The organism is Mesorhizobium sp. WSM4887 (assembly GCF_029625865.1).
Classification (GTDB): domain Bacteria; phylum Pseudomonadota; class Alphaproteobacteria; order Rhizobiales; family Rhizobiaceae; genus Mesorhizobium.
Genome location: NZ_JARTVP010000003.1, coordinates 57,672 through 112,483 on the forward strand (window position 1 = coordinate 57,672; position 54,812 = coordinate 112,483).

59 protein-coding genes, 1 other RNA gene and 2 pseudogenes (2 of these 62 cut by a window edge) are annotated in these 54,812 nt (G+C 63.7%); 39 read left to right on the top strand and 23 right to left on the bottom strand.

Annotation, left to right across the window (positions count from 1 at the left end):
* The 4 genes from pyc to P9230_RS13840 form a co-directional block, all read left to right on the top strand.
* Nucleotides 1-1,893: the 3' portion of a pyruvate carboxylase gene (gene pyc, locus P9230_RS13825; protein WP_278119514.1), read on the top strand. 1,566 nt of this gene lie to the left of the window's left edge; the window shows 1,893 of its 3,459 coding nt (coding positions 1,567-3,459); the start codon falls outside the window, past its left edge; it ends in the stop codon at nt 1,891-1,893.
* A gap of 355 nt (nt 1,894-2,248) precedes the next feature.
* Nucleotides 2,249-2,509, top strand: a complete 261-nt coding sequence (locus tag P9230_RS13830) for a DUF2312 domain-containing protein (protein WP_067001689.1) — start codon at nt 2,249-2,251, stop codon at nt 2,507-2,509.
* 119 nt (nt 2,510-2,628) lie between these two features.
* The gene (locus tag P9230_RS13835; protein ID WP_278119516.1) at nt 2,629-3,069 is read left to right on the top strand and encodes a hypothetical protein; all 441 of its coding nucleotides are present in this window, start codon (nt 2,629-2,631) and stop codon (nt 3,067-3,069) included.
* Nucleotides 3,070-3,076: 7 nt separating this feature from the next.
* Nucleotides 3,077-3,376, top strand: coding sequence for a hypothetical protein (locus P9230_RS13840; protein ID WP_095824100.1), 300 nt, complete (start codon nt 3,077-3,079; stop codon nt 3,374-3,376).
* A gap of 52 nt (nt 3,377-3,428) precedes the next feature.
* Here the strand turns inward: P9230_RS13840 and msrB are convergent, their stop codons facing one another.
* From msrB to P9230_RS13865, 5 genes are all read right to left on the bottom strand, one after another.
* The gene (gene msrB / locus P9230_RS13845; protein WP_067001694.1) at nt 3,429-3,833 is read right to left on the bottom strand and encodes a peptide-methionine (R)-S-oxide reductase MsrB; all 405 of its coding nucleotides are present in this window, start codon (nt 3,831-3,833) and stop codon (nt 3,429-3,431) included.
* Between the two features lie 136 nt (nt 3,834-3,969).
* Entirely contained in the window at nt 3,970-5,160 is a 1,191-nt protein-coding gene (locus P9230_RS13850) for a VWA domain-containing protein (RefSeq protein ID WP_278120017.1), read from the bottom strand.
* Nucleotides 5,161-5,170: 10 nt separating this feature from the next.
* Nucleotides 5,171-5,575: a type II toxin-antitoxin system HicB family antitoxin gene (locus P9230_RS13855; RefSeq protein ID WP_067002185.1), complete on the bottom strand. Its 405-nt coding sequence runs from the start codon at nt 5,573-5,575 to the stop codon at nt 5,171-5,173.
* A gap of 257 nt (nt 5,576-5,832) precedes the next feature.
* The gene (locus P9230_RS13860) at nt 5,833-6,279 is read right to left on the bottom strand and encodes a GNAT family N-acetyltransferase (protein WP_067319706.1); all 447 of its coding nucleotides are present in this window, start codon (nt 6,277-6,279) and stop codon (nt 5,833-5,835) included.
* 90 nt (nt 6,280-6,369) lie between these two features.
* Nucleotides 6,370-7,209 carry a MoxR family ATPase gene (locus P9230_RS13865; RefSeq protein ID WP_095824098.1) on the bottom strand — a complete coding sequence of 280 codons (840 nt, stop codon included), beginning with the start codon at nt 7,207-7,209 and terminating at the stop codon, nt 6,370-6,372.
* A gap of 150 nt (nt 7,210-7,359) precedes the next feature.
* On the opposite strand from P9230_RS13865, the gene ssrS reads away from it, so the two are divergent.
* The 5 genes from ssrS (at nt 7,360) to P9230_RS13890 (ending at nt 10,564) form a co-directional block, all read left to right on the top strand.
* Nucleotides 7,360-7,515: non-coding RNA, 6S RNA (gene ssrS / locus P9230_RS13870), on the top strand.
* Between the two features lie 82 nt (nt 7,516-7,597).
* On the top strand, nt 7,598-8,182 hold the full coding sequence (locus P9230_RS13875; RefSeq protein ID WP_067319497.1) for a 5-formyltetrahydrofolate cyclo-ligase: 585 nt from the start codon (nt 7,598-7,600) through the stop codon (nt 8,180-8,182).
* 93 nt (nt 8,183-8,275) lie between these two features.
* On the top strand, nt 8,276-8,701 hold the full coding sequence (locus P9230_RS13880) for a DUF3592 domain-containing protein (protein ID WP_127241615.1): 426 nt from the start codon (nt 8,276-8,278) through the stop codon (nt 8,699-8,701).
* Between the two features lie 190 nt (nt 8,702-8,891).
* Entirely contained in the window at nt 8,892-9,713 is an 822-nt protein-coding gene (locus P9230_RS13885; RefSeq protein ID WP_095824096.1) for a YmdB family metallophosphoesterase, read from the top strand.
* Nucleotides 9,714-9,796: 83 nt separating this feature from the next.
* The gene (locus P9230_RS13890; RefSeq protein ID WP_067001713.1) at nt 9,797-10,564 is read left to right on the top strand and encodes a TerC family protein; all 768 of its coding nucleotides are present in this window, start codon (nt 9,797-9,799) and stop codon (nt 10,562-10,564) included.
* Nucleotide 10,565: 1 nt separating this feature from the next.
* Here the strand turns inward: P9230_RS13890 and P9230_RS13895 are convergent, their stop codons facing one another.
* Both P9230_RS13895 and P9230_RS13900 read right to left on the bottom strand, forming a co-directional pair.
* Nucleotides 10,566-10,955 (bottom strand): VOC family protein, encoded by a 390-nt coding sequence (locus P9230_RS13895; RefSeq protein ID WP_278053523.1) that lies wholly within the window; start codon nt 10,953-10,955, stop codon nt 10,566-10,568.
* A 26-nt stretch (nt 10,956-10,981) separates the two neighbouring features.
* Nucleotides 10,982-11,464 (bottom strand): SRPBCC domain-containing protein, encoded by a 483-nt coding sequence (locus P9230_RS13900; RefSeq protein ID WP_067001716.1) that lies wholly within the window; start codon nt 11,462-11,464, stop codon nt 10,982-10,984.
* A 51-nt stretch (nt 11,465-11,515) separates the two neighbouring features.
* On the opposite strand from P9230_RS13900, the gene P9230_RS13905 reads away from it, so the two are divergent.
* From P9230_RS13905 to P9230_RS13915, 3 genes are all read left to right on the top strand, one after another.
* A complete protein-coding gene (locus P9230_RS13905; RefSeq protein ID WP_095824095.1) occupies nt 11,516-11,839 on the top strand; it encodes a helix-turn-helix domain-containing protein in 324 nt (107 codons plus the stop codon).
* A gap of 217 nt (nt 11,840-12,056) precedes the next feature.
* Entirely contained in the window at nt 12,057-12,806 is a 750-nt protein-coding gene (locus P9230_RS13910; protein WP_095799759.1) for a YebC/PmpR family DNA-binding transcriptional regulator, read from the top strand.
* A gap of 32 nt (nt 12,807-12,838) precedes the next feature.
* Nucleotides 12,839-13,150, top strand: coding sequence for a SelT/SelW/SelH family protein (locus P9230_RS13915; RefSeq protein ID WP_095799760.1), 312 nt, complete (start codon nt 12,839-12,841; stop codon nt 13,148-13,150).
* Nucleotides 13,151-13,179: 29 nt separating this feature from the next.
* Here the strand turns inward: P9230_RS13915 and P9230_RS13920 are convergent, their stop codons facing one another.
* Nucleotides 13,180-13,656, bottom strand: a complete 477-nt coding sequence (locus P9230_RS13920; protein WP_067001727.1) for a DUF1772 domain-containing protein — start codon at nt 13,654-13,656, stop codon at nt 13,180-13,182.
* 1 nt (nt 13,657) lies between these two features.
* Nucleotides 13,658-14,491 carry an NAD(P)H-binding protein gene (locus tag P9230_RS13925; RefSeq protein ID WP_278119524.1) on the bottom strand — a complete coding sequence of 278 codons (834 nt, stop codon included), beginning with the start codon at nt 14,489-14,491 and terminating at the stop codon, nt 13,658-13,660.
* A gap of 111 nt (nt 14,492-14,602) precedes the next feature.
* On the opposite strand from P9230_RS13925, the gene P9230_RS13930 reads away from it, so the two are divergent.
* On the top strand, nt 14,603-15,241 hold the full coding sequence (locus P9230_RS13930) for a TetR/AcrR family transcriptional regulator (protein ID WP_067319486.1): 639 nt from the start codon (nt 14,603-14,605) through the stop codon (nt 15,239-15,241).
* A 92-nt stretch (nt 15,242-15,333) separates the two neighbouring features.
* Here the strand turns inward: P9230_RS13930 and rpmE are convergent, their stop codons facing one another.
* Nucleotides 15,334-15,555 carry a 50S ribosomal protein L31 gene (gene rpmE, locus P9230_RS13935; RefSeq protein WP_040974396.1) on the bottom strand — a complete coding sequence of 74 codons (222 nt, stop codon included), beginning with the start codon at nt 15,553-15,555 and terminating at the stop codon, nt 15,334-15,336.
* Nucleotides 15,556-15,760: 205 nt separating this feature from the next.
* On the opposite strand from rpmE, the gene P9230_RS13940 reads away from it, so the two are divergent.
* Nucleotides 15,761-17,563, top strand: coding sequence for an ABC transporter transmembrane domain-containing protein (locus P9230_RS13940; RefSeq protein WP_278119527.1), 1,803 nt, complete (start codon nt 15,761-15,763; stop codon nt 17,561-17,563).
* Nucleotides 17,564-17,582: 19 nt separating this feature from the next.
* Here P9230_RS13940 and P9230_RS13945 read toward each other — a convergent pair whose 3' ends face one another.
* The gene (locus P9230_RS13945; RefSeq protein WP_278119529.1) at nt 17,583-19,067 is read right to left on the bottom strand and encodes a carboxypeptidase M32; all 1,485 of its coding nucleotides are present in this window, start codon (nt 19,065-19,067) and stop codon (nt 17,583-17,585) included.
* A gap of 148 nt (nt 19,068-19,215) precedes the next feature.
* Here P9230_RS13945 and P9230_RS13950 point away from each other — a divergent pair.
* A pseudogene (locus P9230_RS13950) lies at nt 19,216-19,570 on the top strand (DUF1304 domain-containing protein).
* Nucleotides 19,571-19,657: 87 nt separating this feature from the next.
* Here P9230_RS13950 and P9230_RS13955 read toward each other — a convergent pair.
* From P9230_RS13955 to P9230_RS13990, 8 genes are all read right to left on the bottom strand, one after another.
* Nucleotides 19,658-20,083, bottom strand: a complete 426-nt coding sequence (locus P9230_RS13955; protein WP_278119531.1) for a hypothetical protein — start codon at nt 20,081-20,083, stop codon at nt 19,658-19,660.
* 248 nt (nt 20,084-20,331) lie between these two features.
* The gene (locus P9230_RS13960; RefSeq protein ID WP_067319478.1) at nt 20,332-21,360 is read right to left on the bottom strand and encodes a peptidoglycan -binding protein; all 1,029 of its coding nucleotides are present in this window, start codon (nt 21,358-21,360) and stop codon (nt 20,332-20,334) included.
* Between the two features lies 1 nt (nt 21,361).
* A complete protein-coding gene (locus P9230_RS13965; protein WP_067319476.1) occupies nt 21,362-22,381 on the bottom strand; it encodes a MotA/TolQ/ExbB proton channel family protein in 1,020 nt (339 codons plus the stop codon).
* A gap of 105 nt (nt 22,382-22,486) precedes the next feature.
* The gene (locus P9230_RS13970) at nt 22,487-23,179 is read right to left on the bottom strand and encodes a hemolysin III family protein (RefSeq protein WP_278119534.1); all 693 of its coding nucleotides are present in this window, start codon (nt 23,177-23,179) and stop codon (nt 22,487-22,489) included.
* Between the two features lie 192 nt (nt 23,180-23,371).
* Nucleotides 23,372-24,172, bottom strand: coding sequence for an inositol monophosphatase family protein (locus P9230_RS13975; protein ID WP_278119536.1), 801 nt, complete (start codon nt 24,170-24,172; stop codon nt 23,372-23,374).
* Between the two features lie 24 nt (nt 24,173-24,196).
* Entirely contained in the window at nt 24,197-24,763 is a 567-nt protein-coding gene (gene efp / locus P9230_RS13980; RefSeq protein ID WP_278119538.1) for an elongation factor P, read from the bottom strand.
* A 132-nt stretch (nt 24,764-24,895) separates the two neighbouring features.
* Entirely contained in the window at nt 24,896-25,873 is a 978-nt protein-coding gene (locus P9230_RS13985) for a tetratricopeptide repeat protein (protein WP_278120019.1), read from the bottom strand.
* 184 nt (nt 25,874-26,057) lie between these two features.
* Nucleotides 26,058-26,705: a thiamine phosphate synthase gene (locus tag P9230_RS13990; protein WP_278119540.1), complete on the bottom strand. Its 648-nt coding sequence runs from the start codon at nt 26,703-26,705 to the stop codon at nt 26,058-26,060.
* Nucleotides 26,706-26,931: 226 nt separating this feature from the next.
* Here P9230_RS13990 and P9230_RS13995 point away from each other — a divergent pair.
* A pseudogene (locus tag P9230_RS13995) lies at nt 26,932-27,658 on the top strand (class I SAM-dependent methyltransferase).
* 30 nt (nt 27,659-27,688) lie between these two features.
* Here the strand turns inward: P9230_RS13995 and P9230_RS14000 are convergent.
* A complete protein-coding gene (locus P9230_RS14000; protein ID WP_127247220.1) occupies nt 27,689-28,147 on the bottom strand; it encodes a GNAT family N-acetyltransferase in 459 nt (152 codons plus the stop codon).
* 194 nt (nt 28,148-28,341) lie between these two features.
* Here P9230_RS14000 and P9230_RS14005 point away from each other — a divergent pair, with 194 nt between their 5' ends.
* The gene (locus tag P9230_RS14005; protein ID WP_095799968.1) at nt 28,342-29,112 is read left to right on the top strand and encodes a sulfite exporter TauE/SafE family protein; all 771 of its coding nucleotides are present in this window, start codon (nt 28,342-28,344) and stop codon (nt 29,110-29,112) included.
* A 40-nt stretch (nt 29,113-29,152) separates the two neighbouring features.
* Here P9230_RS14005 and P9230_RS14010 read toward each other — a convergent pair whose 3' ends face one another.
* Nucleotides 29,153-29,704 (bottom strand): DUF2269 family protein, encoded by a 552-nt coding sequence (locus P9230_RS14010; protein WP_278119543.1) that lies wholly within the window; start codon nt 29,702-29,704, stop codon nt 29,153-29,155.
* 524 nt (nt 29,705-30,228) lie between these two features.
* On the opposite strand from P9230_RS14010, the gene P9230_RS14015 reads away from it, so the two are divergent.
* The 16 genes from P9230_RS14015 to ftsH all read left to right on the top strand — a co-directional run bounded on the left by P9230_RS14015 (nt 30,229) and on the right by ftsH (nt 45,380).
* Entirely contained in the window at nt 30,229-30,759 is a 531-nt protein-coding gene (locus P9230_RS14015; protein ID WP_067001767.1) for a DUF1465 family protein, read from the top strand.
* 212 nt (nt 30,760-30,971) lie between these two features.
* Complete coding sequence (gene ruvC, locus P9230_RS14020; RefSeq protein ID WP_095778093.1) at nt 30,972-31,484, top strand: crossover junction endodeoxyribonuclease RuvC; 513 nt, start codon at nt 30,972-30,974, stop codon at nt 31,482-31,484.
* 53 nt (nt 31,485-31,537) lie between these two features.
* Complete coding sequence (locus P9230_RS14025) at nt 31,538-31,807, top strand: AbrB/MazE/SpoVT family DNA-binding domain-containing protein (protein ID WP_278119546.1); 270 nt, start codon at nt 31,538-31,540, stop codon at nt 31,805-31,807.
* Entirely contained in the window at nt 31,785-32,204 is a 420-nt protein-coding gene (locus tag P9230_RS14030) for a type II toxin-antitoxin system VapC family toxin (protein ID WP_278119548.1), read from the top strand. Before P9230_RS14025 ends, P9230_RS14030 begins: the two co-directional genes overlap by 23 nt.
* Nucleotides 32,205-32,214: 10 nt before the next feature.
* A complete protein-coding gene (gene ruvA / locus P9230_RS14035) occupies nt 32,215-32,835 on the top strand; it encodes a Holliday junction branch migration protein RuvA (RefSeq protein WP_095778095.1) in 621 nt (206 codons plus the stop codon).
* 43 nt (nt 32,836-32,878) lie between these two features.
* Nucleotides 32,879-33,916, top strand: coding sequence for a Holliday junction branch migration DNA helicase RuvB (gene ruvB / locus P9230_RS14040; RefSeq protein ID WP_067002199.1), 1,038 nt, complete (start codon nt 32,879-32,881; stop codon nt 33,914-33,916).
* A gap of 128 nt (nt 33,917-34,044) precedes the next feature.
* Nucleotides 34,045-34,947: a metallophosphoesterase gene (locus tag P9230_RS14045; RefSeq protein WP_278119550.1), complete on the top strand. Its 903-nt coding sequence runs from the start codon at nt 34,045-34,047 to the stop codon at nt 34,945-34,947.
* A 134-nt stretch (nt 34,948-35,081) separates the two neighbouring features.
* Nucleotides 35,082-35,555, top strand: coding sequence for a tol-pal system-associated acyl-CoA thioesterase (gene ybgC, locus P9230_RS14050; protein WP_278119552.1), 474 nt, complete (start codon nt 35,082-35,084; stop codon nt 35,553-35,555).
* Between the two features lie 395 nt (nt 35,556-35,950).
* Nucleotides 35,951-36,661, top strand: coding sequence for a protein TolQ (tolQ, locus tag P9230_RS14055; protein ID WP_067001789.1), 711 nt, complete (start codon nt 35,951-35,953; stop codon nt 36,659-36,661).
* A 9-nt stretch (nt 36,662-36,670) separates the two neighbouring features.
* Nucleotides 36,671-37,132, top strand: coding sequence for a protein TolR (gene tolR / locus P9230_RS14060; RefSeq protein WP_067319458.1), 462 nt, complete (start codon nt 36,671-36,673; stop codon nt 37,130-37,132).
* 7 nt (nt 37,133-37,139) lie between these two features.
* On the top strand, nt 37,140-38,294 hold the full coding sequence (locus tag P9230_RS14065) for a cell envelope integrity protein TolA (RefSeq protein WP_278119554.1): 1,155 nt from the start codon (nt 37,140-37,142) through the stop codon (nt 38,292-38,294).
* Nucleotides 38,295-38,373: 79 nt separating this feature from the next.
* A complete protein-coding gene (tolB, locus tag P9230_RS14070) occupies nt 38,374-39,654 on the top strand; it encodes a Tol-Pal system beta propeller repeat protein TolB (RefSeq protein ID WP_245299761.1) in 1,281 nt (426 codons plus the stop codon).
* Between the two features lie 317 nt (nt 39,655-39,971).
* A complete protein-coding gene (pal, locus tag P9230_RS14075; protein ID WP_067001802.1) occupies nt 39,972-40,478 on the top strand; it encodes a peptidoglycan-associated lipoprotein Pal in 507 nt (168 codons plus the stop codon).
* 269 nt (nt 40,479-40,747) lie between these two features.
* Entirely contained in the window at nt 40,748-41,893 is a 1,146-nt protein-coding gene (gene ybgF, locus P9230_RS14080) for a tol-pal system protein YbgF (protein ID WP_127216382.1), read from the top strand.
* Between the two features lie 51 nt (nt 41,894-41,944).
* A complete protein-coding gene (gene tilS / locus P9230_RS14085; RefSeq protein ID WP_278119557.1) occupies nt 41,945-43,339 on the top strand; it encodes a tRNA lysidine(34) synthetase TilS in 1,395 nt (464 codons plus the stop codon).
* Nucleotides 43,340-43,445: 106 nt separating this feature from the next.
* Nucleotides 43,446-45,380 carry an ATP-dependent zinc metalloprotease FtsH gene (gene ftsH / locus P9230_RS14090; protein WP_067001810.1) on the top strand — a complete coding sequence of 645 codons (1,935 nt, stop codon included), beginning with the start codon at nt 43,446-43,448 and terminating at the stop codon, nt 45,378-45,380.
* A 385-nt stretch (nt 45,381-45,765) separates the two neighbouring features.
* On the opposite strand, the gene P9230_RS14095 is transcribed toward ftsH, so the two are convergent.
* Nucleotides 45,766-46,629: a hypothetical protein gene (locus P9230_RS14095; RefSeq protein ID WP_278119559.1), complete on the bottom strand. Its 864-nt coding sequence runs from the start codon at nt 46,627-46,629 to the stop codon at nt 45,766-45,768.
* A gap of 365 nt (nt 46,630-46,994) precedes the next feature.
* Here P9230_RS14095 and glmM point away from each other — a divergent pair, with 365 nt between their 5' ends.
* The 5 genes from glmM (at nt 46,995) to serA (ending at nt 53,403) form a co-directional block, all read left to right on the top strand.
* Nucleotides 46,995-48,347 carry a phosphoglucosamine mutase gene (gene glmM, locus P9230_RS14100; RefSeq protein ID WP_067001816.1) on the top strand — a complete coding sequence of 451 codons (1,353 nt, stop codon included), beginning with the start codon at nt 46,995-46,997 and terminating at the stop codon, nt 48,345-48,347.
* A gap of 217 nt (nt 48,348-48,564) precedes the next feature.
* The gene (locus P9230_RS14105; protein WP_067001819.1) at nt 48,565-49,380 is read left to right on the top strand and encodes an outer membrane protein; all 816 of its coding nucleotides are present in this window, start codon (nt 48,565-48,567) and stop codon (nt 49,378-49,380) included.
* Nucleotides 49,381-49,586: 206 nt separating this feature from the next.
* Entirely contained in the window at nt 49,587-50,360 is a 774-nt protein-coding gene (locus P9230_RS14110) for an outer membrane protein (protein ID WP_095824079.1), read from the top strand.
* A gap of 198 nt (nt 50,361-50,558) precedes the next feature.
* On the top strand, nt 50,559-51,734 hold the full coding sequence (locus tag P9230_RS14115) for a phosphoserine transaminase (protein WP_127240757.1): 1,176 nt from the start codon (nt 50,559-50,561) through the stop codon (nt 51,732-51,734).
* A 67-nt stretch (nt 51,735-51,801) separates the two neighbouring features.
* Entirely contained in the window at nt 51,802-53,403 is a 1,602-nt protein-coding gene (gene serA / locus P9230_RS14120; RefSeq protein ID WP_067001828.1) for a phosphoglycerate dehydrogenase, read from the top strand.
* Nucleotides 53,404-53,444: 41 nt separating this feature from the next.
* Here serA and P9230_RS14125 read toward each other — a convergent pair whose 3' ends face one another.
* Nucleotides 53,445-54,335: a DMT family transporter gene (locus tag P9230_RS14125; protein WP_127247210.1), complete on the bottom strand. Its 891-nt coding sequence runs from the start codon at nt 54,333-54,335 to the stop codon at nt 53,445-53,447.
* 217 nt (nt 54,336-54,552) lie between these two features.
* Between P9230_RS14125 and P9230_RS14130 the strand changes: the two genes are divergently transcribed.
* Nucleotides 54,553-54,812, top strand: partial view of an adenylosuccinate synthase gene (locus P9230_RS14130; RefSeq protein WP_095782560.1) — the 5' end (the start) only. The gene runs 1,039 nt beyond the window's last position; the window shows 260 of its 1,299 coding nt (coding positions 1-260); it begins with the start codon at nt 54,553-54,555; the stop codon falls past the right edge of the window.

Genomic DNA, 54,812 nt, shown 5'->3' on the forward strand with positions numbered 1-54,812 from the left:
GCGCTCGGGCCTCAGAAGTTCGCGGCATGGATGCGCGAGCAAGCCCAGGTGCTCGTTACCGACACGACGATGCGCGACGGACACCAGTCGCTGCTCGCCACCCGCATGCGCACCTACGACATCGCCGGCATCGCCGGCACCTATGCGCGAGCGCTGCCGCAACTGCTCTCACTGGAATGCTGGGGCGGCGCCACCTTCGACGTCGCCATGCGCTTCCTCACCGAGGATCCATGGGAGCGTCTGAGCAGAGTGCGCGAGGCAGCCCCCAATCTTCTGCTGCAGATGCTTCTGCGCGGTGCTAACGGCGTCGGCTACACCAACTATCCCGACAATGTCGTGCAGCATTTCGTTAGACAGGCAGCCGCCGGCGGCGTCGACCTGTTCCGCGTCTTCGACTGCTTGAACTGGGTCGAGAACATGCGCGTCGCCATGGACGCGGTGGGCGCCGAGGGCAAGCTGATCGAAGCGGCGATGTGCTACACCGGCGACATACTCGATCCGGAGCGCGCCAAATACGACCTGAAATATTATGTCGGGCTGGCGAAGGAACTGGAAGCGGCCGGCGCGCATATCATCGCCGTCAAGGACATGGCGGGCCTGTTGAAGCCCTCGGCGGCGCGCGTGCTGTTCAAGGCGCTGCGCGAAGAGACCGACCTGCCGATCCATTTCCACACGCACGACACCTCCGGCCTGTCGGCGGCGACGGTTCTGGCGGCGGTCGAGACCGGCGTCGACGCCATCGACGCGGCGATGGATTCGTTCTCCGGCAACACCTCGCAGCCTTGTCTCGGCTCGATCGTCGAGGCGCTCAAGGGTACCGAGCGCGACCCCGGCCTCGACCCCCAGTGGATCCGCCACATTTCGTTCTACTGGGAAGCGGTTCGCAACCAATACGCCGCCTTTGAAAGCGACCTCAAGGGACCGGCCTCGGAAGTCTATCTGCACGAGATGCCGGGCGGCCAGTTCACCAATCTCAAGGAACAGGCGCGCTCGCTTGGGCTCGAAACGCGCTGGCACGAGGTGGCGCAGGCCTATCACGACGTCAACCTGATGTTCGGCGACATCGTCAAGGTGACGCCGTCGTCGAAAGTGGTCGGCGACATGGCGCTGATGATGGTGAGCCAGGACCTCACAGTCGCCGATGTCGAGAACCCGGCGAAGGACATCGCCTTCCCGGATTCGGTCGTCTCGATGCTGCGCGGCGATCTCGGCCAGTCGCCCGGCGGTTGGCCGCAAGCTCTGCAGAAGAAGGCGCTGAAGGGCGAAAAGCCGATCACCGTCCGGCCCGGCTCGCTGCTGAAGCCCGCGAACCTCAAGGCCAGCCGCAAGGAGATCGAGGAGAAGCTCGAGCGCAAGCTCACCGAGTTCGAATTCGCCTCCTGGCTGATGTATCCGAAAGTCTTCACCGACTTCGCCGCCGCTCAGGAGACCTATGGCCCGGTCAGCGTGCTGCCGACGCCGACCTATTTCTACGGCATGAAGTCGGAAGACGAGATCTTCGTCGATATCGAGAAGGGCAAGACCCTGGTGATACGCTGCCAGGCGTTCGGCGACGTCGACGAAAAAGGCATGGTCACCGTCTTCTTCGAGCTCAACGGCCAGCCGCGTCGCGTGAAGGTGCCGGACCGCGCGCATGGCGCTTCGGCCGCCAAGGCGCGGCGCAAGGCCGAGCCGGGCAACGAGGCGCATGTCGGGGCGCCGATGCCGGGCGTGGTGTCGGCTCTTGCCGTGGCGCCAGGCCAGGCGGTCAAGGCGGGCGACGTGCTGCTCTCGATCGAGGCGATGAAGATGGAGACCGCGTTGCACGCCGAGCGCGACGGCGTGGTGGCAGAGGTGCTGGTCAAGGCCGGCGACCAGATCGATGCGAAGGATTTGCTCATCGCCTTTGGCTGAATGTGCTGATCTTCAGGTGAGGCCGGCCTGCAAAACGCCGGCTTCCTGGGGTTCCGGCCTTCGCCGCCGAAGCACTCACCAGGCACGTCGCAGTTAAGGCTACGGCCAGCTTAGGCCCGTGCCCACGTACTCCAAGCATGCTCGGCTCCGGTTCTCGGAACAACCGTTCTCGCCGCTTCGCGTCCGTCTTCGACTCCGGCTCGGCCTGACCAGAATCTCAGCACAGCCTGGGGTGCTCCAACCCTTCATGCCGCATCGATAATGTCTTGACCCGCCGCGCCTGCTCGGGCATCGAACCCGCTCCAATTTTGCCGTGCGGGAATCGCCGTGGCGCAAAAAAACGCGGAGAGAAAAAATGGCCGACGAGATCACCGAGACCAGCCAGACTGTAGCCGCCGGCCAGCTGCGCGCCATCATCGAGCGCATCGAGCGGCTCGAGGAAGAAAAGAAGACGATTTCCGACGACATCAAGGACGTCTATGGCGAGGCCAAGGGCACCGGCTTCGATACCAAGGCGATCCGCACCATCGTCCGGCTGCGCAAGAAGGATCAGGCCGAGCGCCAGGAGGAGGAGTCGATCCTCGATCTGTATAAGGCCGCGCTCGGCATGGTCTAAGGCTCGCGGCTAGAGCAGTTCAGCGTTTGATGGAATCGCTGAACTGCTCCAACCATTTGCTTTTGCGCAATTCCGGACGGAAACCGTTACACTTCCTGAAATTGCCTCTAGGGACGGCCATGAGTGAGTTCGACTTCGGTGGCCATCGCGCTTCGGATTTCCGGCATCGCGGGTTCTGGGCGCTGTTCGCCGAACGGCACCCGGAAGAAAGGGCGCGGCTGGCGCGACGCGGGCCATGGTTCTGGCAGCGCGGAATGCCGGAGTTCGCCCTGGTGCTGTCCATGTATGTCGCGCCAAGCGAGAACGTGGTCGGCGTCTTCTTCGGCCGCAACGAGAAGCTCGGCGCGACGGAGGTCTGGACGCGGCTGATGCCATTCCAACCGGCGATCGAGGCGCGGCTGAAGCTCAGGCCGGAGCAAAGCGCGCAGAATCTCGGCATAAATTCGCAGTGGCGGGTCAACTGCTTTGCCGAGGACAATTGGCCGGCCATGGCCGACTGGCTGGCGACGGAATGCTCGCGCTTCGAGCAAGCCGTCACCCAAGTGCTGAGGCAGGAGTAGAGCACAGATGGTTGCCGGCTTCTTCCGCTCGCGCTGGCAAGGCATTGTGCCGCTCGACCGGCTGTTCTGGCGCGACATGCTGCTCGCCGGCACGGCGATCAACATCGCTTCGTCCGCGCTGGCGCTTGTCCTGCTTGGGCTGAAGCTGCCGCTCTGGCTGGTGCTCACGGTGCATTTCCTTCCCGCCCCCTACAACATCTTTCTCGCCCTTGCCGTCTGGCGGACGGCGGAAACGGCCGGCGGGTTCAAGGCGCAGTTGATGATGCTGGGCTCGGCGCTCTGGCTGATCGCGACGGTCGTCGTCTGAATCGAAAAAGGGCGGCCGAAGCCGCCCTTACAAAGCTACCACGAACTGGCTGTCAGGCCGCCGGCTCGAAGCGCAGCGACACGCCGTTGATGCAATAGCGCAGGCCGGTCGGCGGCGGACCGTCCTCGAAGACATGGCCGAGATGGCTGCCGCAACGCGAGCAGTGGCACTCGGTGCGGACCATGCCGTAGCTGCGGTCGACGGTGGTCTCGATCGAGCCCGGGACCGGATCGTTGAAGCTCGGCCAGCCGGTTCCGCTCTCGAACTTCAGCTTGGATTCGAACAGCGGCTGGTCGCAGCCGACGCAGAAGAAAGTGCCGGCGCGCTTCTCGTAGAGCAGGGCGCAGCTGCCGGGACGCTCGGTGCCGTGGTTGCGCATGACGGCATACTGCTCCGGCGTCAGCCGGGCGCGCCACTCGGCATCGGTGCGGGTGACGGGATAGGCGTGGGTGTCCATGAAATCTCCTCGGCCTTGGCGGCTCGTTGTTGGTTGGCATGTCATGTTCGCACGAAGATAGGTGTTTGTTACACCACTGACCAGCGCTGGGACTGACAACGCAATCGCCGCTGGTTTCCGCGAATTACTGTCACGCTCAATGCTTCCTCGATAGCTGCTTCGTTGCCGCTTCGAGCCCGGCAAGCGTCAGCGGGAACATGCGGCCGCCGAAGATGTCGCTGATCATCGCGATGGAATGGGTGTAGCGCCAGTTCTTCTCAGCCTCAGGGTTCAACCAGACCGCGTTCGGCCACTGCTGCAGCAGCCGACCCAGCCAGACGCCGCCGGCCTCCGGGTTCCAGTGCTCGACCGAGCCGCCGGGATGCGCAATTTCGTAAGGGCTCATCGAGGCGTCGCCGACCACGATCACCTTATAGTCCGGCCCATATTTGTGGATGAGGTCGAAGGTGGGGATCGTCTCGGCCAGGCGGCGGCGATTGTCCTTCCAGACGCGCTCGTAAAGACAGTTGTGGAAGTAGTAATACTCGAGCTGGCGGAATTCGGCGCGCGCGGCGGAGAACAGCTCCTCGACGGTTTTGACGTGACCATCCATCGAGCCGCCGACGTCGAAGAACATCAGGAGCTTCACCGCGTTGCGCCGCTCCGGCCGGGTTCTCACGTCCAGATAGCCGTGCTCGGCGGTGGCGTGGATGGTGCCGGGCAGGTCGAACTCTTCCTCGGCGCCCTCGCGCACCCAGCGCCGCAGCCGCTTCAGCGCCACCTTGATGTTGCGGGTGCCGAGCTCGATCGCGTCGTCGAAGTTCTTGAACTCGCGCTTGTCCCAGACTTTCACTGCGCGACGGTGGCGGCTTTCGTGCTGGCCGATGCGCACGCCTTCCGGATTGTAGCCACAGGCGCCGAAGGGCGAGGTGCCGCCGGTGCCGATCCATTTCGAACCGCCCTGGTGCCGGCCCTTCTGCTCCTCCAGGCGCTGCTTCAGCGTCTCCATCAGCTTGTCGAAGCCACCCAGCGCCTCGACCAGCTTCTTCTCCTCGTCGCTCAGGTGCTTTTCGGCGAGCCGGCGCAGCCATTCCTCGGGAATGTTGGCGACGTCGACAGCGTCCGGGCCGGCGAGCGCTTCGACGCCCTTGAAGACATGCGCGAACACCTGATCGAAACGGTCGATATGGCGCTCGTCCTTCACCAGGGCCGAGCGCGCGAGGTAGTAAAAACCCTCGACGTCGTAGTCGACCAGCCCAGCTTCCAGGCCTTCCAGCAGCGTCAGATACTCCCGGAGCGAAACGGGAACCCGCGCGGCTTTCAGTTCAAGGAAGAAGGGGATGAACATCGCCAGACGGCTATCTCTGCCCCTCGATCTTTTCACGCGCGGCACTCGCAATGAAGGCAGAGCGCGTCAGGCCCCGGCGGCTGGCTTCAGTATCGATCGCCGCAAGTAGACCCGCGTCCAACGACAGGTTTGCCCGGACTGACCGACCGGAGTCGATCAGCAGCGGGATCATGACGGCAGACTCGCCTGCGGCGCTATCGATCTCACCTGATCGTAACAAGTCCGCCACCGTTCGTGCTTCGGGTAACGAGACGTGCTTTGCCAACCGAGTTTCAGCCCATTCGCGTATCGCCGATGTTGCATCGGCAATCGCCTCCTCGGGGCTGGCGCCGCCGCCATGGCAGCCCGGGAGGTCGGGGACCCGGATTCCCCAGACATTATCTGCGCCGTCCAGAACTCCAATATAATGCGTCATGCGATCAGGCCTCAAATCCATCCGGCGAGCTTGGCGATCGAGCGTGCAACGCCCGGAGATTGCTCGCGGTGCCGCGGCACGATGATGGTCACATCCGGTTTCCCGGGTGCTCGTATTTGTCGTGCTTGCCGCCTCCGACGCTCGACCAGCCATCGCGCAAAAGCCGCGCTATGATCTTGCGCGTGTTAGTCTCAATCAGCGGCACGGCGGCTTTCCAATGCGCAATATATTGCGCAGCTGGACCGGTTTCAACCGTTTCACAACAGATCGTACTCGATGAAGCCCGTGCGCCGCGCCACATGGTCGTACAGCCGGCGCGCGGTGGCGTTGGTCTCGTGCGTCATCCAGTAGACGTTCTTCACGCCGATCTTGCCCGCCTCGTCCTGCACCGCTTTGATCAACGCCGCGCCGATGCCCTTGCCGCGCACTTCGGGGTCGGCGAACAGATCCTGCAGATAGCAGGTGTTGACCTCAGACCAACAGGAGCGGTGGTAGAGATAGTGGGTCAGGCCGACGGCCTTGCCCTCAAGCGTGGCGATAAAGCCTTTCGGCTCGAACTCGCCCGCCGTGAACAGGCGTTTCCAGGTGACGTCGTAGACCTCGTCCGGCAGCTTGGTCTCGTAGAAGGTGAGATAGGCGGTCCACAGCCGGCGCCAGTCGGAGCGGTCGGACTGGGCAAGCGGGCGAACGGTGATCTCGGACATGTTTTCCTCCAATGTTTTGGTCGGAAGCTGCGGCAACCGCCGCCTGTCGGCAACGGTCCACAGACAGACAAAGCGCTATTGCTGCCAAGCCTATTGCTGGCGCCTGGCCATGAAGGCCAAGCGTTCGAAGAGGTGCACGTCCTGCTCGTTCTTGAGCAGCGCGCCATGCAGCTTCGGCAATATATTCTTCGGATCGGCGCGCAGATCCTCCGGCGCGATGTCGTCGGCGACCAGCAGTCGGATCCAGTCGAGCGCTTCGGAGGTAGATGGTTTCTTCTTCAGCCCGGGCACGTCACGGATCTCGTAGAACTGGGTAAGCGCGGCCCGCACGAGATTCTGCTTGATGCCGGGATAATGCACGTCGACGATCCGGTGCAGCGTCTCGATATCGGGGAAGCGGATGTAGTGGAAAAAGCAGCGGCGCAGAAAGGCGTCCGGCAACTCCTTCTCGTTGTTGGAGGTGATGATTACGATCGGCCGAAATTCGGCGCGGATGGTCTCGCCGGTCTCGTAGACGAAAAACTCCATCCGGTCGAGTTCCTGCAGAAGATCGTTGGGGAATTCGATGTCGGCCTTGTCGATCTCGTCGATCAGGAGAACGACCTTTTTCGGTGCCGCGAAGGCGTCCCACAGCTTGCCGCGTTTGATGTAGTTCTTGATGTCGCTGAACCGGTCGTCACCGAGCTGGCTGTCGCGCAGCCGCGAGACGGCGTCATACTCGTAGAGGCCCTGCTGCGCCTTGGTGGTCGATTTGACATTCCATTCGATGAAATCGAGGCCGAGCGCCGCCGCCACTTGACGGGCGAGTTCGGTCTTGCCGGTGCCCGGCTCGCCCTTGACCAGCAACGGTCGCTCCAGAGCGATCGCGGCGTTGACCGCCACCATCAAATCCTTGTCGGCGACGTAAGCCGCGGTGCCTTCGAAACGCATTTCTTCTCCTGATCGTTGGGCCGCGACCCTAAGGACGCTGGCCAGGCTGTGCAAGGCATGACAACGCCGCAAGGCCCATGACGCAGATTTGCGGCCGCTTGGAGCGGTGTCCTTCTGGCGCTCGGTCAACCATGGGCCTATATTGGTTTTGGCGGTCTGCGCTTCCCGGCAGGAGAAACTTATCCCCGGGGCCTTATCGATCCTTAGGGAGCTGTCCCTGGGAAGACCCGTGGGTTTTCTCACACGGCGCCCACCTACTTTGTAGGCACCCGGGATCGACCTCTCCACCGGTTGTGTGGATCGCCACTCTCCCGTTTTTGAATTTGATGCGGTAGAAAGCGTCGCTCCTGCAACTTCGTCCGGATACGACCTTTTCTAACGTCTGCGCATGACCTCATCAAAAGACCTGAAAAAACAGCTTCGCAAGGAAGCTCTGGCGCGGCGGGATGCGCTGGACGAATTCTGGCGGGTCGAGATCGCGCTCGAAATGGCTGAGACGGCGCGTGACCAGATCGCCGTCGAACCGGGCCAGATCGTCTCCGGCTTCTGGCCGATGCGCTCCGAGGTCGATGTGCGGCCGCTGATGTTCGCGCTGCGCGAGAAAGGCGCCAGGCTTTGCCTGCCGGCGATCCTCGACAAGACAACCATCGTCTTCCGCGAGCTGGTGCGCGGCGCGCCAATGGTCGAGATGGGTTTCGGCACGGTCGGACCGCACGAGCAGGCCGAAGAGCTCGACCCCTCGCTCATGTTTGTTCCGCTCGCAGCATTCGACGCGCGCGGCCACCGCATCGGCTACGGCGCCGGCTATTACGACCGGGCGATCGCCAGGCTGGCCGACAAAGGGCTGGCGCCGCGGCTGATCGGCATTGCGTTCGACTGCCAGGAGGTGTCGCAAGTGCCGGATGAGAACCATGACGTGATCATCCCGGAAATACTCACCGAGAGCGGGTTACGCCGGTTTACCGCCTCTTAGAATATTCCGACCCGCTTCGCGCGATTCCAATCCCTATCCAACAGTATTCCTGCTATCCAATCCAAGTTGAGGTTAGCAAGGGATTTTGTCTTCATGCGATTCATCCTGATGCCGTTTGCTCTGATCGCGGCAGCACTGTTTGCGATGGGATTGCATATCACCGGAACCACCCTGTACCACCAAGCCGCCTGGGGGCAGACGGTCGCTACCGTGACGGATGTCAGTCCTTTCACTGAAATGCACAAAAATGGCCTCGCCATAGAGCGCATCAATGTCGCCCTCGCCTATGTGGTTGACGACGTGCCGATGACCTGGTCCGGAAAGGGAAACCTTGTCGGTCTCCACGAGGCGTCGATCGGCGACAAGGTGAAATTCTACTACGACCCTGGCGATCCAGCGACCCTCGATACCGCCGGAATGAAGGGCTGGCGCGGCATGCTGTTGATCCTTGCAGGTACCGGCGGCTTCACCGTCTTCTACGTTTGGTTTTTCTGGCTGCGCGGACGGAGCGCGCGTTAGACGTCGCCTTCGGCTGCTAGGACGGGGCGGTGGTGCCGTATAAGACCATCATGTGATCATCCCGGAAATACTCACCGGGAGCGGGTTGCGCCGGTTCACGCCGCAATTGTAGAACAGCGGTTGAGAAACGCATGATCTTTTGCGGAAAGTCATGCAGCTTTTGCTTGGCGGACTTTCGACGCGGGATCGTATGAGACTTCTCTTCCTCGGCGACATGGTCGGAAAAACTGGGCGCACGGCGGTGTGGGAACAGCTGCCGGGCTTGATATCCGACTTCAAGCTCGACTTCGTCATCGTCAATGGCGAGAACGCCGCGGGCGGCTTCGGCATCACCGAGGAGATATTTCGCGAGACGCTCGCGGCGGGCGCGGATGTCGTCACCACCGGCAACCATGTCTGGGACCAGCGCGACGCGCTGGTCTTCGCGCCGCGCGAGGAGCGCTTCCTGCGCCCCTCCAATTTTCCCAAGGGCACGCCGGGGCGTGGTTCCGGCGTCTATATCGCCAGGAACGGCGCGCGGGTGCTGGTCGCCAACATCATGGGGCGCGTCTTCATGCATCCCGAGCTCGACGATCCGTTCCAGGCCGGCGAGCGCGAGCTTGCCGCCTGTCCGCTTGGCGAGCAGGCCGACGCGGCAGTGATTGATTTCCATGCCGAGGCGACTTCTGAAAAGATGTGCTTCGCGCATTTCGTCGACGGCCGAGCCAGCCTTGTGGTCGGCACCCACACGCACCAGCCGACCGCCGATCATCAGATACTCAACGGCGGCACCGCCTATATTTCGGACGCCGGCATGTGCGGCGACTATGATTCCTCGCTCGGCATGGACAAGGAAGAGCCGCTCAACCGCTTCCTGTCGAAAGTGCCGAAAGGTCGTTTCGAGGCCGCGAATGGACCGGCGACGCTCTGCGGCGTCGGCGTGGAAATCTCCGACCGCACCGGGCTTGCAGAGAAGATCGCGCCGTTTCGCCGCGGGCCGAGACTCGAGGAAACCGCGCCGTCCTTCTGGTGATGATATTGATATGAGCACCGGTCGTACCTAACTGGCGACGAAACCCGCGAAAACTGCTCTAGATCGTAGAGGGGACGACCTCCATGCAGCTTGTCGAGTTCCTGGCGCCGCACTTTGCTTTTGTCTCCGATCCCACAGCCTGGATCGCGCTGCTGACGCTGGTGGTGCTGGAGGTGGTGCTCGGCATCGACAACCTGATCTTCATTTCGATCCTGACCAACAAGCTGCCGGAAGCGCAGCGCGCCCGCGCCCGCAAACTCGGCATCTCGGCGGCACTGGGCATGCGGCTGGTGCTGCTCGCCACGATTTCGATCATCGTGCAATTGACGACACCGGTGTTCACGGCGTTCGGGCATGGCTTTTCCTGGCGCGACCTGATCCTGATCGCCGGCGGCCTGTTCCTTGTCTGGAAGGCGACCAAGGAAATCCACCACACGGTCGATCCGCAGGATCATCAGGACTCGATGATGGGCGGCACACTGCAGATGAGCCTGGCTGGCGCGATCTTCCAGATCCTGCTGCTTGACCTCGTCTTCTCGATCGATTCCATCATCACCGCCGTCGGCATGACCGACGAAATCGCCATCATGTACATCGCTGTCATCGTGGCGGTGAGCGTGATGATGCTGGCGGCGACGCCGCTCGCCAACTTTATCGCCAAGAACCCCACAATCGTGATGCTGGCGCTCGGCTTCCTGCTGATGATCGGCATGACGCTGATTGCCGACGGCATGGGCTATCACGTGCCCAAGGGCTACATCTACGCCGCCATGGGTTTTTCCGCGCTGGTCGAGGGCCTCAACATGCTGGCGCGGCGTCGAAAGAAGCAGCGGTCCGGCGGCGGGCATTAAACTAGGGTAGGTTGATCTGCCAGGAAACGCCGAAGCGGTCGTTGAGCCAAGCGAAACGGCGGCTGAAGCCGTAATCGTCGGTCGGCATCAGAAACGCGCCGTCCTTGGCCAGCACCCCGACAATGCGATCGAGCTCCTCCTCGGAGGAACAGTCGACGAAGAGCGAGAACGACGGCGTGAAGGAGAAGGCGTGATGCACGGGGCTGTTGAAGACCATGACCTCAGTGCCGCCGATCACGACACGGGCCAGCTTGAGCGCACGTTCGGGTCCGTCCTCACCCGCGCCATAGCGTGTGACGTCGACAACGCGGCTTTCTGGAACGGTGTCGCAATAGAGGGTCATGGCCTCCTCGGCCTGACCTTCGAACATCAGGAACGGCGTTACCTTCACGGCCGGGCCTCCTCGCTCAAAGGGAGTCAAATATTGGTCTCGTTGGCCGGCTCGCCTTTCATCTCGGCGCGATAATAGCCGTCGCGCAAATTGATGCCGTATTCGAGATACGCCTTCATGCAGGCGAGCATCTGCGACCAGCCCTCGCAATTGAGGTAGGATTTCTTCAGTCCGACCTCGCCTTCGTGCCAGCCGGCCTCGGCGATGGTAACGAAGGTGCCGCCGTCGTCCAACGGCTCGAAGTTCATCTCGATGCGTGTCTTGTAGGCCGGCTTGCCGTCAGTGTCGGCCGCGTCCCAGCGCAGCACGATACGCCTATCCTTGATCACCTCGTCGACCTCGACCGGCACCGTCTTCCACCAGGTGACGGTGGTGCCGGCGACCAGCGGAGCAGAGGCGCCGCCAATGGTGGTGAAATAGCCGCTGAGCTTCGTCGGGTTGACCACGGCGTCGAAGACTTCGGCGACCGGCTTGCCGATGCGTCCGGAAATCCTGAATCCAAGAGACATATCCACAGCTCCTTCCTTGCCTCGTGAAACAATATGTTATAAAAACATAACATGTCAAGCCCAGCCTCGGACGATCGTGTTTTCAAGGCCTTGGCGCACTCGCGCCGGCGCGAGTTGCTCGACCGGCTCAAGAATCATCCGCAGACCACCGGGGCGCTCTGCGAGGCTTTCCCGGACATGGATCGCTGCACGGTCATGATGCATCTGAAAGTGCTGGAAGAGGCCGATCTGGTCGTGGCGAGGCGCGAGGGGCGCGAGCGCTGGAACCATCTCAACGCGCTGCCGATCAGGCAGATCCACGACCGCTGGATCGGCCAATATGCGGGCCATGCGATCAGCATCCTCGACCGGCTGAAGTCGGATCTGGAGGGATGATGCCGCGCTGCAAGGGCAATCTCGGTCTGTCCGCCGTCAGGGTCGACGGTCCGGCTGGACGAATTGAGCCGATTTATCTATAAGCCGGCCATTCCGACAGAGAGCCCCGCGGGCCTTCGCAGGCACGCTTGCAGCGTTCTGAAATTTTGAATTCGAGCATTTGCCGGGTGATCGCGCCCGGCCGAGAAATGCTCTAGCCGAACACGACAGGGGTGCCATGGCTGGCCATTCGCAGTTCAAGAACATCATGCACCGGAAAGGCCGCCAGGATGCGGTGCGGTCGAAAATGTTTTCCAAGCTGGCACGCGAAATCACCGTCGCCGCCAAGACCGGCACGCCGGACCCGGCGATGAACCCGCGGCTGCGCCTTGCGGTGCAGAACGCCAAGGCGGTGTCGATGCCGAAGGACAACATCCAGCGCGCCATCAACAAGGCCTCCGCCGGAGATGCCGAGAACTACGAGGCCGTGCGCTATGAGGGCTATGGCCCCGGCGGCGTGGCGCTGATCGTCGAGGTGCTGACCGACAACCGCAACCGCTCGGCGTCCAATGTGCGCGCCGCCTTCACCAAGGCCGGCGGGGCGCTCGGCGAAACCGGCTCGGTGTCGTTCATGTGGAACCGCGTCGGCGAGATCTATTACCCGGCTTCGGCCGGCAGCGCGGACACGGTGATGGAAGCCGCGATCGAGGCCGGTGCTGACGACGTCGACTCGGACGAGGAAGGCCACACCGTCTATTGCAGCTTCGAAAATCTCGGCGAGGTATCTAAGTCGCTCGAAGCCGCGCTCGGCGAAGCGGAGTCGGTCAAGCCGATCTGGCAGCCACAGAACAACGTGCCGGTCGATGAAGAACGGGCGCAGTCGCTGATGAAGCTGGTCGCCACCCTTGAGGACGACGACGACGTGCAGAGCGTCTACGCCAATTTCGAGGTCGACGACGAAACGATGGCCAAGCTCAGCGCGGCCTGATCGGCTGATCCATGAGCGGAACTCGATCCGACATGAGCGAGAAGCCGCGGCCCGCCATCCGCATCACCTACTGCACGCAATGCCAGTGGCTGCTCAGAGCCGGCTGGATGGCACAGGAGCTGCTCTCGACCTTCGGTACCGATCTCGGCGAGGTGACGCTGGTGCCGGGCACCGGCGGCATCTTCACGATCTCCTGCAACGACCAGCTTATCTGGGAGCGCAAGCGCGACGGCGGTTTTCCGGAGGCGGCGAAGCTCAAGCAGCTGGTCCGCGATGTCATCGACCCGGAGCGCGATCTGGGACACGCCGACCGCAAGACGCACAAGAAGACGGACCCCGCCTGAGGCGGTGTTTTATCCGCTGGCCGCTCTCTTCAAATCAGCGCCAGGATGAAGCAGGCCATCGCCACGATCGCGGTGATGGTGCGGACGTGGTTCCACATTACCCATTGGCGCAGATGGTTCGCCCACACGGCGGCGCCGTTGCTGCTGGCCGGGTCGACGGCGGCCAGGGCGTCGTTGAGCGGTACGTTGAACACCATGGTCACGATCGGGTTGCCGACGAGATAGATTACGGCGCCGGCAAGCAGCCAGTACGAGCCCGATTGGCTCCAGCCCATGATGACAGCGGCAATCAGCACCAGGCAGATGAGGCCGGTGCCGAAAAGCGCCGTCATGAAGGCGGGCGTAATTACGGTGATGTTGATCGAATTCATCGCTGCGATGCCGGCTGGGACGGGCAGCCTGGCAAGTGCTGCCATGACGAAATTGGAAAAGGCGAAGAAGACGCCGCCGACCACGCCAGAGCCGATCGCGGCAATGAAGGCGAGGGCGGGAAGAATTTTCATCATCTCAGTTACTCCAGACGCCGCTGGCTGCGGTTTCGGTTGCATAGGCGAAGAAGTCTTTCGGCCGGCGGCCGAGCGCCCGCTGCACGCCGTCGGTCAGCGATTCGTTGCGGCCGTCGAGCACCTCGGTGAAGAGCTCGTTGAGCAGCCAGGCGAATTCCGGCGGCAGGTTGTGCGCAGCCACCGTTTCGGTGAATTGGGCATGCGAGATCCGCCGATAGCGGATGTCGCGGCCAGTGGCTTTGCCGATTTCGGCGACGGCCTGAGCAAAGCTCAGCAGACGCGGGCCGGTGAGTTCGTAAAGCTGGCCGGCATGGCCCGGCTCCGTCAGCACGGCTTCGGCGACATCGGCGATATCGTCGACATCGACGAAGGGTTCGCCGACAGCGCCGACCGGCAGGGTGACTTCGCCTTCGAGTATGGATTCGATGAGGAAGCCTTCGCTGAAATTCTGCGAGAACCATGAGCAGCGCAGGATCGTCCAATCGGCACCGGAGACCTTGACCATTTCCTCGGCGCGCTGAGCCTCCGTCTCGCCGCGACCGGAGAGCAGCACCAGCCGCTTGATGCCGCGCTCGACGGCAAGTTTGGCCAACGCCTCGACAGTTTCGGCGGCGCCCGGCACCGCGATGTCAGGATAGTAGCTGATGTAGACGGCGCCGACGCCGTCGAGGGCCGCGCCCCAGGTGTTCTTGTCCGACCAGTCGAAGGGAGGCGTGCCTGCGCGGGAGCCGATCCGCACCGGGATCCTGCGGGCGATCAACCGTTCGGCCAGCCGCCGGCCGGTCTTGCCGGTGCCGCCCAGGATCAAAATCGGTTTCTGTGACGTGTCGGTCATCTCGATCTCCTCGTTTTCTGAATATGAGTAATCCTCATGTTTGCAAAACGTGATAAACCCTCGTATTTTGTGAGTCAAGCCAGTTTCTCGAGGATCTTTCGGAGGAAGCTCATGCAAGGCAGGGTAGCCGCGAAGCTCGACCAGGAAATCGCAATGCCCCGGCGAGCGCCGACGCAGCAGCGCAGCCGCGAGCGGGTCGAGCGGATGCTTGCCGCCGCCGCGGCGCTGATCGCCGAGCAAGGCAGCGATGCCATGCGCATGGGCGAGGTGGCGGAAAGAGCAGGGGTGTCGATCGGCTCGCTCTACCAGTTCTTTCCCGACAAGCGGGCGATCGTCTGGGCGCTGGCCGAGCGCTACACCGCCGAAAGCCAGGCCTGCATCTCGGCGGCGCTGAAGGACGTCAGCGACGCCGAGGGGCTGAAGCGGGCGTTTTCGGAGCTGGTCGACATCTATTACGGGATGTTCCTGGCCGAACCGGTGATGCGCGACATCTGGTCGGGCACGCAGGCCGACAAGGCCTTGCGCGAACTCGAACTGGCCGACAGCCGGGCCAATGCCCGATTCCTCGTCGCGGTGCTGAAGCGGTTGCGTCCCGGCGCAGATACCGTGGCGATGGAGACGGCGGCGCTGCTAGTCTGGCAGATGGGCGAGGCGGTCATGCGGCTGGCGATCTCCGTCGACCGGGAGGAGGGCGACAGGCTGGTCGCGGCCTATAAGCGCATGGCGCTGCGGGAGCTGGTGGAAGGGTAGGTACAACCTGGTCGGGTTTCCCGCAGCGTCTGTGGCCAACAAAAAACCCGCCTCGGAGGCGGGTTTTTGATCTGCGACACGTTTAGAAAGGCTTAGAGGCCGAAACCTTCGAAACGCTTCTTGAACTTCGACAGGCGGCCGCCGCGGTCGAGCAGGGTCTGCTGGCCGCCGGTCCAGGCCGGGTGCGTGGTCGGGTCGATGTCGAGGTTCATCGTGTCGCCTTCCTTGCCCCAGGTCGAGCGGGTCAGGTATTCGGTGCCGTCGGTCATGACGACCTTGATGGTGTGGTAGTCGGGATGGATATCGGCCTTCATTGTCGTGTTCCTGGCTTGCCGGCGCTGGTGACGGGCCGATGGCCTGCGTCGATGCGCCCCTTTTTAAAACTCGAAGCCGCAGCTAATGAAAAGCCACGGCTTCTAAAACGGTCGGCGAGCCTATACATCAGCCGGAATTGAATCACAAGGCCGCGGCAGGCGCATATTGAAGCGCATGACGAACACGCGGCCAGAGGAAACGCTCATGGCGGATATTGGTGTCAGTGGTGACGAGCGCAGGCGCTCGGTCCGGCCGCTCAGGGCCCTTTTTCCGTACGTCATGCAGTACCGCAAACTGGCGGTCGGCGCGATCATATCGCTGATCGTTGCGGCAGGGACGACGCTGGCCCTGCCGATGGCCGTGCGGCGCATGATCGATCACGGCTTCCAGGCGGCGGGCACTACCTTCATTGCCGAGTATTTCGCCGCGCTGGTGCTGATGGCGGCCGTGCTGGCGGCGGCGTCCGCCAGCCGCTACTACTTCGTCATCACGCTCGGCGAGCGGGTCGTCGCCGACATCCGCCGCGATGTCTTCTCCCATGTCACGACGCTCTCGCCGGCCTTTTTCGATCGCTCGCAGTCGGGCGAGATCGTGTCGCGGCTTGCCGCGGATACCACGCAGGTGAAGTCGGCGGTCGGCGCCACGGCATCGGTCGCGCTGCGCAATCTCATCCTCGGCGTCGGTGCCGTGGCGATGATGGTCTTCACCAGCCCAAAACTGTCCGGCCTGGTACTGGCCGCCATCCCGCTGATCGTGCTGCCGCTCGTCGCCTTCGGCCGTTCGGTGCGGCGCAAGTCGCGGCTGGCGCAGGATACGCTGGCGGAAGCCACTGCCTATGCCAGCGAGCAGATCGGCGCCGTGCGCACGCTGCAGGCCTTCACCAACGAGAAGCTGGTGACGGGGCGCTTCTCGGCCGCCGTCGAGGCCGCCTTCGAGGCGGCGCGCACGTCGGTCTTCGCCCGCTCCTTTCTCACCTTCTTCGCCATCTTCATGATCTTTTCATCGGTGGTGGCGGTGCTCTGGTTCGGCTCGCGCGACGTGCTTGCCGGCACGATGTCGGCCGGCACGCTCGGCCAGTTCCTGCTCTATTCGGTGTTCGCCGCCGGCGCACTCGGCGCGTTGTCGGAAGTGTGGAGCGAGCTGTCGCAGGCGGCGGGCGCCGCCGAGCGTCTGACCGAGATCCTGGCCGAGAAGCCCGCCATTCAGGCGCCCGCCGATCCGCAGCCGCTGCCGGCCAAGGCCAAGGGCGCGATCAGCTTTGACGATGTCTCCTTCTCCTATCCCGCGCGGCCGGACCGGGCCGCCGTGCATGGGCTGAGCTTCCAGGTGAAGCCCGGCGAGACGGTGGCGATCGTCGGTCCTTCGGGCGCGGGAAAAAGCACCGTCTTCTCGCTTATCCTGCGCTTCTACGATCCGGAGAGCGGCCGTGTCGTCATCGACGGCGTCGATCTGCGCCAGGCCGATCCGGCCGCAATCCGCCAGCGCATCGCCATCGTGGCGCAGGACGTCACCATCTTCGCGGCCAGTGCTGCCGACAATATTGGCTTCGGCCGGCCGGGCGCCAGCGATGCCGAGATCGAGGCGGCGGCAAAGGCGGCGCTTGCCGACGAATTCATCGGCAAGCTTGAAAAGGGCTATGACAGCCAGGTCGGCGAGCGCGGTGTGACGCTTTCGGGCGGCCAGCGCCAGCGCGTGGCGATCGCCCGCGCCATTCTGCGCGACGCACCGATCCTGCTGCTCGACGAGGCGACCTCGGCGCTCGACGCCGAAAGCGAAACGCTGGTGCAGACGGCGCTGGAGCGGCTGATGCGCGGCCGCACCACCATCGTGATCGCCCACCGGCTGGCGACGGCACTCAAGGCCGACCGCATCCTGGTCATGGAAGGCGGGCGCATCGTCGAGGAAGGCACCCACCAAAGCCTTGTCGCCAAGGGCGGCACCTATGCGCGGCTCGCCAAGCTGCAGTTCGAGACCGGAGCGAGCGCCTTCAAGGGCGCGGCGGAGTAGCGCCCGCCGGCAGGCGTTATCAGTCGCCGTACCGCTTGCGCAGGTGCTCGGTGAAGTAAACGGCGTTGAGCTTCTCGCCGGTGGCGCGCTCGAGCAGGTCCGGCGTCGACCAGCGCGAGCCCTGCGACCAAATCTTGTCGCGTCGCCACTCATTGATGGCGCTGAAGTCGCCCTTGGCGAGATCTCCGTCGGCTGACGGATGCTCCTTGGTCAAGGCGGCCCACTGCTGTGCCGCCATCATGGCCCCCAAGGTGTAGGACGGGAAATAGCCGAAGGCGGCGCCCGGCCAGTGCACGTCCTGCATCGGCCCGTCGGCCGGGTTGTCGATGGTCGACAGACCGAGATAGTCGCGCATCTTGGCATCCCAGGCCTCGGGCAGGTCGGCCGCCTCCAGCCGTCCTGAGACGAGCTCTTGCTCGAGCTCGTAACGCAGGATGACATGCAGCGGATAGGTGACCTCGTCGGCGTCGACGCGGATAAAGCCGCGTTCCACATGATGGACATGCGGCAGGATGTCGTCGATCGACCAGGCTTCGCCGAGATGCTTCTCGACAACCGGCAGCGCCCAGCGCCAGAAGGCGGGGTTGCGGCCGATCTGCTTCTCCACGAACAGGCTCTGGCTCTCATGCACGGCCATGCCGCGCGCCTTGCCGAGCGGCCAGTGCGACCAGGCTTTCGGCAGATTCTGTTCGTAAAGCGCGTGGCCGGTCTCGTGCAGCACTCCCATCAGCGCCGACAGGAAATCGGAAGTCTTGTAGCGGGTGGTGATGCGCACATCGGTCGGCACGCCGCCGCAGAAGGGATGGTGCGACACCGCCAGCGAGCCATGGGTGAGGTCGAAGCCGACCGCCGCCATCATGGCAAGACCAAGCTCGCGCTGCTTCTCTACGGCGTAGCTGCCGGAGAGCGGCTTGAGCGCGTGCTTCGCCAGCCGCGCATCCTGCACGGCCAGCGCATGCGGCAGGAAATCCTTGAGGAAAGCCTTCAGCTCGACAAACACCGGCGTGATGTCGGCGGCGCGATTGCCGGGATCGTACTGCTCCATCAGCGCGTCATAGGGAACGAGGCCGAGCGCCTCGGCGCGCAGCGCCGCTTCTTCTCGGACCAGCGCCACGACGCCTTCCAGTGCCGGCAGGAAGCCCGCCCAATCATTCTTGGCGCGCAGGTCGCGCCAGAGCTGCTCGGAGCGCATGCGCGCCGTCGTCTGGCGCTCGACAAATTCGACCGGCAGGCAGGTGAGGTTGGTATATTGCCGGCGCAGTTCCCTCACCGCAGCCTGCTGCTCGTCGTTCAGCGGTTCGGCTTCGGCGGCGGCGATCCAGTCGCCGATCTCCGGCGCGGTAGCCTGGGCGTGCAGCATGCCGGCCAAGGCCGACATCGCCTCGGCGCGCTTCTCGCCGCCGCCAACCGCCATGTGGGTCGCCTCATCGGCGCCGAGGATGGCCAGCGCATGTTCCAGCGCTTCGAGCCTATGGCCGAGTAGATCGAGTTTTTGGAAGGACATGGATGGTTTCCGGCTGCAAAGGGGTTGGCGCGAAAAGATACCAAGGCGCGCAGCTTGGCAACCCTGATCCGCCCGTTCCGGATCAGCCCATCTTGCCTTGCAACAGCGCTGCGTGATCAAAGGTTGGGGCCAACGAGCGGAGGGGACAATGATCGGCAATATCCTGACCGGGCTGGTGGCGCTGATCCACTGCTACATCGTCTATCTGGAGATGGTGCTGTTGGGACACGCCGCGCGGCCACAAGGCGTTCAACCTCAAGCCGGACTTCGCCAGCGCCTCGAAAGTGCTCGCCGCCAACCAGGGGCTCTATAACGGCTTTCTTGCGACAGGCCTGATCTGGGGGCTCTATCTCGGCACCGGCGGCTTCCAAATCAAGATGTTCTTCCTGCTTTGCGTTGCCGTCGCCGGCCTCTATGGCGGGGCGACCGTCGGCCGCAAGATCCTGTTCATCCAGACGCTGCCCGCGGTGCTTGCCATTATCGCGCTTTGGCTCGGCCGGTGACTAAAAAAGGACGCCCTCGGGCCAGGTCCCTCGGGCGCCAGATCGTCCCTTCCTGGTCTCGAAACGGCAGTCGCGGACCGAAACCGCTCAGCCGTTCGGATAGTGACCGCCGTCGGCGCCGTCGCCCATCAGGAAGCCGCTGCCGGTATCGGTTCTCAGCTTCTGGTCGACATTGTCGAGACGGCGAAGCAGGTCGTGATATTGCGCAGCCGGAATCCTGCCGTGATCCGAAGCGGCTACGTGCTCGGCCACCTGGCTGATGTGCGCGGCGCGCATATGCAGTTGCTGCGCTTCCGAGGCCGAGATGTCGTTTGCTTGCCGCGCGTCGGCGATGCCCTGATCCACACCCTGGACCTGCTCGATCAGGCTGGTCACCCGCGGTCCGGTGAAGTCGGTTGGATCGGTTGCGTCGAGAGCGCCCTTGTGATGTCCGGCGGCGTAGGCGCCGGCGAGCGGAGCGGAGATCAGAACCGCGGCGAGAGTTGCAGTCTTGAGAGATGTTAAAGCGCGCATGACGGCGCGTCCTCCTGCTGGGGAAGGAGCGGCCATCCCGCTCTGCTTCCGAGCTAGTGGGCCGTCCGGTTCCGTCGCGTCGCGATGGGAGGCATCGCCGGCGGTTCCCGGCCCTGCGCAGCAAATTAGGGCCGCCAAGTCGCCGAGTGTAATTAAAAAAAGATAATGTTTTCAGGCCTTGCCGGCGAGTTTCTGCGCGCTAGAGTTGAGCCTGCGAACAAATTCGCGTGAGTTCGCGTGATGCCGGATCAACGTTCGGTGAGCTTCAGTTCAATTCGGCGGTTCTTGCTGCGCGCTTCATCCGTGTCGGCCGGATCGAGCGGCTGGAATTCGCCGAAGCCGGCAGCTACCAGCCGGTTCGCCGGCACGCCGTTCTCGATCAGGAACTTCACCACCGAGGTCGCGCGGGCCGTCGACAGTTCCCAGTTGTCGCGATAGCGTCCGGTTCCGGACAAGGGCTTGTTGTCGGTGTGGCCATCGACGCGCAGCACCCAGCTGATCTCAGGCGGGATTTCTCTCTGCAGCTCGATGACGGCATCGGCGAGCTTCTTCATCTCGACCTTGCCGGCGTCGTTGATCTCGTCGGAGCCGGTCGGGAACAGCACTTCCGACTGGAAGACGAAGCGGTCGCCGACGATGCGGATGTTCTCGCGGTCGGCGAGGATCTCGCGGAGTCGGCCGAAGAAATCGGAACGGTAGCGGTTGAGCTCCTGGACGCGCTGCGCCAGCGCCACGTTCAGGCGGCGGCCGAGATCGGCAATCTTGGTGTTGGACTCGCGGTCGCGCTGCTCGGACACGTTGAGCGCGTCCTCGAGCGCCGCGATCTGCTTGCGCAGTGCGGCGATCTGCTGGTTGAGGATCTCGACCTGGCTCAGCGCTTGCTGGCTGATCTGGCGCTGGTTGCTGAGTTCGCCGGACAGCGCGTCTGCCCGCTTGTTGGCCGCGTCGCCGGCGCCGGCACCCTGCTCCAGCAATTGCTGAAGACGGCTCTTTTCCGCCTCCGCCGCCGACAGCGAGGCCTGCAGATTGGCGAGCGTATCTTCCTTGTCCTGGCTGTTCGAGCGCTCCAGCGCCAGCAACTGCGTCAGCTCGTTGATCTGCGAGTTGAGGCGGCTGAGCACCGTGTCCTTGCCGGAGATTTCGCGGCTGAGCAGGAATTGCGCCAACACGAAGACCGTCAGCAGGAACATGATGGCGAGCAGAAGCGTCGACAGCGCGTCGACGAAGCCGGGCCAGTAGTCGATGCGGCGATCGGCGCGCCGCCTTGCCAGCGCCACGTCAGTGCACTCCGGTCTTCTTCAGGGCGTCAGCGATCTTTTCCAGCGTGTTGCGCATCGCCTTCTGTTCGTCCGACTGCGCCTCGACCCAGTCGCGCATGATCTGCTGTTCGGAGCGCATGTTCTTGACCAGTCCGGAAATGCCGTCCGCGAGGTTGGCCATGGCGGTGGCGACGCGCGGGTTGGAGCCGCCGCCGTTTTCCTGCAGGCTGCGCAGCCGTTCCGACAGCAGGCGGATCTCCTCCGACGGCTCGGCGCGCGCCGATTCCGACACGACGATATCGGACGAGAGATCGGTGACCGAGGACAGCCAGTTCTCGAGCTCGGTGTAGAAGCGGGTCTGGGCGCGGCCCGCCTGCAGGTCGAGGAAGCCGAGCACCAGCGAGCCGGAGAGGCCGAACAGCGAGGACGAGAAGGCCGTGCCCATGCCGGCGAGCGGCGCCGACAGGCCCTGCTTGAGCGCGTCGAGCACGGCTGCGGCATCGCCGCTGCCGGGGTCGAGCGCCTCGATTGTCTCGCGGATGGAGGCGATGGTGTTGAGCAGGCCCCAGAAGGTGCCGAGCAGGCCAAGAAACACCAGCAGTCCGACGAGATAGCGCGAGGTGTCGCGGCTTTCATCGAGGCGCGTGGCGATGGAATCGAGCATGGTGCGCATCGAAGAGGTCGAGAAGGCGATCGTCGACGAGCGGCCGATCATCGCCTTCATCGGCGCCAGGAGCACCGGCTCGGTGGTCTCGGAGCCGGCGCGGAAGGAGTTGACCCAGCGCACCTCTCTGAACAGCCGGCCGACCTGGGCGAAGGCGAGCAGGATGCCGACGGCGAGCACGCCGATGATCAACCCGTTGAGGCCGGGATTGCTGGAGAAGGCGGAGGAGATCTGGCGGGTGAGGATGGCGGCGATGAAGGCGACGATGACCAGGAAGATCACCATCGTGAGCAGGAAGACCTGCGGGCTCGACAGCTTGTGCGGATCGTAGACCAGGACATCCGAGCGCCTGCCGAAGGATCTGAGAAAAGCCATCCGTGCCCCGTTTCCGATGCCACCCGCCGCAGAATTGTCGCGACTCTAAACGGAATTGTGACCAAATTGAATGGTGCTTGACAATATCGCCCCGCGCGGGTCGTTTCAAAAACGGCTAATGACCAGACAGTCGACCATGGCGGCCAGGTGCAGCCCCGCGCCGGTGACGACGAAGCCATGCCAGACGGCATTGTGGAAACGCAGGCCTTTCCAGGCAAAGAAGATGACGCCCAACGAATAGACGATGCCGCCCGCGAGCAGCAGCATGACGGAGGCAGGCGGCAGCGTCGCGACCAGCGGTCCGGCGAGCACGACGCCGCTCCAGCCGATGGCGAGGTAAAAGAGGATCGCCAGCCGGTCGTAGCGTCCAGGCAGGAACATTTTGATGGCGATGCCCAGTGCCGCCGCGCTCCACACGATAGCGATCATTGGCACGGCAAGCGCGGACGTTTGGAGCTGGGCCAGGAAAGGCGTGTAGGTGGCGGCGATCAGCAGATAGATCGCGGCATGGTCGAAGCGGCGCAGGATCCACTTCGCCGGCCACGATGTCGGCCACAAATTATAGGCCAGCGATACCGACAGCACGGTGAGCAGCGACACAACGTAGAAGACGGCGGCGACATACTCACCCGGGCCGGAATGGAAGGCGGCTAAAGCCAGGAAGGCCGAGCCGGCGGCGATCGCCAGCACGATGCCTACAGCATGGACGATGCCATCGGCGATCGTCTCGGCGCGCGAATAGTGCCAACGGCCGACAAAGGGGATTTCGATCGATGTATTTGCGCGAGCGTCGTTCATGAATGGTCCTGCAACCATAATCTGGGCAGTCGCGGATCAGTATTTCAAGCTTCGGTTGCGGTTTTGCGACGAGCCCGCCGCACGTCCTTTCGACGCGCAAAGGGGGCTGCAGCCCTTTGATTTGCGCTTATCCGTTCCGAACCGGAGGTCTGCGAAATCGATTCCGATTTCGGGGTGATGCGATAGCGCGCTTCAGCGCGCAGCCAGCGGCTTATTTACCGTCTTCAAGAGGGCGCGTTGGATAAGCTCGTTGCCGGCGACGATGGAGCCGGCCTCCAGCATGTCCTGCCCGCCATCCATATCCGAAACGAAGCCGCCCGCTTCACGGATGAGCAGGGCGCCGGCGGCGATGTCCCAGGCCGAAAGGCCGGCTTCCCAAAACCCGTCCATGCGGCCGGCCGCGACATAGGCGAGATCGAGCGAGGCGGAGCCAAGGCGGCGGACGCCGGAGACCTCGGCCATGACATTGCGCAACTCGATCAGGAAATTGCCGTGCTGGCCGCGCCCAAGATGCGGCACGCCGCAGCCGATCACGGCATCGGTGAGCTTGGCGCGTCCGGCGACGCGCAGCCGGCGGTCGTTCATGAAGGCGCCGCCGCCGCGCTCGGTGGTATAGAGCTCGTCCATGGCCGGATTGTAGACGACACCGGCGACGATCTGGCCCTGGCGCTCGAGCGCGATCGAGACCGCGAAGAGCGGGATGCCGTGGAGAAAGTTGGTGGTGCCGTCGAGCGGGTCGACGATCCAGCGATGCTGGCCGTCCTCGCCGTCGACGACGCCGCGCTCCTCCATCAGGAAGGCGTAGCCCGGCCGCGCCTTCGACAGTTCGGCAAAGACGATCTCTTCGGCCTTGCGGTCAGCCTGGCTGACATAGTCGCCAGGCCCCTTCATCGAGACCTGCAGGTTCTGCACCTCGCCGAAATCGCGCGACAGCGACCGGCCGGCCTTCATCGCGGCCTGGACCATGACATTGAGGAGAGCGGAACGCGCCATTCTTCTTCTTCCTTGTTGGCCGTTTTATTCTGCGCGACGCACGTAAGTGATCTCGTTGGTGTCGACGATGATGCGCTCGCCGGCCGAGATGAAGGGCGGCACCAGGACGCGGACACCGTTTTCCAGCACTGCAGGCTTGTAAGAGGACGCCGCCGTCTGGCCCTTCACCACGGGGTCGGCCTCGGTGATGGTCAGCGTCACCTGGTCGGGCAGCGAGATGCCGATCGGCCGCTCCTCGTAGAGCTGGACCGTGACCATCATGCCGTCCTGCAGGAAGGCGGCGCGCTCGCCGACGAAATCCTTGTTCAGTTCGAGCTGCTCGTAGCTTTTGGTGTCCATGAAAACCAGCGCGTCGCCTTGCTCGTAAAGGAAGGAGAAATCCTTCATCTCCAGCCGGATCTGCTCGACGGTCTCGGCCGAGCGGAAGCGCTCGTTGAGCTTGGTGCCGTTGATCAGGTTCTTCAGCTCGACCTGGTTGTAGGCGCCGCCCTTGCCGGGCTTCACGGTGTTGGTCTTGACCGCGACCCAGAGGCCGCCGTCATGCTCGATGACATAGCCGGGACGGATTTCGCTGCCACTGATCTTGGCCATGTTGAACTGATCCGGAATGAGATTTTTGGCGCGGAGCGCGCTTTGGCGCCTCCAAGACCACAAATCGCATTGAGTGGCAAGGGAGGGCGTCGCGAACGCTCATGGAGATGGCCGCTGCCGTGAGCCGTCTTTTCAGGGCAGCCGGTTCGCCCTCTGCAGCGCCTGCTTGGTCTGACCGTCGTCGAGGCCCTGCAGGAAATCGTCCATCTGCGGGTCGATCAACCCGGCGCGCCGGGCGACGATATACCAGGCTCCGGCCAGGATCAGATCGGGGTCGGTGCCGATGCCGCCCATATAGAGTTTAGCGAGGCGGTTCTGGGCGGCGACATTGCCGCCTTCGGCCGCGCGCCTCATCCAGGCAAAGCCCGATTTCAGGTCGCGATCGCCGCCGCGCCCCTCGATCATCCATGCGGCGAGGTCAAGTTGCGCGGTGTCGTAGTTCTGCCGGGCGGCCTGCGCCAGCAGGGTGCGTGCCTTGGCGTCGTCGCGCGGTTTGCCGCCGGCGCCGTTGGCGTAGATTTGCGCCATCGCATATTCGGCGTCGGCAAGGCCGGTACTGGCGGCGCGCTCATAATACACAGCCGCCTTGGCGATGCCGGCATCGCCCGGATCCTGCTGGACGAGCAATTGGGCGAAGTTGAACTGGGCCAGGCGGTTGCCCGCCTCGGCGGCGGCCTGCATCAGCGCATAGGCTTCCTTGGCGTCCTTCTTCACATAGCGTCCGTCGAGCAGCATCAGCGCATATTGGAACTGCGCCTCCGGCACGCCCTGCTCGGCAGCGAGCCCATACCATTTCGCGGCCTCTGCCGCGTTGAGTGGCACGCCCAGCCCACGCGACAGGATCTCGGCGACCAGTGTCTGCGCCGCGGGGTCGCCGTTCTTGGCCCGCACCAAGGCAAGGTTGTAGGCGGTCTTATAGAGGCCGCGCTGGAAGGCGCCGTAGGCGGCGTCCGGGAGCTTGGCGCCGAAGCGATCGGGATTGATGGTATCGGCCGATGGCGGTTGAAGCGTTGCCGGCTGTGGCAGCGGTGTTTCGATCGGCTTATCGGCATGGGCCGCGCCAGTATTCGGGGCGGCAGCCTTCGGGGCGCCGGTATTTGGGGCGCTTATATTCGGAATGCTTGTATTCGGGGCGCCGCTAGCAGGGGCGCTTGTATCCGGCGCGCTCGTGTCCGGTGTGGTCGTGTCCGGTCTGGGCTGCGGCACCGGCGGGGTCTCGGCGGCCACCGCGGCGGCCGCCTGGATCGTCAAGGCAGCGGCCAACGCCGCGAAGGAAAGCCTGGGCCAGCGCACGTCAGTCCTCGAAGCGCGGCGCGGTTTGGTCGAGCAGCGCGTTGGCCGCGGCGACCGCCGCGCGCGGATCGAGTCCGTCGGCGAAGACGGCGCTGGAGAGCGCCACGAACTCGGCGCCGGTGGCCGCTACCGTTTCCACCGACGCAAGCTCGGAGCCGGCCATGACGATGCAAGGAATCTGGATCATCTGCGCCCACCATTCACCGAGAGCGAGATTGCGGTGGTGCGGCTCGGGCTTGTTGTCATAGCCGAAGCGGCCGAAGAACATGTAGTCGGGCCGCTCCTCGCCGAGCTCCAGCGCCTCGTCGCGGGTCTTGGCGCCGCCCGCCCCGACCATCATCCTGTCGGCCAAGCGCTCGATCGTCTCGGCCAGTTCCTGGCGGTTTGCCTCGACATGGATGCCGTCGGCATGGACGCGGCCGGCGATGCGGCTGTCGCCGGCGATGATGACGGCGGCGCCGGCGGCCTGCGCGATCGGCACGATCTTCTCGGCGAAGGCCTGGAAGGCGGCGTCATCCATGCCGTTTTCGGGCAGGATCAGCGAGGCGACGTCGCCGCCGTCGAAGGCGGTGCAGATGTGCTCGGGAGTCACAAGCGGCGGCGCGATCAGCACGATTCGGCAGCGATTGGGCGGGGTTGCTTCATTCATCGGTCTTCGATCCCGGTTTTCGCCTATGCCGGGCGAACATGGTGGCATTGCGGCATAGAGCAAAGCGTCCGGCTTGAACAGGAGGCGGGCGCAGATCGCTGCTGAAAAGCGTCGCGGCAGCAGCGGCTTGCGCCAATCTTCAAGGACTGACAGACGGCCTGTTGAAGCTCCTGATGGACGCTAACGAAACGACCGCTAGGTTAGCAAGCGAAAGCACGGGAAGAGCATGGCGCAAAATATCTACGACAAGGCCGATTTCTTCGAAGGCTACAGCCGTCTGCATCGTTCGGTGGAAGGTTGGATGGCGCGCCCGAGTGGCCGGTTCTGCGTGCGATGCTGCCGAAGGTGGATGATCTAAGCATCGTCGATCTCGGTTGCGGCTTCGGCTGGTTCTGCCGCTGGGCGCGGGCGCAGGGAGCCAAGCAGGTTCTGGGCCTCGACCTGTCGGAAAGGATGCTCGCCCGAGCACGCGCCGCCGGCTCCGACGAAGCCATAGCCTATGAGCGCGTCGACCTCGACGAGCTCAGTTTGCCGAAGGCGCGCTTCGACCTCGCCTATAGCTCGCTTGCCCTGCATTATGTCAGCGATGCCGCGCGGCTGTTCGCGACGGTTTACCAGGCCCTGGTCCCTGGCGGGTTCTTCGTCTTCTCGACGGAGCATCCGATCTTCATGGCTCCAAGCAATCCGGGCTGGTCCGTGGACGCCGCAGGAAGGAACGTCTGGCCCGTCGATCAGTATCTGGTGGAAGGGCCGCGCACGACCGACTGGTTCTCCGAGGGCGTGGTGAAGCACCACCGCACACTCGGCACCACGCTCAACAACCTGATCCAGGCCGGTTCACCATCGGCCGCGTGGAGGAATTCTGTCCAACTGAAGGGCAGATCGCCGCCAGGCCTGAACTGGCCAAAGAGGTCGAGCGGCCGATGTTTCTTCTGGTTCAGGCGCGGCGATGAGAGGTCGGCGGCATCGCCGGCGCGGGTGCGTCAAAGATCCAGCTTGTAGCCGATGTGGCTCGCCTTGAAGCCGACCCGTTCGTAGAAGCGGTGCGCGTCGAGCCGGCTCTTGTTGGTCGTCAGTTGCACCACCCTGCAGCCGCGCTCGCGGCATCTTTCGATCGCCCATTCCAGCAGGCTATGCCCGAGCCCCTCTCCGCGCCGGCTCGCCGCGACGCGCACCGCCTCGATCTGGCCGCGCCAAGCGCCCTGCAACGACAGGCCTGGGATAAAACTGATCTGCAAGGTGCCGATGACTTCGGCGCCGTCCGTCATCACCGCCAGGAAATGGTTCGGGTTGCCGTCTATGGCCGCGAAGGCGTCCTGATAGGCTTGCGCCAAAGGCACGCTTGCATTCTCGCGGGCGCGGCCAAGCGCGTCATCGGCAAGCATCGCGACGATCGCCGCAAGATCGGCTTTTTCCGCGCGGCGGATCAGGACTTGGCTCATCGTCAAACCTCATGCTGGGCGGGTGACCTTTTGCATGGCCCGCCGCCAGCCGCAAACTCGGCAGGCCGGATTACGGACAGTTGATCGCGCGCCGACCGGCTGACGGGCGCGCTTCGGCTATCGCGGTCTTTCGCTTTGTGGTCTATTGCAAGTCTCCCGCCATCCTCCAGCCGTTTCTTGTCCCCGTATTTCCCATGTCAGGCCTGCTCAGCGATCCCTGGTTCTATGCCGCCGCCATTCCGGCGGTCATCCTCGTCGGCCTGTCGAAGGGGGGCTTCGGCGGCGCCGTGGGCTTCGTCGGCGTGCCGCTGATGGCGCTGGCCATCCCGCCGGTGCAGGCGGCGGCCATCCTGCTGCCGATCCTTTGCCTGATGGACATCGTTTCGGTGTGGACATGGTGGGGCGTCTATGATCGCAAGATGCTGGTCGACATGATGCCCGGCGCCGTCATCGGCATCGGCCTCGGCTGGCTGACGGCGGCCCTGGTGACGGAGGAAATGGTGCGGCTGATCGTCGGCGCGGTCGCGCTGGTCTTCGTCCTGCGCTGGATCTATCTGCAGTTTCGCCACGGCGCCGACCACGAGGTGGAGCCGAACCGCATCGCGGCGGCGTTCTGGGGCATCGTTGCGGGCTTCACCAGCTTCGTCGCCCATGTCGGCGGCCCGCCCTTCCAGGTCTACGCGCTGCCGATCCGGCTCGACCCGAAGGTGCTGTCAGGGACGGCGGCGATCTTCTTCGCCGCTACCAACGCGCTGAAGCTCATTCCCTATTTCGCGCTTGGCCAGTTCGACAGCGCCAATCTCACCGCATCGTTTGCGCTGATGCCGCTGGCGCCGCTTTCCACCATCGCCGGCGCCTGGCTGGTGCGCCGCATGCGGCCGGAGGTGTTTTATCCGTTCACATACGCGACGGTGGCGGTGGTGGCGCTCAAGCTGCTCTGGGACGGTATTGCGGGCCTGATGTGATGGGCAGGGCGGCGCACCGGCGCCGCCCGCTACAGAAGGATCAAGCGGCGCTCGGCACCAGCTGGCGGCCGCCGCCAAGCGCAAGCGCTGCGCCGGATGCGATCACCAGCACCATGCCGGCGAGGATGCCGATGTCGTGAAGCGTAGGCTTCAGCACCATGTCGGAGATGATCACCAGCATCACCGCGTAGTCGAAACGCGCCCAGCGCATCATGCGCTGGCCGATGGCGAGAACCGCCGGCGTCACGCCTTCCTTGGCGACCATGGCCCCCATCCGCTCGCCGGTCGGCTTGAAAACGAGCATGCCGATCGAGAAGGTCGTGGCGTAGCCGACAAGGCCGATGATGATCCACAGGTCGGAAAAGCCGACCCAGAAGCCGCACATGATCAGGCCGAAAATCAGGGTGAGCATCGACATCGGCGCGAAGAAGCGGCCGCCGAGCTCGCCGCTCGCCCGCATCGCTTGCAGCTTGTCCTGGATGTTGCCGGCGCGCTCGGCAAGCACGCCGAGCAGGAACAGGACGAAGCCGCCGCCGACCCACAGGATGGCCGAGACGACGTGAAGGAATTTGACGATCGAATACCAGTCCATGGTGTGCTCCTGCATTTCTTGATCGGTGGCGGCGTCGACTGCGCCCGCATTTGAGAGGAGCGGGCGTTTAGCGCGGAGCGTGTTTCGAAACGATGTCGCGGCGGCGGGACCGATGTTTCGGTGCCGCCATATGCATCCAGGGCTGGATGGCGCGGGAGGGAGCCGGGCCGTCCCGTTCCGGCACAGGAAAAGTCCGTTCGCTTGAAAATTCCGCGCGGCGTTAAGCCTTCATTAAGCTTTACAGGCGTTTACTAGGACCCATCCAGTTTGTCTGGATTCTTACCGAGTGGTTGGAGCCACTTTGTTTGACGCCTCCCTGTTAAACTCCTGAGAGCCGCCTTATCCGCGGCTCTTTTTTTGCCCGTTGGCCGCCGGCGGACAACGCGCCTCGGCGTTAACCGTTTGTTAAACATGCGCTTGCCTTCATGGGCATCGAAGCGCATTTTCAAGCCTCAGTCGTTTAAGGGTGCAGGCCGTATCGGCAAGGATGCCGAATCGGCTTGCGGCAGTGCAGGGGCGTATCGATGAACGAGCCTTCGAAGGGCAGCGCGAAAACCATAAAGCTCGCGGAACGCCGGGTTTTCTCCCAGTCCTTCAAGCCGCTTTACCAGGAGGGCATGGGCCTGGTCGAACAGGCGGCCGAATATCTTGACGGCAAGGGCAGGCTCGAAGCCAAGAAGCTGTCGCGCACGGCGGCGACGCTCTATGCGGCCGAATCGATGCGTCTTACCACGAGGCTGATGCAGGTCGCCTCCTGGCTGCTTTTGCAGCGGGCGGCCAATTCCGGCGAGATGACCCGCGACCAGGTCGCCTCGGAAAAATCCAAGGTGCGGCTCGATACCGCCTCCGCGCATGATGAGGCGCTGGGCTGGAGCGAATTGCCAAAGGACTTCTTGGATCTGGTGAGCCGGTCGCTGCGCCTGCAGGCGCTGGTGAAGCGCATGGACGAGGAGATCTACGGCGGCGCCATGCACGACACGCCGGCCGCCGGCCGCCGCGCCAACCCGGTCTCCGATCAGATCAGCCTGCTGAACACGGCTTTCGCCCGCGGCTAACAGGCTGCTCCACAATTCGCTCTGATGGCCATCTGGCGCCGTTTCTTGCGCGTCCGGTGCTCGCATACCAAAGCACGCTCCGCACCGGTTCTCGAGAACGCCGCCTTACGACTCATCGGATCGAATTCTGAAGCAGCCCATCCCGGCACAGGCTGTTTCTGGTTTGTTCACAATTCACTGGCATCGCCATGCGCCGAGGTTAGACTTGGCGCATGGGGGAAGCGATTCGCATCATCGGCATCGATCCGGGCCTGAGGCGCACCGGCTGGGGCATCGTCGAGAGCCTCGGCAATTCGCTACGCTTCGTCGCCTCCGGCACCGTGCGTTCCGACGACAAGGCGCCGCTCGCAACGAGGCTCTGCCAATTGCATGATGGGCTCGCCGAAGTGCTGCACCAGGCCATGCCGCATGAGGCGGCGATCGAGCAGACCTTCGTCAACAAGGATGCCACAGCGACGCTGAAGCTCGGCCAAGCGCGCGGCATCGCCATGCTGGTGCCGGCGCGCGCCGGGCTGGCGGTCGCGGAATACGCGCCCAACGCGGTCAAGAAGGCGGTGATCGGCGTCGGCCACGGCGAGAAGAAGCAGATCCATATGATGGTGAAAGTGCTGATGCCGAAAGCGGTGTTCGAGACCGACGATGCCGCCGATGCCCTGGCCATCGCCGTATGTCATGCGCATCACCGTCAAAGCGTCGCCTACCGAATGGCGGCGCTGGCCGGGTAGTGTTCTTGACTTGTTCTCATTTGCGCAGTAAGTAATACCTTCGGAGTATTACCATGCGTGTGACCGCCAAAGGGCAAGTCACGATCCCCAAACAAATAAGGGACCACTTGGGCATAGGCCCGGGTTCGGAGGTCCAGTTCGTGGCTACTGACGAGGGCGCCCGGCTTGTCGCCGTCAACGAAAACATTTCGGAGGAGGAAGCTGCCCGCAAATTCAAAGAGGTCCTCGGCAAAATGGAGGGGACGCTGGATTTGGGCGGCATGACGACGGACGAGTACATGGAGTGGTTGAGGGGACCACGTGAAAATCTCGACGTTGATTGACACAAACGTGCTCATTGACGTCTGGGGTCCGGCTGGGCCGCTGACGGAATGGTCTTCGTCCGCGATTATCTCCTGCCGACGCCATGGCGCGTTGGTCATCAACAGCATCGTCTGGTCCGAGCTTGCTCCCCTGGTTGCTTCCGAAGCAATGCTGAGGAAAGCAGCCGAGAGGCTTGAAATGGATCGCGAGTTTTTGCCCTTGGAAGCCGCATTCTTGGCTGGGGTGGCACATTCCCGTTATCGGCGGGCCGGCGGTGTTCGAGAGCGGACCTTGCCGGATTTTTTCATTGGTGCTCATGCTGCCGTAGCTGGTCACCGCCTATTGACGCGCGACGCTCCTCGCTATCGCAGCTATTTTCCCGACCTCGAAATCGTCTCTCCGGAAACGCATCCATGAAGGCCAGGACATGATCGGCAAGCTGAAGGGCACGCTGGATGAGATCGACGAGGATTCCTGCGTCGTGGACGTGCACGGCGTCGGCTATGTCGCCCATTGCTCGGCGCGCACGCTTGCCGCGCTGCCGTCCCCCGGCGAGGCGGTGGTGCTGTTCATCGAGACCTATGTGCGCGAGGACATGATCCGGCTATACGGCTTTCAGACCCCGCTCGAGCGCGAGTGGTTCCGCCTTTTGATGAACAATGTGCAGGGCGTCGGCGCCAAGGTGGCGCTAGCCGTGCTGTCGACGCTGGCGCCGCCCGACCTCGCCAATGCGATCGCGTTGCGCGACATCGCCATGGTGTCGCGCGCACCGGGCGTCGGCAAGAAGGTGGCCGAGCGCATCGTCACCGAATTGCGCACCAAGGCGCCGGCCTATGCGGGTGCCGCCACCGGCACGATCAGCCTCAAGCAGGAGCTTGGCGAAGGCGTGGCGGCAGCACCCATCACCGACGCAGTCTCGGCGCTGGTCAATCTCGGCTATTCGCGCGACATCGCCGCCAATGCGGTGGCCGCCGCCCTAAAGTCGGCCGGCGAAGGGGCGGATGCCTCGAAGCTGATCCGCTTCGGCCTGAAGGAGCTGGCGCGGTGAGGTGGCGCTTGTCCCGGTCCTTGCCGTATGCAAGGAAGACCGCATGAGCCTTTCGCCCCGTCTCATTGCCCCCGACAAGCGCGGCGAGGATGCCGACCAGAGCTTGCGGCCGCAGTCGCTTGACGAGTTCGTCGGCCAGGCTGCGGCGCGTGCCAATCTCAAGGTCTTCGTCGATGCCGCCAAGAGCCGCGGCGAGGCGCTCGACCATGTGCTGTTCGTCGGCCCGCCGGGGCTCGGCAAGACGACGCTGGCGCAGATCATGGCGCGTGAGCTCGGCGTTAATTTCCGCTCTACGTCGGGGCCGGTTATCGCCAAGGCCGGCGACCTTGCGGCGCTGCTCACCAATCTCGAGGAGCGCGACGTGCTCTTCATCGACGAAATCCACCGGCTCAATCCGGCGGTGGAAGAAATCCTCTACCCGGCGATGGAGGATTTCCAGCTTGATCTCATCATCGGCGAGGGGCCGGCGGCGCGTTCGGTCAAAATCGATCTCGCCCGCTTCACGCTGGTTGCGGCGACAACCCGGCTCGGACTTTTGACGAATCCTCTGCGCGACCGTTTCGGCATCCCGGTCAGGCTCAATTTCTACACGGTCGAGGAGCTGGAGCAGATCGTGCGCCGCGGCGCCCGCATCCTCTCGATGCCGCTCGGTGACGACGGCGCGCTGGAGATCGCGCGCCGCGCTCGCGGCACGCCGCGCATTGCCGGACGTCTGTTGCGCCGGGTGCGAGACTTCGCCTCCGTCGCCGGAAACGGCCATGTCGATAAGCGCATTGCCGACGAGGCGCTGACCAGGCTGGAAGTCGACGGGCTCGGCCTCGACGCGCTCGACCGCCGGTATCTCTCGATGATCGCCCGCAACTTCGGCGGCGGACCGGTCGGCATCGAGACGATCGCGGCTGGGCTGTCGGAACCGCGCGACGCCATCGAGGACATCATCGAGCCCTATCTGATTCAGCAGGGGTTCATCCAGCGCACGCCGCGCGGCCGCGTGCTGACCGCCAATGCCTGGCGGCATCTCGGCCTTGAAGCACCGAAAGACCTCGCGCAGCAGCAGATCAGCCTGTTCCAGGAAGAGTAACGGACATTTGTTCGTCGGACGCGCCTTGAAGGGCTTCCTGCGCGAAATCTCCCCAGCTCCGCCAAGCTGAAGGCACAATTGCAGCCTCTAAGGCAGCTTGACGCATTTCCGGGGGTCGGGGCTGACCGATGATCACCAGACGTGGCTTTCTGCGCCTCATCGGCGGATCGTTCCTGTCCATGGTGTCGTTGAGCGCCTATGCGGTCGGCATTGAGCCGATGCTGCTCGCCTATGTGAAACGCTACTCGCTGACGCCGCCGCACTGGCCCGCGGGCCTCAAGCTGCGCGTCGCAGCACTGGCCGACATTCATGCCTGCCATCCCTGGATGACGTCGGAGCGGATCGCTTCGCTCGTCGAACGGACGAATGCCCTGCAGCCAGACCTGATCGTGCTGCTCGGCGACTATGTCGATGGAATGCGGCTGGTCACGGCCGAAGTGTCTGCACCGGAGTGGGCCGCCGCTTTGTCAGGGCTGAAGGCGCCGCTCGGCGTGCTCTCGATCCTCCGAAATCACGACTGGTGGCACGATCATGCGGCGCAACTGGCCAAGGCCGGGCCGACGGCCGCGCGCAGGGCACTGGAGAGCGTCGGCATCCCGGTGCTGGAAAACGACGTGGTGCGGCTGGAGAAGGATGGGCATGGCTTCTGGATCGCCGGACTTGCGGACCAGCTGGCAATCCGGCCGAGCAAAGCCCTGGGCCGCCACGGCTTCAAGGGTCTCGACGACCTCGGCGGGACGCTTGCCAAGGTGCAAGGCGACGAGCCGATCATCCTGCTCGCGCATGAGCCAGACATCTTTCCGAAAGTGCCTTGGCGAGTTTCGCTGACGCTTTCGGGCCACACCCATGGCGGGCAGGTGCGGCTGTTCGGCTATTCGCCGGTCGTGCCATCCGACTTCGGCAACCGCTACGCCTATGGCCATGTCGTCGAGAACGATCGCAACCTGATCGTCTCCGGCGGGCTCGGCTTCAGCATCATGCCGGTCCGGTTCGGCATGCCACCGGAGATCCTGCAGATCGACCTCGGGTAGCTCGGTATTTTCACGCGGACGGAAAACCGCGCAGGCGCCAAGCGCCAGGACCCCCGCCATCAAGGCTTGATCATCGCGCCCATCGGTGCCATCCGGTTCTCGCGCCAAAGTTCAGGCCTGAAAAGGAAAGCGCGATGCACGATCATGGTGAATCCGCAGCGCTCAGCGCCGGGCTTTCGGGGGCGCTGACGCAATCCGGCCATCGCCTGATGGCCCGCGTCTACTATGCCGACACCGATTTCTCCGGCGTCGTCTACCATGCGCGCTATCTCGAATTCTTCGAACGTGGGCGCTCGGACTATCTCAGGCTCGCCGGCGTCCATCACACCGAGCTTGCCGATGGCAAGCATGGCGAGCGCATCGTCTGGGTGGTGCGGCGCATGGAGATCGACTTCCGTTCGCCGGCCCGCATGGACGACATCCTCACCATCGACACGCGCACCGAGGACATTTCGGGCGCCCGCATCTTCATGGCGCAGCAGTTGAAGCGTGGCGGCGAGGTGCTGGTCGAAGCGAAGGTCGAGGCGGCGATCATCGGCGAGAACGGCCGGCCGCGCAGATTTCCGAAGGAATGGATCGCCGCCTTTATGCCGAGGGCGAGCGACTGATCACCGCGAACCGGCTTCGGCCGAATCCCTGTCACGCAGGAGTTGCCCGTTCTGGGACAACGACATGCACCAAAACAACCAAAAGCGCGTCGCCTGGACCTGCTTCAGCGCGATGTGCACTGATCGGCCGCATCCAGCATGGCGCCGGCCGGGTGGGCGCGGCAATGCGCCACGCTTCATATCCTAACCCATCCTTAACCATAACGGTTCATGAAGGAATTGGTGAAGATTGGCGCAATTCGTGTGCCTTCCTTTCACCAAGATTTGCCCCGAAAACGCCGCGAAACGGTGCATTCGGGGCTTGTCCCGCGAGCTTCAGGCTTCGCGCGATCGGACCAAAGGGATGCCATGGGCCAGCCGCCAGCGATGCCCGGAAAAATCTTAAGGACGTAGTCATGGAAAACATCGCACTCGCCGACCCGGGCGCGCATTTGTCGATATGGGCCTTGTTCATGCAGGCCGGCTGGGTGGTCAAATTGGTCATGATCGGCTTGCTCTGCGCCTCGATCTGGACCTGGGCGATCATCATCGACAAGCTTGTCGCCTATAGCCGCATGCGGATGGCGCTCAACCGCTTCGAGCAGGTGTTTTGGTCGGGACAGTCGCTCGAGGAGCTCTACCGCACGCTCGCCGACCGCAAGACCACCGGCATGGGCGCGATCTTCGTCGCCGCCATGCGCGAATGGAAGAAGAGCTTCGAGAAGGGCGCCAAATCGGCGCTGGCATTGCAGACCCGCATCGACAAGGCGATGGATCTCGCGCTGACCCGCGAGATGGAAAGGCTGGAGGGTCGGCTCGGCTTCCTCGCCACCACGGGTTCGGCCGCGCCATTCATCGGCTTGTTCGGCACCGTCATCGGCATCATGACCTCCTTCCAGGCGATCGCCGCCTCGAAGAACACCAGCCTGTCGGTCGTGGCGCCCGGCATCGCGGAAGCGCTGCTGGCGACGGCCATCGGCCTGCTCGCGGCCATTCCGGCCGTCATCGCCTACAACAAGCTGTCATCGGATGCGAACAAGCTCGCCGTGCGCATGGAAGGGTTTGCGGATGAGTTCTCCGCCATACTCTCGCGCCAAATCGATGAAAAAGTCGCGCAGAAGGCCTGAGGTACGATCATGGGTATGTCTGCTGCTAGCGCAGGTGGCATAGGGCGAGGCGGACGCGGCCACCGGCGGCGCGGTCGTCATCATGGCCTGATGTCGGAAATAAACGTCACGCCGATGGTCGACGTGATGCTGGTGCTGCTGATCATCTTCATGGTCGCGGCGCCGCTGCTCACCGTCGGCGTTCCGATCGACCTGCCCGACACGAAAGCCAAGGCGATGAATGTCGACACGCAGCCGATCACGGTGTCGATCAACGCGGCCGGCCAGATCTATCTACAGGAAACCGAGATCCCGATCGAGGAGCTGGTGGCGAAGCTGCAGGCAATCTCGAAGACCGGCTATGACGAGCGCATCTTCATTCGCGGCGACAAGTCGACGGATTATGGCACTGCCATGAAGGTCATGGCCCGCATTTCGGCCGCCGGCTACAAGAACATCGGCCTGGTTTCGCTGCAGGAACAGGATCAGTAAACGCCAAATGCGGACCGGCCTCACCTCATCGGTCATCTTGCATGCGGTGGCGCTGGCCTTCGGGCTGTTCACGCTGTCCTCGCCGCCCGCCATGCCGGCTTCCGACGTGGAGTCCGTCGCGGTCGACATCGTGCCGATGGAAGCGATCGCGCAGACGCTGCAGGGCGACAAGAAAGCGGTCATGCATGACAAGCCGGCGCCGCTGCCGACCAAGCGCCCGGATATCGTCCCCGACGCGCAGAAGGTCGGCGAGAACAGCGTCGACACCGACAAGCCGGTAACCGACGAGGCCAAGCCGAAGCCGGTCGAGAAGACATCCGCGCCGCCCCCGGCGCCGACGCCGACCGAGAAGCCGGCGGTCGAGGACGTGCCGAAGCCGCAGGAAAAGCCGAAGCCGACCCCGGCGACCGAAGTCGCGCCGACGCCGACACCTAAGGAAGAGGTCAAGCCCGAGCCGGTCAAGCAGACGGAGCCGAAGCCGACACCCGCCAAGGAGCCGACGCCAGCACCGCCGAAGGACACGACCGCCGCCATCCAGAAGGAAGAGGTCAAGCCGGACGCCGTCGCCGAGGCGATCGCCAAGGAGCAGCCGACCGAGGAGGCTAAGCTTCCGGACTCGGCACCCGCCCCTGCAGCGCGGCCGAAGCCGCAGCCCGCTCCCGCCGAAAGCGCCAAGGCGCCGGAGCGCAAGGACGCGGAAAAGCCGGTGAAGGAAGCTTCCTCGAAGCCGAAGTCGGATCAAAAGCAGTTCAACGCCGACGAGATTTCAGCACTTCTGGACAAGCAGAAGCCGTCGGGTGGCGGCGCCAAGCGCTCCACGCAGCAGTCGTCGCTCGGCGGCGAGAAGGATCAGGGCCAGAAGCTGTCCAAATCCGAGCAAGGCGCGCTCGAAGCTCAGCTCGGCGGCTGCTGGACCTTGCCCGTTGGACTGGAAGGTTCGGAGAACTTCGTCGTCGTGGTCCGGTTCAATCTCGATACCAACGGCAAGCTCGACGGCCGCCCGTCGATCGAGCAGTCGAGCGGCAACCGGCAGTTCGACGAAAGCGCAGTGCGCGCGGTTCAAAAATGCGACGTGGCCGGCCTGCAGGTTCCAGCCGGCAAGCAGGATATTTGGAACGACATCCGGGTCACCTTCGACCCAAGGGAGATGCTTGGCCTATAGGCCTTGCGTCCGAACCACCAAAGAAGAGAAGCGAGAAGACATGAGATCTTTCCTCAAGCCGCTCCTGACGATTGCAGCCATGGCGCTGGGCATGACGACCGCCGCCACCTTGCCGGCCTGGGCGCTCGTCGAGCTCAACGTCAACAAGGGCAATGTCGAGCCGCTGCCGATCGCCATCACTGACTTCCAGTCCAATGGTGAGCTTGGCGCCCAGATCACGGAGATCGTCACGGCCGACCTCAAGCGCTCCGGCCTGTTCGCGCCGATCGACAAGAGCGCTTTCATCGAGAAGATCTCCGGCCCGGACGCCACGCCGCGGTTCGACGACTGGAAGGTGATCAATGCGCAGGCGCTGGTCACCGGCAGCGTCGGCAAGGAAGCCGACGGCCGCATCCGCGCCCAGTACCGGCTATGGGACACCTTTGCCGGCCAGCAGATGGCCGGGGAGCAGTTCTTCGCCAATGACGCCAATACCAGGCGCGTCGCCCATATCATCGCCGATGCGATCTACGAGCGGCTGACCGGCGAGAAGGGGTATTTCGATACGCGCGTCGTCTTCGTCGACGAATCCGGCGCCAAGAACGCGCGCAAGAAGCGTCTCGCCATCATGGACCAGGACGGCGCCAACGTCCGCTACCTGTCGGACGGCCGTTCGATCGTGCTGACGCCGCGCTTCTCGCCGAACCGGCAGGAAATCACCTACATGTCCTATGAGAGCGGACAGCCGAAGGTGTATCTGCTGCAGATCGAGACCGGACAGCGCGAGCTGGTCGGCAATTTCCCCGGCATGACGTTCGCGCCGCGCTTTTCGCCCGATGGCCAGAAGGTGATCATGAGCCTGCTGCGCGATGACGGCAACTCCAACATCTTCGCCATGGATCTGAGAAGCCGTTCGACCACGCGGCTCACCGACTCGACAGCCATCGACACCTCGCCCTCCTATTCGCCCGACGGCTCGCAGATCGTCTTCACCTCCGACCGCGGCGGCGGCAGCGGCCGCTCGCAGATCTACGTTATGGGCGCGGACGGCTCCAACCCGCACCGCATCTCGTTCGGCGACGGTGTCTATTCCACGCCGGTGTGGTCGCCGCGCGGGGACCTCATCGCCTTCACCAAGCAGTCGGGCGGCGAGTTCCAGATCGGCGTCATGAAGACCGACGGTTCGGGCGAGCGCATCCTGTCCTCCGGCTTCCAGCAGGAGGGGCCGACCTGGGCGCCGAACGGTCGCGTGCTGATGTTTTTCCGCGACTCCGCCGGCGGGCCGAAGCTGGTCACGGTCGATCTTACCGGCCGCAACGAGCAGCAGATCCCGACCTCGAACTTCGCCTCGGATCCGGCCTGGTCGCCGCTGCTGGAATAGGCAGAGGAACGGAAGAATTTAAGAACGGGGAACTGAAGAACTGAGGAAAATGGAGGACCCGGGGCGCTGGTAAATTTCAGAGAGAAGCTGGCCTAATTTCTTCCTTCAATTCCTCAGTTCTTCAGTTCCTCAATTCCCCCTTTTTTCATGTTTTGGCCGCATTTCCGCCTACGGTCGCCGCGCATTGTGAGCCTAGCTAAATCGGCCGAGGACGGCGGCTCGAAACGAAAAATTAACCGTGTTTCTTGAATGCCGGTTAACCCAAACGTGGTTACTGGGTGATCAACGAAATCACTCGAATGCGAAGGAGAGGCGGCATGGGCCGTATCGCAGCACTTACCAGAAATCCGGCGATGATCGCGCTGGTGGCGGCTCTGGCCATCACCGGCTGCGCCTCGAAGAAGACCCCGAACAGCGCCGCCGATCTCGGCCTCAACGGCGCCGGCTCTGCCACGCCCGGCTCGGCGCAGGACTTCACCGTCAACATCGGCGACCGCATCTTCTTCGACACCGACTCCTCGTCGATCCGCGCCGACGCGCAGACGACGCTGTCGCGCCAGGCGCAGTGGCTCAACCAGTACAGGCAGTATGCCATCGTCATCGAAGGCCATGCCGACGAGCGCGGCACGCGCGAGTACAATCTGGCGCTGGGCGCCCGCCGCGCCGCTGCCACCCGCGACTTCCTGGTTTCGAAGGGCGTCGCGGCCAACCGTCTGAAGACGATCTCCTACGGCAAGGAACGCCCGGTCGCCGTCTGCGACGACATCTCGTGCTGGTCGCAGAACCGCCGCGCCGTCACCACGCTCTCGGGCGCCGGTTCCTGACGCGCCGCGCCGGAAATCGATATCGATTTTCGGAAACGCTCATAAGCGCCACAGCGTCCTTGGCGCGTCTGACGACGCGCGGCGCTGTGGGCGGCAAAAATACAACATCGCTGAACGAAAGGCGGCCTCCGAGCCGCCTTTTTCATATGCGACAGCTTGAAACAAAATTTGGCCGAAGTCTCGCGTCCTGCTAAGAGCGCGAGGGCGCTTTATCCCCCTCCGATTTGGAAAGGCGCATCGGGCCAACAGATTTCACGGCGAGAGACATAATGCATTTCAGAACGGTCCTGAGCGGCACGCTTGCGCTGCTGCTCCTATCAAGCATCGCAGGCGTCGCCGCCCCGGCGGACAGCGGGCAATCCTCGGACAGCGGGTTTACTTTCCATCTGCCGACGTTGGGCATTTTCGGCGACAAAAAGAAGACCGAGCAGGCGCAAGTCGCCCAGCAGGACGGCGCCGGCATGACCGGTCTGGAGGATCAGATCCGGCAGATGAACGGCAAGCTTGAGGAACTCAATTTCCAGATCCTGCAAATGCAGGAGCAGATGCGCAAGCAGCAGGAGGACAACGAGTTCCGCTTCCAGCAACTCGAAGGCGGCTCGCAGGGCGCGAAGCCAACGGGCCAGAAGAAGTCGGAGACCGCGCCGCAGGACGGCAGCAGCGGCAACACGAATATGGGCGATGCTGGCGCCGGCGACAGCGGCACCGACACCAACGTCGCAACGGCTCCGGCGACGCAAGCTGCGCCCGGCACGGCTCCGCAGGACGGCGGCGGCAAGAGCGTCGGCGACGTCATCGTCGAGTCTCAGACCGGCGACCCGGGCAAGTTGATCACCGGCGCGCCGCCGAAGACCTTCGGCACCATTACCGTCGACAAGAACGGCAATGTCGTCAATGCCGACCCCGCCCCGCAGGCGGGCTCGCAGACGGAAGCTCCCGCGGCTACGGCAAACGCGCCTGCCGCCGAGACCGGCGGCAAGCCTGGCAAAGGCAAGTCCGGCGGCACGGTCATGGCCTCGCTGCCCTCGACCAACAATCCGGACGAGCTCTACCGCAACTCCTACCAATTCATCCTGTCGGGCGACTATCCCACCGCCGAGCAGGGTTTCCGCGACCATATCTCGCGCTTTCCCAAGGACGCCAAAGCGGCGGACGCGCATTACTGGCTGGGCGAATCCCTGCTTGGCCAGCAGAAATATCGCGACGCGGCGGAGGTTTTCCTGGCCGCCAGCAAGGATTATCCGAAGGCCAAGAAGGCGCCCGACATGCTGCTCAAGCTCGGCGTATCGCTGGTCGGCCTCAAGCAGAACGACGTGGCCTGCGCCACTTTCAACGAGATCGGCAAGCGCTACCCGGATGTTTCCGGCACGCTGAAGGAACGCATCAAGCAGGAAAAGGCGCTGGCCTCGTGCTAGCTTGCGTGTCGTTGTCCCAGAATCGGGACCGCTTTTGGACGACGCGCAGTGATGTTCGATACCGAGACTGACCTTTCGGATCGCCTTTTCCAAGACTTCGACTTCTCCCACGGCGCCGTTGCGGCCGTGTCCGGCGGCAGCGACTCGACCGCCCTTCTTCTTCTGCTCAAGCACCACCTCGACCGTACCCTGCCCGCGGCAAGGCTGCTTGCGGTGACGATCGATCATGGCCTCAGACCAAGCTCGGCAGCCGAAGCGCAAGCTGTCGCCCGGCTTTGCGCCGAGCACGGCATCGCGCATCGCACGCTCGTCTGGTCCGGCCGCAAGCCATCGACCGGCTTGCCGGCCGCCGCGCGCGAGGCGCGCTACCGGCTGCTGGCCGAGGCAGCCGAAGCGGCAGGCATCGGCGCGGTGGTGACCGGACATACCGCCGACGACCAGGCCGAGACCGTGCTGATGCGGCAAGTTCGTGAAGAGGAGGCCCGCGACGAGGATCCACGCGTCGGCCGCGGGCTCGCCGGCATGGCGCCCGCCACGCTCTACGATTGGCGGGTCTGGATCGCCCGCCCGCTGCTCGCCACGCGCCGCGCGGCATTGCGGGAGATGCTGAAGCGTCGCGGCATCGGCTGGACCGAGGATCCGACCAATGTCGACCGGCGCTTCGAGCGGCCGCGCCTGCGCATCTCGCTTGCAGGCAGAGACGGCGAGGCGCGTTTCAAGGAAGCAATCGCGAAGGCCGGACAGGCAGCCGCCGAGCGCGAGAACCTCGGCCAGCGTGCGGCGGCGCTGATCGGCGCCTTCGCTAGCCAGCCGGCTCCGGGGCTTATCCGCCTCGATCGCGATTTCGCAAGTGGTGAGGATAGCGAAGCCGCCGTCTATGCATTTCGCATCCTGCTCGCCACGGTCGGCGGCGTCACGTTCCTTGTCGACGAGGCGCGTTGCCGGGCGCTGTTCGAGCATCTGCGGTCGGGGACGCTTTGCGCCACATTGTCGCGGACGGTGGTCGACGCGCGCCGCACCGGCGGCATCTTCCTCCACCGCGAGGCCCGCAATCTGCCCGCCGTTCCGGCTGCTGAGCAGGCCTTGTGGGACGGTCGGCGGAGGATCACATTGAGCGACAGGCCGAGCGGGTTGGTGATCGCGCCAGCAGGTCTCGGCGCCGCCAAGCGATTTACCCCGGAAGGCGACGTTCCGGCGAGCTTGCTGCGCAAGGCGCAGGCCGCCGAGCCCGCGCTGTGGCGCGGCGGCGAACGCCTTGATTTGGCTGGCGGTGATGCCGCGCCGCCGGCGATGGCGATCGTTCCTGCGGTGTCGCCCTTCACCCGCTTCCTGCCGTCCTTCGATCTCCGGCCCGCTGCCGCCGTCGCCGCGCTGATCGGCGCGCCGCCGCTGCCGCCGTCGCCTTTTCGCGGCCATGATCGCGGCGGAGCATGGGCGAAAGCTTAACCGAGGCATGCTGTTCTGCTTGGCAAGGGGAGACGCTCTCCCTATGTTAGGCCCAAGCCTCCAATCATCATCGTGGGTCCGCGCGCGGACGCCAACAGGACAATAGATGAATCCGAATTATCGCAACCTCGCGCTCTGGGCGATCATAGCGGTCCTGCTCATCGCCTTGTTCAATCTTTTCCAGACGCCGCAGACGCGCGGCGCTTCGAGCGAGATTGCCTATTCGCAGTTCCTGCAGGATGTCTCTTCCGGCCGGGTCAAGAGCGTGACGATCGCCGGCGCCCGTATCTCGGGCAACTACACGGACAACGCCAACGGCTTCCAGACCTATTCGCCGGGCGATCCGTCGCTGGTCTCCAGGCTGCAGGACAAGAACGTCACCATCAACGCGCGGCCTGAAAGCGACGGTTCGAACTCGCTGTTCGGCTATCTGATCTCGTGGCTGCCGATGATCCTGATCCTCGGCGTGTGGATATTCTTCATGCGCCAGATGCAGTCCGGCTCCGGCCGCGCCATGGGCTTCGGCAAGTCGAAGGCGAAGTTGCTCACCGAGGCGCATGGCCGCGTCACCTTCCAGGACGTCGCCGGCGTCGACGAGGCCAAGGAGGACCTGGAGGAGATCGTCGAGTTCCTGCGCGATCCGCAGAAGTTCCAGCGGCTCGGCGGCAAGATCCCGCGCGGCGTGCTGCTGGTCGGCCCTCCCGGAACCGGCAAGACGCTGCTCGCCCGCTCCGTCGCAGGCGAGGCCAACGTGCCGTTCTTCACCATCTCCGGCTCGGATTTCGTCGAGATGTTCGTCGGCGTCGGCGCAAGCCGGGTGCGCGACATGTTCGACCAGGCCAAGAAGAACGCCCCCTGCATCATCTTCATCGACGAAATCGACGCCGTCGGCCGCCATCGCGGCGCCGGCCTCGGCGGCGGCAATGACGAGCGCGAGCAGACGCTGAACCAGCTGCTGGTCGAGATGGACGGCTTCGAGTCCAACGAAAGCATCATCCTGATCGCCGCCACCAACCGGCCCGACGTGCTCGACCCGGCGCTGCTCAGGCCGGGCCGCTTCGACCGCCAGGTGGTCGTGCCGAACCCCGACATCGTCGGCCGCGAGAAGATCCTCAAGGTGCATGTGCGCAACGTGCCGCTGGCGCCCAATGTCGACCTCAAGGTCATCGCGCGCGGCACGCCCGGCTTCTCCGGCGCCGACCTGATGAACCTGGTCAACGAATCCGCGCTGATGGCGGCGCGTCGCAACAAGCGGCTCGTCACCATGGCCGAGTTCGAGGACGCCAAGGACAAGATCATGATGGGCGCCGAGCGCCGCTCGTCGGCGATGACGCAGGCCGAGAAGGAGCTGACCGCCTATCACGAGGCAGGCCACGCCATCCTGGCGCTCAACGTGCCGACGGCCGATCCGCTGCACAAGGCGACCATCATCCCGCGCGGCCGCGCGCTCGGCATGGTCATGCAGCTGCCGGAAGGCGACCGCTATTCGATGAGCTACAAATACATGATCTCGAGGCTGGCGATCATGATGGGCGGCCGCGTCGCCGAGGAGTTCAAGTTCGGCAAGGAGAACATCACCTCCGGCGCCTCCTCCGACATCGAGCAGGCGACCAAGCTGGCGCGCGCCATGGTCACGCGCTGGGGCTTCTCCGACAAGCTCGGCCATGTCGCCTATGGCGACAACCAGGAAGAGGTCTTCCTCGGCCATTCGGTGGCGCGCCAGCAGAACATCTCGGAAGAGACCGCGCAGATCATCGACGCCGAGGTGCGCCGGCTGATCGACGATGCCTATTCCACCGCCAAGACCGTGCTGACCAAGAAGAAGAAGGACTGGATCGCGCTGGCCGAAGGGCTGCTCGAATACGAGACCCTGACCGGCGAGGAGATCAAGCAGCTGATCGCTGGCCACAAGCCCGCCCGCGACCTTGGCGACGACACGCCGCCCAGCCGCGGCTCGGCTGTGCCGAAAGCCGGCACCGGCGGCCGTCGCAAGAAGGGCCCCGAGCCCGAAGGCGGCATGGAGCCGCAGCCGCAGGGCTAAGGCTCGATCGAAAACGAAACATAAAAAACGACGCCGCGGCTCAGACCGCGGCGTTGTTGTTTGGGAGGTCACAGACGATTGGCGAGTCGCTCGCGGACCGCACCTGCAAGATCGGCGTCCGGCGCAAGCGCCAATCTTCCTTCTGGCTCATCACGCTTCTGGCCTCGCATGGCACCCCGAACCTCCCGCGCAAAACGCACGAAACTGTTCGCGATGTCTTCGCACACCTGTTCGCGATGTCCTCAGTCCATATAGGGGGAGATTGGTAGCTTCGCCGGCGGGGGTTCTTTTGCGGCGCCGATATGCCTCTTTAAGCGCGTCCAACGAAAAAGCCCGCGCATCTCGCGATGCGCGGGCCTTGGTCTTGGAGGTAAGCGCTGAGCGATCAGCTCTTCAGCTTGGCGTTGCAGAGGCTGTAGAAGCCGCCGCCCTTCTGGATCCACCGCAGGCCGTTCAGCGTGTTGGCGTCCTTGTTGGCATAGTACTGCTCGAGGCAGGTGTGCATGCGGGCCTTGGCCGGCGTCTCGTTGGCGAATTTCGGCGAGATGGCGGTCGGGAAGGTCACGCCCTTCGGCGCAGCCACGCTGGGCTTTGCCGGTTCCTTGGTGAAAGTCGCCTCGGTCGGAGCCGGCACGGTGTCGTCGTCGTCGCCGGCGCCGCATTCGGTCTTGCGGAAGTCGTTCCACTTCATGCCCTTGAGCTTGTTGGCGGTCTTGGCAGCCTGGTACTTGCTGCTGCATTCGGCCATGGTCAGGCCCTTGGCCGAACCACCGTCAGCGGCGGTGGAAGTCTTGCTGGTGGCAGGTTTGGCGGTTGCCGCAGCAGTGGCGCCGGGGCCGCATTCAGCCTTGCGGAAATCGTTCCACTTCATGCCGTTCAGCGTGCCGGCCGCCTTCGCGGCCTGATACTTGGTGCTGCATTCCTTTGCGGTCAGGCCCTTGGCCGTGTCGTCCGAGGCAGCTGCCGCCTTTGCCTTCTTGGTGTCAGAAGCCTTGGTCTCGGTCGCAGCCTTGGTCTCAGTCGCCGCCTTGGTGTCGGTCGCCGCCTTGGTGTCGGTCGTGGCGGAAGCGTCGCTGCCGCACTGGGCCTTGCGGAACTGGTTCCAGGTCTGGCCATTGAGCGTTCCGGCGTCCTTGGCCGCGTTGTACTTGGTGCTGCACTCGGCCATGGTCAGCGCGTTGGCCGGCGCCGCCAGGAACAGGGTTGCGACGGCGATGCCCGTCAATGTTGCAAGTCTATGAATAAGCATGGCGTTTTTCTCCCTTGCTGCCGCCAAATGGTGCCTATACCAAATCAATAGCTCTCAACTTCGGGCTGCGCCAGATGCTTCCCGCGCGGATGCCCTCACAAAGTGTGTTCCTGCCGACAAGGTGCTAAATTGCTGGCGCTCGGTTCGAGCAAATAAGGTTTTCCCAACCGTGTCGGGCGGAAAAGCTGTCTGGGCTTCTATATTCCCGCTACAACGAGAGGTCGTGGCAGGCTGCCGAATCACTTGACCGGTCTGCGACAATGATTTTCTAAGGAATGGTAATATATAATCACGAAACGTGATGATCGGATGCGGCCCAAATGTGGCAATACGGGCGGCTGAAACCGACGGGGACTTTGGCAGGTATGGCAGGGCAGTATTTCGGCACCGACGGCATTCGCGGACGCGCCAACAAGTTTCCCATGACGGCCGAGGTGGCCATGCGGGTGGGTATGGCCGCCGGCCTTTCTTTCCAGCGGGGCAACCATCGGCACCGCGTCGTGCTCGGCAAGGACACGCGGCTTTCCGGCTACATGATCGAGAACGCGATGGTGTCAGGCCTGTGCGCCGCCGGCATGGACGTGTTCCTGCTCGGGCCGATTCCGACACCGGCGGTCGCCATGCTGGTGCGCTCGCTGCGCGCCGACATCGGGGTGATGATCTCGGCCTCGCATAACCCCTATTACGACAACGGCATCAAGCTGTTCGGCCCCGACGGCTATAAGCTCTCCGACGAGATCGAGGAGCGAATCGAAGGCATGCTCGACAAGGACATCGAGTTGTCGCTTGCCGATTCCGACGGGCTGGGGCGTGCCAAGCGCGTCGACGGCGTCCACGACCGCTATATCGAATTCGCCAAGCGCACGCTGCCGCGCTCGATGTCGCTTTCCGGGCTTCGGATCGTCGTCGATTGCGCGAACGGCGCCTCCTACAAGGTGGCGCCGGAGGCGCTGTGGGAGCTCGGCGCCGAGGTGGTCGCCATCAATGTCGAGCCGAACGGCTTCAACATCAACAAGGAGTGCGGCTCGACCCATCCGGCCGGCCTGCAGAAGAAGGTGCACGAGGTGCGCGCCGATATCGGCATCGCGCTCGACGGCGACGCCGACCGTGTGGTCATCGTCGACGAGAACGGCGCCATCGTCGACGGCGACCAGATCATGGCGCTGATCGCCGAGTCCTGGCACCAGAGCGGACGGCTGGCCGGCGGCGGCGTCGTCTCGACGGTGATGTCCAATCTCGGTCTTGAGCGTTTCCTTGGCGACATGAAGCTGCAGCTGCACCGCACCAAGGTCGGCGACCGCTATGTCGTCGAGCACATGCGCGCGCACGGCCTCAATGTCGGCGGGGAGCAGTCCGGCCATATTGTGCTGTCCGATTTCTCGACCACCGGCGACGGCCTGGTTTCGGCGCTGCAGGTGCTGGCCTGCATCAAGCGGCAGAACCGGCCGGTCAGCGAGCTGTCGAAAAAGTTCGAGCCGGTGCCTCAGCTTCTGAAGAACGTCCGCATCTCCGGCGGCAAGCCGCTGGAGGAGGCGCCGGTCAAGGCAGCCATCGAGGAAGGGCGCAACCGCCTGGGCAAGGCCGGCCGCCTCGTTATCCGGCCGTCCGGCACCGAGCCGCTCATCCGCGTCATGGCCGAAGGCGACGATCCGCAGCTGGTCGAGGCCGTCGTCAACGAGATCGTCGGCATCATTTCGGATACCCGCAGCGCCGCCTGATCGCCGCCGCAAAGCGGACGATCGCACCTGCAAGCCCGCCGCCAGGCGGGCTTTTTCGCGCGCGCGCAACACCCCCGGACAACGGTATACCCTCTAAAATTGTAGGCATTCGTGGTTAATCGGTACGGTTAAACGGCTTTTAACCTTTGCAATTCATTATCCACGCCGAGGTTCATCTTCGGGCGATGTCGTCCCGAGGCTTCTTAGGGGTGACAGCATGTTCGATACCGCAAGAATGGCACTGTTTGCCGCGCTGTTGGCGGGAGTGGCCGGACCGGCCCTCGCCGCCGACCTGGGGGAACCACCGCCGGTGGAGGAAGCTCCGCCGCCGGTGGTCGAGGCTCAGCCGATCGACGTTGGCGGCTGGTATATTCGCGGCGACATCGACTACCACAAGTCGACCTTGCGCGGCATCGACTACATTACATACGGGCCACCGCCCGGCACTAACGATTTCGATTTCGGCAAGCTGAAGGGCGGTTTCTCGCTCGGCGGCGGCGTCGGCTACAAGATCAACGATTACTTCCGAACCGATCTGACGGCCGACTATTGGTTCAAGTCGGACTTCAACGGCCAGACCTCGGACCTCGTCACGACATCCACCGAGGTGTCGAGGATGAGCGCGCTGCTGCTGTTGGCCAATGCCTATGTCGACATCGGCACCTATCACGGCATCACGCCTTACGTCGGCGCCGGCATCGGCGGCGCGCACGTCAAGTGGGACACGGTCCACGATCCGAACACCACCGAAACCAACCCGGGTTCGTCCAACTGGCGCTTCGCCTATGCGCTCATGGCCGGCGCTTCCTACTGCCTGACCGACAGGGTGATCCTCGACGCAGGCTACCGCTTCACTCACATCCAGGGCGGGCGCATGTTCGAGTTCGATTCGACGAGTTCCGGGCCGGGGTTCGACCACGGCATCAACACGCATGAGGTGCGCGGCGGTCTGCGCTACCAATTCGGCGGCAACAATGGGTGCACTACACCGGTGGCCTACCAGCCTGAGCCGGAGCCGATCTACACCAAGTAGCCGCTTCGAGATCCTGAAATTCTGCCAATCGCCCGGCGCCAGCCGGGCGATTTTCTTTTGTGGGTGGCCGGTAAAACAGCATCGAAATCAATTCGGTAACCCCCTGTTATCCTTAACCGGCACTTAACCACTATGGTTAACAATGCTCCTGAAACGGCAGCTGTGCTCGCGTTCGCGACTGGCGCCAATCTCAGGAGCCGGGGACCATGACATCAAAATCGTGTATCGCACTGGCGCTCGCCGCAATCGTGCTGATGCCGGCGACACAGGCGGTGTCGGCCGACTACGATCCGCCGATCTATGTCGATCAGGCGCCGGATTATCAGCCGGTCGAGGTAGGCTCCGGCTGGTACCTCCGCGGCGACGTCTCCTATCTGGTGGAGAAGAGCTTCAGGAATGAGGATTTCGCCTCCCCGCCGGGGAGCTTCAGCGACAAAGAAGACCCGATCTTTGCGAGTATAGGCTTCGGCTACCATTTCACCGATTACCTGCGTGCTGATTTCAATTTCGGTTATCTGCCGGGCAACAGGGTCAGTGTCGGCTACGATGACACATTGATCGTGACACCGCCGGCCACCGCAACCGTGGCATCCGCGACCCTCAAGAATTATGCATTCTCGGGCATTCTCAACGGTTACGTCGACCTTGGTACCTATATCGGCGTTACACCTTATGTTGGAGCGGGTCTCGGCATTGTGCGGAGCAAGTACAATCTTTCAGCGAGCTATTTCACCGACAACGCTGATCCCTCCGATGATTTCACCCAAACCGATAACAAGACGAAGTATTCACTTGCGTACACCTTGAATGCAGGTTTTGCTTACCAGGTCTCAAAGAATGTGCTGATAGATCTGGGATATCAGTATTTCTCAGCGCCTGATGCTGAATATGCGACAGCCGACAGCCTGACCTCCTACTCGATCCGAAAGGGGATCAGCAATCACCAGGTCAAGCTCGGGCTGCGCTACGATCTTTGGTAAGCGAGGGAACTCGGAAATTGCCGCCGGCGGGTCGAACGGGTCCGCCGTTCTTTTTCGTTTCCGGCGCGTGGTGCCGTCAGACAAATATCCCGACAGCGACAAAAACTTTGCTCTTGACGCCGGAAGGCTGAAAGCATATCGCCGTCCGTGGGCCACCCCTCCCCAACGAGGGGCCACTATCTGGAAGGATAGACCACGATGACGACGCTTACCAAGCCCGGACTCCGTCCGGCAAACCCCAATTTCTCCTCAGGTCCCTGTGCAAAACGCCCCAGCTGGTCGGTCGAGGCGCTGAAAGCTGCTGCGCTCGGACGCTCTCACCGCGCCAAAATCGGCAAGGGCAAGCTCGAGCAGGCGATCGAGCTGACGCGCGAAATCCTCAAGGTCCCGGCCGGCTACCGGATCGGCATCGTGCCGGCATCCGATACCGGCGCGGTCGAGATGGCACTGTGGTCGCTGCTTGGCGAGCGCGGCGTCGACATGGTCGCCTGGGAAAGTTTCGGTTCCGGCTGGGTGACCGATGTCGTCAAGCAGCTCAAGCTCGCCGATGTGCGCAAGTTCGAGGCCGGCTACGGCGTGTTGCCGGATCTGACGCAGATCGATTTCGATCGCGACGTGGTCTTCACCTGGAACGGCACGACCTCCGGCGTGCGCGTGCCGGACGGCGATTTCATTCCGACCGACCGCAAGGGTCTCACCATCTGCGACGCCACCTCGGCGGCGTTCGCGCAGCGGCTCGACTTCGATAAACTCGACGTCGTCACCTTCTCCTGGCAGAAGGTGCTGGGCGGCGAGGGCGCGCACGGCATGCTGATCCTCAGCCCGCGCGCCGTCGAGCGGCTGGAAACCTACAAGCCGGCCTGGCCGCTGCCGAAGATCTTCCGCCTGACTTCCGGCGGCAAGCTGATCGAGGGCATCTTTAAGGGCGAGACCATCAACACGCCGTCGATGCTGTGCGTCGAGGACTATCTCGATGCGCTTCAATGGGCGAAGTCGATCGGCGGCCTGGAAGCGCTGATCGCCCGCGCCGACGCCAACGCCGCGGTGCTGGACCGGTTCGTGGCTAGGTCGTCGTGGCTCGGCCATCTGGCCGTCGATCCGGCGACGCGCTCAAACACTTCCGTGTGCCTGTCCTTCACCGATCCGGACGTGGCGGCGCTCGATGCCGACGGTCAGGCGGCTTTCGCCAAAGGTATCGTCTCGACGCTCGACAAGGAAGATGTCGCCTACGACATCGGCTCCTACCGTGATGCGCCGCCCGGCCTTCGCATCTGGTGCGGCGCGACCGTCGAGACCTCCGATCTCGAAGCACTGCTGCCCTGGCTCGACTGGGCCTTCGCCATGCAGAAGGCGTCGCTGAAAGCGGCCGCCTGAGTCATTCGCGGCGGCCTTCGGGCCGCCGATCCCAAACGGATCAATCCCATTCTTCAAGGAGGCCGCCATGGCGCCCCGCGTTCTCGTCTCGGATAAACTTTCAACCACCGCCGTGCAGATCTTCAAGGACCGCGGCATCGAGGTCGACTACCTGCCCGATCTCGGCAAGGACAAGGAAAAGCTTCTCGAAGTGATCGGCCAGTATGACGGCCTCGCCATCCGCTCGGCGACCAAGGTCACCGAGAAGCTGATCAATGCCGCCACCAGGCTCAAGGTCGTCGGCCGCGCCGGCATCGGCGTCGACAATGTCGACATTCCGGCGGCGAGCCGCAAGGGCATCATCGTGATGAACACGCCCTTCGGCAACTCGATCACCACGGCCGAGCATGCCGTTGCGATGATCTTCGCGCTGGCGCGCCAAATCCCGGAGGCCAACGCCTCGACTCATGCGGGAAAATGGGAGAAGAACCGCTTCATGGGCGTCGAGATCACCGGCAAGACGCTGGGCGTGATCGGCTGCGGCAATATCGGCTCGATCGTCGCGACGCGCGGCGTCGGCCTGAAGATGCATGTCGTGGCTTTCGATCCGTTCCTGTCGGACAGCCGCGCTGAAGAGCTCGGCGTCGAGAAGGTCGAGCTCGACGAGCTTTTCGCGCGCGCCGACTTCATAACCTTGCACACGCCGCTGACCGACAAGACGCGCAACATCATCGATGCGGCCGCGATCGCCAAGATGAAGGACGGCGTGCGCATCATCAATTGCGCGCGCGGCGGGCTGGTCGTCGAGGCCGACCTGGTCGCGGCACTGAAGAGCGGCAAGGTGGCCGGCGCCGGCGTCGATGTTTTCGAGGCCGAGCCGGCGGAGAACAATCCGCTGTTCGGCATGCAGAATGTCGTGGCAACCCCGCATCTCGGCGCCTCGACCACCGAGGCGCAGGAGAACGTTGCGCTGCAAGTGGCCGAGCAGATGGCCGATTACCTGATCAAGGGCGCCGTTTCCAACGCCATCAACATGCCGTCGATCACCGCCGAGGAAGCGCCCCGACTGAAACCCTTCGTCAAGCTGGCCGAGGTGCTCGGCGCCTTTGTCGGCCAGGTCACCGAAGATCCGATCAAGGAGGTGGAGATACTGTTCGACGGCTCGACCGCGACGATGAACACGCGCGCGCTGGTGAGCGCCACTCTTGCCGGCCTGATCCGGCCGCAGGTCTCCGACGTCAACATGGTGTCGGCGCCGATCATGGTGAAGGAGCGCGGCATTATCGTCGCCGAGGTCAAGCGCGACAAATCTGGCGTCTTCGACGGCTACATCAAGCTCACCGTCAAGACCGAGCATATGACGCGCTCGATCGCCGGGACCTGCTTCTCGGACGGCAAGCCGCGCTTCATCCAGATCAAGGGCATCAACCTCGATGCCGAGGTCGGCCAGCACATGCTCTACACGACCAATGCCGACGCGCCCGGCATCATCGGCCTGCTCGGCACCGTCTGCGGTGAGAACGGCGTCAACATCGCCAACTTCCAGCTCGGCCGCAACCGGCCGGGCGGCGATGCGATCGCGCTGCTCTATCTCGACGCACCCTTCCCGGAAAGGGTGCTCGATCAACTGCGGGCGCACCAATCGATCGATTCGGCCAAACCGCTGCACTTCGATGTCGGCGCCGCCTGAAAGATCATGCCCCGCATGCTTCGGCATGCGGGGAATTTCCCCTACAGAACGGCCCTGCTGCCACTGTATTCGGCCAGCGCGATGCCTCCGAGCACGAGCGCAAGCGCAAGACCCTGATAGAATTGGAACTGCTCGCCGACGATCAGCACCGAAAGCAGGGTGCCGAAGATTGGCACCAGATTGATGAACAGTCCGGCGCGATTGGCGCCGATCAGCTCGTTGCCCTTGATGTAGAAGATCTGCGAGACGACGGACGCGCCGAGCGCGGTGTAGAACGCGACCGCCCATCCTCGCGCGTCCGGGACGATGACGCGGCCCGCCGCCACTTCCCAGACAAAGAACGGCACCGAGGTCAAAAGCGCGGCGAGCGACAGAGCCAGCATGAAGCTTTGCCAGCGGACGGCCGGCTTCAGGCGCAGCCCCACCGAATAGAGGCTGTAGCAGAGGACCGCGACCAGCATGATGGCGTCGCCGAAATTGAGCTCGAGCTTCAGCAGCTGACCGAGGTCGCCATGGCTAGCGGTCAGGGCGACGCCGAGGATGGTGAGCGCGACGCCGACGATCTGCAGGCGCTGCACGTGCAGCCTAAACAGCACGAAGTTGGCAAGGATGATGACGATCGGTATGGCGGCCTGCTCGATCGAGACATTGATGGCGGTCGTGTAGTTCAGCGCCGTGTAGAAGATGACGTTGAACATCGTGAAGCCGCAGGCGCCGAGGCCGGCGACCAGCAGCCAATGCCGGCGCAGTTCAGGCCAGTCCTCGCGAAACGTCCGCCAGCCGACGGGCAGCATGATCAGCACCGCCAGCACCCAGCGCAGGAAAACCAACGTCATCGGCGACACATGGCCGACGGCAAGCTTGCCGGCCACGGAATTGCCGCCCCACAGCAGCATGGTGGAGAGCAGGAACAGATAGGCGGCTCGATGCATCGCTTAATCCTGGACCGGCAGGCGCGGTGGAAGAAGGATGCCGGCCTATTGCGATGGCGAGGGCAAGTAAATGATGCGAAAGCCGGAATTTGTTGTGCCTGGTTTGTTGTGCCCTGGGTGGTTTCGGGGACAAAGAAGGGGTCGCATCGGCCTGCACATGAGGCTATAGAGGCCTGTCGTTTCAAGCCGCTAAGGCGGCATCTCAAGGGAAAAGAACATGGCCAATGTGGTGGTCGTCGGCTCGCAGTGGGGCGACGAAGGCAAGGGCAAGATCGTCGACTGGCTGTCGGAGCGCGCCGACGTGGTCGTGCGCTTCCAGGGCGGCCACAATGCAGGTCATACCCTGGTCGTCGACGGCAAGGTCTACAAGCTTTCGCTCTTGCCGTCCGGCGTGGTCAGAGAGGGCAAGCTGTCGATCATCGGCAACGGGGTGGTCTTCGATCCGCACGCCTTCGTCGCGGAAGTCAAGAAGCTCAA

Excerpts from the sequence above, each read along its gene's own strand:
- P9230_RS13830 (WP_067001689.1), top strand. The coding sequence starts at position 2,249 with ATGGCCGACGAGATCACCGAGACCAGCCAGACTGTAGCCGCCGGCCAG.
- P9230_RS13925 (WP_278119524.1), bottom strand. The coding sequence starts at position 14,491 with ATGACCGACACGTCACAGAAACCGATTTTGATCCTGGGCGGCACCGGC.
- P9230_RS13920 (WP_067001727.1), bottom strand. The coding sequence starts at position 13,656 with ATGATGAAAATTCTTCCCGCCCTCGCCTTCATTGCCGCGATCGGCTCT.
- tolQ (WP_067001789.1), top strand. The coding sequence starts at position 35,951 with ATGGAAAACATCGCACTCGCCGACCCGGGCGCGCATTTGTCGATATGG.
- glmM (WP_067001816.1), top strand. The coding sequence starts at position 46,995 with ATGGCAGGGCAGTATTTCGGCACCGACGGCATTCGCGGACGCGCCAAC.
- P9230_RS13945 (WP_278119529.1), bottom strand. The coding sequence starts at position 19,067 with ATGTCCTTCCAAAAACTCGATCTACTCGGCCATAGGCTCGAAGCGCTG.
- P9230_RS13940 (WP_278119527.1), top strand. The coding sequence starts at position 15,761 with ATGGCGGATATTGGTGTCAGTGGTGACGAGCGCAGGCGCTCGGTCCGG.
- P9230_RS14045 (WP_278119550.1), top strand. The coding sequence starts at position 34,045 with ATGATCACCAGACGTGGCTTTCTGCGCCTCATCGGCGGATCGTTCCTG.
- rpmE (WP_040974396.1), bottom strand. The coding sequence starts at position 15,555 with ATGAAGGCCGATATCCATCCCGACTACCACACCATCAAGGTCGTCATG.
- tolB (WP_245299761.1), top strand. The coding sequence starts at position 38,374 with ATGGCGCTGGGCATGACGACCGCCGCCACCTTGCCGGCCTGGGCGCTC.
- P9230_RS14015 (WP_067001767.1), top strand. The coding sequence starts at position 30,229 with ATGAACGAGCCTTCGAAGGGCAGCGCGAAAACCATAAAGCTCGCGGAA.
- P9230_RS13885 (WP_095824096.1), top strand. The coding sequence starts at position 8,892 with ATGAGACTTCTCTTCCTCGGCGACATGGTCGGAAAAACTGGGCGCACG.
- P9230_RS13905 (WP_095824095.1), top strand. The coding sequence starts at position 11,516 with ATGTCAAGCCCAGCCTCGGACGATCGTGTTTTCAAGGCCTTGGCGCAC.
- P9230_RS13970 (WP_278119534.1), bottom strand. The coding sequence starts at position 23,179 with ATGAACGACGCTCGCGCAAATACATCGATCGAAATCCCCTTTGTCGGC.
- ybgF (WP_127216382.1), top strand. The coding sequence starts at position 40,748 with ATGCATTTCAGAACGGTCCTGAGCGGCACGCTTGCGCTGCTGCTCCTA.
- ruvA (WP_095778095.1), top strand. The coding sequence starts at position 32,215 with ATGATCGGCAAGCTGAAGGGCACGCTGGATGAGATCGACGAGGATTCC.
- ruvC (WP_095778093.1), top strand. The coding sequence starts at position 30,972 with ATGGGGGAAGCGATTCGCATCATCGGCATCGATCCGGGCCTGAGGCGC.
- P9230_RS13880 (WP_127241615.1), top strand. The coding sequence starts at position 8,276 with ATGCGATTCATCCTGATGCCGTTTGCTCTGATCGCGGCAGCACTGTTT.
- ybgC (WP_278119552.1), top strand. The coding sequence starts at position 35,082 with ATGCACGATCATGGTGAATCCGCAGCGCTCAGCGCCGGGCTTTCGGGG.
- P9230_RS13990 (WP_278119540.1), bottom strand. The coding sequence starts at position 26,705 with ATGAATGAAGCAACCCCGCCCAATCGCTGCCGAATCGTGCTGATCGCG.
- P9230_RS13915 (WP_095799760.1), top strand. The coding sequence starts at position 12,839 with ATGAGCGAGAAGCCGCGGCCCGCCATCCGCATCACCTACTGCACGCAA.
- P9230_RS13850 (WP_278120017.1), bottom strand. The coding sequence starts at position 5,160 with ATGTTCATCCCCTTCTTCCTTGAACTGAAAGCCGCGCGGGTTCCCGTT.
- P9230_RS14105 (WP_067001819.1), top strand. The coding sequence starts at position 48,565 with ATGTTCGATACCGCAAGAATGGCACTGTTTGCCGCGCTGTTGGCGGGA.
- efp (WP_278119538.1), bottom strand. The coding sequence starts at position 24,763 with ATGGCCAAGATCAGTGGCAGCGAAATCCGTCCCGGCTATGTCATCGAG.
- P9230_RS13865 (WP_095824098.1), bottom strand. The coding sequence starts at position 7,209 with ATGCGTTTCGAAGGCACCGCGGCTTACGTCGCCGACAAGGATTTGATG.
- P9230_RS13900 (WP_067001716.1), bottom strand. The coding sequence starts at position 11,464 with ATGTCTCTTGGATTCAGGATTTCCGGACGCATCGGCAAGCCGGTCGCC.
- serA (WP_067001828.1), top strand. The coding sequence starts at position 51,802 with ATGGCGCCCCGCGTTCTCGTCTCGGATAAACTTTCAACCACCGCCGTG.
- pal (WP_067001802.1), top strand. The coding sequence starts at position 39,972 with ATGGGCCGTATCGCAGCACTTACCAGAAATCCGGCGATGATCGCGCTG.
- P9230_RS14005 (WP_095799968.1), top strand. The coding sequence starts at position 28,342 with ATGTCAGGCCTGCTCAGCGATCCCTGGTTCTATGCCGCCGCCATTCCG.
- P9230_RS14110 (WP_095824079.1), top strand. The coding sequence starts at position 49,587 with ATGACATCAAAATCGTGTATCGCACTGGCGCTCGCCGCAATCGTGCTG.
- P9230_RS14095 (WP_278119559.1), bottom strand. The coding sequence starts at position 46,629 with ATGCTTATTCATAGACTTGCAACATTGACGGGCATCGCCGTCGCAACC.
- P9230_RS13840 (WP_095824100.1), top strand. The coding sequence starts at position 3,077 with ATGGTTGCCGGCTTCTTCCGCTCGCGCTGGCAAGGCATTGTGCCGCTC.
- P9230_RS13860 (WP_067319706.1), bottom strand. The coding sequence starts at position 6,279 with ATGTCCGAGATCACCGTTCGCCCGCTTGCCCAGTCCGACCGCTCCGAC.
- P9230_RS14010 (WP_278119543.1), bottom strand. The coding sequence starts at position 29,704 with ATGGACTGGTATTCGATCGTCAAATTCCTTCACGTCGTCTCGGCCATC.
- P9230_RS14025 (WP_278119546.1), top strand. The coding sequence starts at position 31,538 with ATGCGTGTGACCGCCAAAGGGCAAGTCACGATCCCCAAACAAATAAGG.
- P9230_RS13975 (WP_278119536.1), bottom strand. The coding sequence starts at position 24,172 with ATGGCGCGTTCCGCTCTCCTCAATGTCATGGTCCAGGCCGCGATGAAG.
- P9230_RS14000 (WP_127247220.1), bottom strand. The coding sequence starts at position 28,147 with ATGAGCCAAGTCCTGATCCGCCGCGCGGAAAAAGCCGATCTTGCGGCG.
- P9230_RS13890 (WP_067001713.1), top strand. The coding sequence starts at position 9,797 with ATGCAGCTTGTCGAGTTCCTGGCGCCGCACTTTGCTTTTGTCTCCGAT.
- ftsH (WP_067001810.1), top strand. The coding sequence starts at position 43,446 with ATGAATCCGAATTATCGCAACCTCGCGCTCTGGGCGATCATAGCGGTC.
- ruvB (WP_067002199.1), top strand. The coding sequence starts at position 32,879 with ATGAGCCTTTCGCCCCGTCTCATTGCCCCCGACAAGCGCGGCGAGGAT.
- P9230_RS13930 (WP_067319486.1), top strand. The coding sequence starts at position 14,603 with ATGCAAGGCAGGGTAGCCGCGAAGCTCGACCAGGAAATCGCAATGCCC.
- P9230_RS14115 (WP_127240757.1), top strand. The coding sequence starts at position 50,559 with ATGACGACGCTTACCAAGCCCGGACTCCGTCCGGCAAACCCCAATTTC.
- P9230_RS13835 (WP_278119516.1), top strand. The coding sequence starts at position 2,629 with ATGAGTGAGTTCGACTTCGGTGGCCATCGCGCTTCGGATTTCCGGCAT.
- P9230_RS13855 (WP_067002185.1), bottom strand. The coding sequence starts at position 5,575 with ATGACGCATTATATTGGAGTTCTGGACGGCGCAGATAATGTCTGGGGA.
- P9230_RS13955 (WP_278119531.1), bottom strand. The coding sequence starts at position 20,083 with ATGCGCGCTTTAACATCTCTCAAGACTGCAACTCTCGCCGCGGTTCTG.
- P9230_RS13965 (WP_067319476.1), bottom strand. The coding sequence starts at position 22,381 with ATGGCTTTTCTCAGATCCTTCGGCAGGCGCTCGGATGTCCTGGTCTAC.
- P9230_RS14065 (WP_278119554.1), top strand. The coding sequence starts at position 37,140 with ATGCGGACCGGCCTCACCTCATCGGTCATCTTGCATGCGGTGGCGCTG.
- tilS (WP_278119557.1), top strand. The coding sequence starts at position 41,945 with ATGTTCGATACCGAGACTGACCTTTCGGATCGCCTTTTCCAAGACTTC.
- msrB (WP_067001694.1), bottom strand. The coding sequence starts at position 3,833 with ATGGACACCCACGCCTATCCCGTCACCCGCACCGATGCCGAGTGGCGC.
- P9230_RS14125 (WP_127247210.1), bottom strand. The coding sequence starts at position 54,335 with ATGCATCGAGCCGCCTATCTGTTCCTGCTCTCCACCATGCTGCTGTGG.
- tolR (WP_067319458.1), top strand. The coding sequence starts at position 36,671 with ATGGGTATGTCTGCTGCTAGCGCAGGTGGCATAGGGCGAGGCGGACGC.
- P9230_RS13875 (WP_067319497.1), top strand. The coding sequence starts at position 7,598 with ATGACCTCATCAAAAGACCTGAAAAAACAGCTTCGCAAGGAAGCTCTG.
- P9230_RS13910 (WP_095799759.1), top strand. The coding sequence starts at position 12,057 with ATGGCTGGCCATTCGCAGTTCAAGAACATCATGCACCGGAAAGGCCGC.